The 54,187-nt window shown below is 59.4% G+C and carries 57 protein-coding genes, 1 tRNA gene and 2 pseudogenes (1 of these 60 only partly in view); 15 read left to right on the top strand and 45 right to left on the bottom strand.

Annotated elements, in window-relative coordinates; all coding sequences use genetic code 11:
- Positions 1 to 580: 580 nt before the first annotated feature.
- Positions 581 to 2,770, bottom strand: a complete 2,190-nt coding sequence (locus J3P95_RS08770; protein ID WP_434577804.1) for a response regulator — start codon at positions 2,768 to 2,770, stop codon at positions 581 to 583.
- 211 nt (positions 2,771 to 2,981) lie between these two features.
- Between J3P95_RS08770 and J3P95_RS08765 the strand changes: the two genes are divergently transcribed.
- The gene (locus tag J3P95_RS08765; protein ID WP_434577806.1) at positions 2,982 to 3,254 is read left to right on the top strand and encodes a short-chain dehydrogenase; all 273 of its coding nucleotides are present in this window, start codon (positions 2,982 to 2,984) and stop codon (positions 3,252 to 3,254) included.
- Positions 3,255 to 3,481: 227 nt separating this feature from the next.
- Here the strand turns inward: J3P95_RS08765 and dapF are convergent, their stop codons facing one another.
- Both dapF and J3P95_RS08755 read right to left on the bottom strand, forming a co-directional pair.
- Complete coding sequence (gene dapF, locus J3P95_RS08760; RefSeq protein ID WP_434577808.1) at positions 3,482 to 4,285, bottom strand: diaminopimelate epimerase; 804 nt, start codon at positions 4,283 to 4,285, stop codon at positions 3,482 to 3,484.
- 84 nt (positions 4,286 to 4,369) lie between these two features.
- Positions 4,370 to 5,182: a helix-turn-helix domain-containing protein gene (locus J3P95_RS08755; protein ID WP_434562175.1), complete on the bottom strand. Its 813-nt coding sequence runs from the start codon at positions 5,180 to 5,182 to the stop codon at positions 4,370 to 4,372.
- Between the two features lie 117 nt (positions 5,183 to 5,299).
- Here J3P95_RS08755 and J3P95_RS08750 point away from each other — a divergent pair, with 117 nt between their 5' ends.
- Complete coding sequence (locus J3P95_RS08750) at positions 5,300 to 5,689, top strand: DUF2834 domain-containing protein (protein ID WP_434562173.1); 390 nt, start codon at positions 5,300 to 5,302, stop codon at positions 5,687 to 5,689.
- Here the strand turns inward: J3P95_RS08750 and J3P95_RS08745 are convergent.
- Positions 5,619 to 5,933: pseudogene (locus tag J3P95_RS08745) on the bottom strand (GNAT family N-acetyltransferase); the annotation flags it as partial. The gene J3P95_RS08750 and the pseudogene J3P95_RS08745 sit on opposite strands and share 71 nt — an antisense overlap.
- Between J3P95_RS08745 and J3P95_RS08740 the strand changes: the two are divergent.
- On the top strand, positions 5,923 to 6,597 hold the full coding sequence (locus tag J3P95_RS08740; RefSeq protein WP_434577810.1) for a DUF3916 domain-containing protein: 675 nt from the start codon (positions 5,923 to 5,925) through the stop codon (positions 6,595 to 6,597). The pseudogene J3P95_RS08745 and the gene J3P95_RS08740 sit on opposite strands and share 11 nt — an antisense overlap.
- The gene (locus J3P95_RS08735; RefSeq protein ID WP_434581255.1) at positions 6,597 to 7,562 is read left to right on the top strand and encodes a DMT family transporter; all 966 of its coding nucleotides are present in this window, start codon (positions 6,597 to 6,599) and stop codon (positions 7,560 to 7,562) included. The genes J3P95_RS08740 and J3P95_RS08735 overlap by 1 nt, the downstream gene beginning before the upstream one ends.
- A gap of 16 nt (positions 7,563 to 7,578) precedes the next feature.
- On the opposite strand, the gene J3P95_RS08730 is transcribed toward J3P95_RS08735, so the two are convergent.
- The 4 genes from J3P95_RS08730 to J3P95_RS08715 all read right to left on the bottom strand — a co-directional run bounded on the left by J3P95_RS08730 (position 7,579) and on the right by J3P95_RS08715 (position 10,424).
- Positions 7,579 to 8,217, bottom strand: coding sequence for a helix-turn-helix domain-containing protein (locus J3P95_RS08730; protein WP_186640673.1), 639 nt, complete (start codon positions 8,215 to 8,217; stop codon positions 7,579 to 7,581).
- Positions 8,217 to 8,546 carry a type II toxin-antitoxin system HigB family toxin gene (locus tag J3P95_RS08725; protein WP_434577812.1) on the bottom strand — a complete coding sequence of 110 codons (330 nt, stop codon included), beginning with the start codon at positions 8,544 to 8,546 and terminating at the stop codon, positions 8,217 to 8,219. The genes J3P95_RS08730 and J3P95_RS08725 overlap by 1 nt, the downstream gene beginning before the upstream one ends.
- Positions 8,547 to 8,760: 214 nt before the next feature.
- A complete protein-coding gene (locus J3P95_RS08720) occupies positions 8,761 to 9,243 on the bottom strand; it encodes a nuclear transport factor 2 family protein (RefSeq protein ID WP_186640846.1) in 483 nt (160 codons plus the stop codon).
- A gap of 137 nt (positions 9,244 to 9,380) precedes the next feature.
- Positions 9,381 to 10,424: a UV damage endonuclease UvsE gene (locus J3P95_RS08715; RefSeq protein ID WP_434562167.1), complete on the bottom strand. Its 1,044-nt coding sequence runs from the start codon at positions 10,422 to 10,424 to the stop codon at positions 9,381 to 9,383.
- Between the two features lie 456 nt (positions 10,425 to 10,880).
- Here J3P95_RS08715 and J3P95_RS08710 point away from each other — a divergent pair, with 456 nt between their 5' ends.
- Both J3P95_RS08710 and J3P95_RS08705 read left to right on the top strand, forming a co-directional pair.
- The gene (locus J3P95_RS08710; RefSeq protein WP_434562165.1) at positions 10,881 to 11,174 is read left to right on the top strand and encodes a DUF1778 domain-containing protein; all 294 of its coding nucleotides are present in this window, start codon (positions 10,881 to 10,883) and stop codon (positions 11,172 to 11,174) included.
- Positions 11,132 to 11,653, top strand: a complete 522-nt coding sequence (locus J3P95_RS08705; protein WP_434562163.1) for a hypothetical protein — start codon at positions 11,132 to 11,134, stop codon at positions 11,651 to 11,653. Before J3P95_RS08710 ends, J3P95_RS08705 begins: the two co-directional genes overlap by 43 nt.
- A gap of 303 nt (positions 11,654 to 11,956) precedes the next feature.
- On the opposite strand, the gene J3P95_RS08700 is transcribed toward J3P95_RS08705, so the two are convergent.
- Positions 11,957 to 12,046, bottom strand: a tRNA-Ser gene (locus J3P95_RS08700).
- Between the two features lie 307 nt (positions 12,047 to 12,353).
- Between J3P95_RS08700 and J3P95_RS08695 the strand changes: the two genes are divergently transcribed.
- The 3 genes from J3P95_RS08695 (at position 12,354) to J3P95_RS08685 (ending at position 15,075) form a co-directional block, all read left to right on the top strand.
- Positions 12,354 to 13,043 (top strand): crotonase/enoyl-CoA hydratase family protein, encoded by a 690-nt coding sequence (locus J3P95_RS08695; RefSeq protein WP_434562161.1) that lies wholly within the window; start codon positions 12,354 to 12,356, stop codon positions 13,041 to 13,043.
- A gap of 202 nt (positions 13,044 to 13,245) precedes the next feature.
- A complete protein-coding gene (locus J3P95_RS08690) occupies positions 13,246 to 13,968 on the top strand; it encodes a lysophospholipid acyltransferase family protein (RefSeq protein WP_434577817.1) in 723 nt (240 codons plus the stop codon).
- A gap of 135 nt (positions 13,969 to 14,103) precedes the next feature.
- The gene (locus tag J3P95_RS08685; RefSeq protein ID WP_186640748.1) at positions 14,104 to 15,075 is read left to right on the top strand and encodes a magnesium and cobalt transport protein CorA; all 972 of its coding nucleotides are present in this window, start codon (positions 14,104 to 14,106) and stop codon (positions 15,073 to 15,075) included.
- 76 nt (positions 15,076 to 15,151) lie between these two features.
- Here J3P95_RS08685 and J3P95_RS08680 read toward each other — a convergent pair whose 3' ends face one another.
- From J3P95_RS08680 to J3P95_RS08670, 3 genes are all read right to left on the bottom strand, one after another.
- Positions 15,152 to 15,868: an amidotransferase gene (locus J3P95_RS08680; RefSeq protein ID WP_434577819.1), complete on the bottom strand. Its 717-nt coding sequence runs from the start codon at positions 15,866 to 15,868 to the stop codon at positions 15,152 to 15,154.
- A gap of 83 nt (positions 15,869 to 15,951) precedes the next feature.
- Positions 15,952 to 18,096 (bottom strand): 3-hydroxyacyl-CoA dehydrogenase NAD-binding domain-containing protein, encoded by a 2,145-nt coding sequence (locus tag J3P95_RS08675; RefSeq protein WP_434577821.1) that lies wholly within the window; start codon positions 18,094 to 18,096, stop codon positions 15,952 to 15,954.
- A 25-nt stretch (positions 18,097 to 18,121) separates the two neighbouring features.
- On the bottom strand, positions 18,122 to 19,327 hold the full coding sequence (locus J3P95_RS08670; RefSeq protein ID WP_434577823.1) for an acetyl-CoA C-acetyltransferase: 1,206 nt from the start codon (positions 19,325 to 19,327) through the stop codon (positions 18,122 to 18,124).
- Positions 19,328 to 19,935: 608 nt separating this feature from the next.
- On the opposite strand from J3P95_RS08670, the gene J3P95_RS08665 reads away from it, so the two are divergent.
- Positions 19,936 to 20,748: a c-type cytochrome gene (locus J3P95_RS08665; RefSeq protein ID WP_434577825.1), complete on the top strand. Its 813-nt coding sequence runs from the start codon at positions 19,936 to 19,938 to the stop codon at positions 20,746 to 20,748.
- Between the two features lie 128 nt (positions 20,749 to 20,876).
- Here J3P95_RS08665 and J3P95_RS08660 read toward each other — a convergent pair whose 3' ends face one another.
- The 11 genes from J3P95_RS08660 to J3P95_RS08610 all read right to left on the bottom strand — a co-directional run bounded on the left by J3P95_RS08660 (position 20,877) and on the right by J3P95_RS08610 (position 28,820).
- On the bottom strand, positions 20,877 to 21,218 hold the full coding sequence (locus J3P95_RS08660) for a ribonuclease E inhibitor RraB (RefSeq protein WP_186611482.1): 342 nt from the start codon (positions 21,216 to 21,218) through the stop codon (positions 20,877 to 20,879).
- A gap of 202 nt (positions 21,219 to 21,420) precedes the next feature.
- Positions 21,421 to 21,657, bottom strand: a complete 237-nt coding sequence (locus tag J3P95_RS08655) for a hypothetical protein (RefSeq protein WP_434562149.1) — start codon at positions 21,655 to 21,657, stop codon at positions 21,421 to 21,423.
- Between the two features lie 138 nt (positions 21,658 to 21,795).
- Complete coding sequence (locus tag J3P95_RS08650; protein ID WP_434577828.1) at positions 21,796 to 22,404, bottom strand: START domain-containing protein; 609 nt, start codon at positions 22,402 to 22,404, stop codon at positions 21,796 to 21,798.
- Positions 22,405 to 22,443: 39 nt separating this feature from the next.
- The gene (locus tag J3P95_RS08645) at positions 22,444 to 22,698 is read right to left on the bottom strand and encodes a YkgJ family cysteine cluster protein (protein WP_434562145.1); all 255 of its coding nucleotides are present in this window, start codon (positions 22,696 to 22,698) and stop codon (positions 22,444 to 22,446) included.
- A gap of 146 nt (positions 22,699 to 22,844) precedes the next feature.
- Positions 22,845 to 23,321, bottom strand: a complete 477-nt coding sequence (locus tag J3P95_RS08640; protein WP_434577830.1) for a translation initiation factor 2 — start codon at positions 23,319 to 23,321, stop codon at positions 22,845 to 22,847.
- Positions 23,322 to 23,405: 84 nt separating this feature from the next.
- Positions 23,406 to 24,848 carry a PLP-dependent aminotransferase family protein gene (locus tag J3P95_RS08635; protein ID WP_434562141.1) on the bottom strand — a complete coding sequence of 481 codons (1,443 nt, stop codon included), beginning with the start codon at positions 24,846 to 24,848 and terminating at the stop codon, positions 23,406 to 23,408.
- A 200-nt stretch (positions 24,849 to 25,048) separates the two neighbouring features.
- Positions 25,049 to 25,858, bottom strand: coding sequence for an OmpA family protein (locus J3P95_RS08630; RefSeq protein ID WP_186645051.1), 810 nt, complete (start codon positions 25,856 to 25,858; stop codon positions 25,049 to 25,051).
- Positions 25,855 to 26,214 carry a DUF4398 domain-containing protein gene (locus J3P95_RS08625; RefSeq protein WP_434562139.1) on the bottom strand — a complete coding sequence of 120 codons (360 nt, stop codon included), beginning with the start codon at positions 26,212 to 26,214 and terminating at the stop codon, positions 25,855 to 25,857. The genes J3P95_RS08630 and J3P95_RS08625 overlap by 4 nt, the downstream gene beginning before the upstream one ends.
- Before the next feature lie 9 nt (positions 26,215 to 26,223).
- A complete protein-coding gene (locus J3P95_RS08620; protein WP_434562137.1) occupies positions 26,224 to 27,048 on the bottom strand; it encodes a substrate-binding periplasmic protein in 825 nt (274 codons plus the stop codon).
- A 90-nt stretch (positions 27,049 to 27,138) separates the two neighbouring features.
- Positions 27,139 to 28,068 carry an electron transfer flavoprotein subunit alpha/FixB family protein gene (locus J3P95_RS08615; RefSeq protein ID WP_434562135.1) on the bottom strand — a complete coding sequence of 310 codons (930 nt, stop codon included), beginning with the start codon at positions 28,066 to 28,068 and terminating at the stop codon, positions 27,139 to 27,141.
- 2 nt (positions 28,069 to 28,070) lie between these two features.
- Positions 28,071 to 28,820: an electron transfer flavoprotein subunit beta/FixA family protein gene (locus J3P95_RS08610; RefSeq protein ID WP_007908338.1), complete on the bottom strand. Its 750-nt coding sequence runs from the start codon at positions 28,818 to 28,820 to the stop codon at positions 28,071 to 28,073.
- A 546-nt stretch (positions 28,821 to 29,366) separates the two neighbouring features.
- On the opposite strand from J3P95_RS08610, the gene J3P95_RS08605 reads away from it, so the two are divergent.
- Positions 29,367 to 31,031: an electron transfer flavoprotein-ubiquinone oxidoreductase gene (locus J3P95_RS08605; RefSeq protein ID WP_434562133.1), complete on the top strand. Its 1,665-nt coding sequence runs from the start codon at positions 29,367 to 29,369 to the stop codon at positions 31,029 to 31,031.
- A gap of 83 nt (positions 31,032 to 31,114) precedes the next feature.
- Here the strand turns inward: J3P95_RS08605 and J3P95_RS08600 are convergent, their stop codons facing one another.
- Positions 31,115 to 32,005: an AraC family transcriptional regulator N-terminal domain-containing protein gene (locus J3P95_RS08600; RefSeq protein WP_434562131.1), complete on the bottom strand. Its 891-nt coding sequence runs from the start codon at positions 32,003 to 32,005 to the stop codon at positions 31,115 to 31,117.
- Positions 32,006 to 32,185: 180 nt separating this feature from the next.
- On the opposite strand from J3P95_RS08600, the pseudogene J3P95_RS08595 reads away from it, so the two are divergent.
- Positions 32,186 to 33,238 (top strand): annotated as a pseudogene (locus J3P95_RS08595) (NAD(P)-dependent alcohol dehydrogenase).
- A 6-nt stretch (positions 33,239 to 33,244) separates the two neighbouring features.
- On the opposite strand, the gene J3P95_RS08590 reads toward J3P95_RS08595, so the two are convergent.
- From J3P95_RS08590 to J3P95_RS08570, 5 genes are all read right to left on the bottom strand, one after another.
- Positions 33,245 to 34,045 (bottom strand): IclR family transcriptional regulator, encoded by an 801-nt coding sequence (locus J3P95_RS08590; protein ID WP_434562127.1) that lies wholly within the window; start codon positions 34,043 to 34,045, stop codon positions 33,245 to 33,247.
- Between the two features lie 60 nt (positions 34,046 to 34,105).
- Positions 34,106 to 35,416, bottom strand: coding sequence for an MFS transporter (locus J3P95_RS08585; protein WP_434577837.1), 1,311 nt, complete (start codon positions 35,414 to 35,416; stop codon positions 34,106 to 34,108).
- Positions 35,417 to 35,623: 207 nt separating this feature from the next.
- The gene (gene dgoD / locus J3P95_RS08580; protein WP_003179439.1) at positions 35,624 to 36,772 is read right to left on the bottom strand and encodes a galactonate dehydratase; all 1,149 of its coding nucleotides are present in this window, start codon (positions 36,770 to 36,772) and stop codon (positions 35,624 to 35,626) included.
- A 49-nt stretch (positions 36,773 to 36,821) separates the two neighbouring features.
- Positions 36,822 to 37,442: a 2-dehydro-3-deoxy-6-phosphogalactonate aldolase gene (locus tag J3P95_RS08575; protein ID WP_434577839.1), complete on the bottom strand. Its 621-nt coding sequence runs from the start codon at positions 37,440 to 37,442 to the stop codon at positions 36,822 to 36,824.
- 19 nt (positions 37,443 to 37,461) lie between these two features.
- Positions 37,462 to 38,445 (bottom strand): 2-dehydro-3-deoxygalactonokinase, encoded by a 984-nt coding sequence (locus J3P95_RS08570; protein ID WP_434577841.1) that lies wholly within the window; start codon positions 38,443 to 38,445, stop codon positions 37,462 to 37,464.
- A gap of 175 nt (positions 38,446 to 38,620) precedes the next feature.
- Between J3P95_RS08570 and J3P95_RS08565 the strand changes: the two genes are divergently transcribed.
- A complete protein-coding gene (locus J3P95_RS08565) occupies positions 38,621 to 39,253 on the top strand; it encodes a glutathione S-transferase family protein (RefSeq protein ID WP_434577843.1) in 633 nt (210 codons plus the stop codon).
- Between the two features lies 1 nt (position 39,254).
- On the opposite strand, the gene J3P95_RS08560 is transcribed toward J3P95_RS08565, so the two are convergent.
- Positions 39,255 to 39,737: a GNAT family N-acetyltransferase gene (locus J3P95_RS08560; RefSeq protein WP_434577845.1), complete on the bottom strand. Its 483-nt coding sequence runs from the start codon at positions 39,735 to 39,737 to the stop codon at positions 39,255 to 39,257.
- Between the two features lie 166 nt (positions 39,738 to 39,903).
- Here J3P95_RS08560 and J3P95_RS08555 point away from each other — a divergent pair, with 166 nt between their 5' ends.
- Together J3P95_RS08555 and J3P95_RS08550 are read left to right on the top strand one after the other, a co-directional pair.
- Positions 39,904 to 40,242: a hypothetical protein gene (locus tag J3P95_RS08555; protein WP_186640778.1), complete on the top strand. Its 339-nt coding sequence runs from the start codon at positions 39,904 to 39,906 to the stop codon at positions 40,240 to 40,242.
- Between the two features lie 42 nt (positions 40,243 to 40,284).
- Positions 40,285 to 40,665, top strand: coding sequence for a Rho termination factor N-terminal domain-containing protein (locus J3P95_RS08550; protein ID WP_434577847.1), 381 nt, complete (start codon positions 40,285 to 40,287; stop codon positions 40,663 to 40,665).
- Positions 40,666 to 40,715: 50 nt separating this feature from the next.
- On the opposite strand, the gene araH is transcribed toward J3P95_RS08550, so the two are convergent.
- The 15 genes from araH to mltG form a co-directional block, all read right to left on the bottom strand.
- Positions 40,716 to 41,684, bottom strand: coding sequence for an L-arabinose ABC transporter permease AraH (araH, locus tag J3P95_RS08545; RefSeq protein WP_025214842.1), 969 nt, complete (start codon positions 41,682 to 41,684; stop codon positions 40,716 to 40,718).
- Positions 41,685 to 41,693: 9 nt separating this feature from the next.
- On the bottom strand, positions 41,694 to 43,238 hold the full coding sequence (araG, locus tag J3P95_RS08540; protein ID WP_434577849.1) for an L-arabinose ABC transporter ATP-binding protein AraG: 1,545 nt from the start codon (positions 43,236 to 43,238) through the stop codon (positions 41,694 to 41,696).
- A 75-nt stretch (positions 43,239 to 43,313) separates the two neighbouring features.
- Positions 43,314 to 44,318, bottom strand: coding sequence for a substrate-binding domain-containing protein (locus tag J3P95_RS08535; protein WP_434577851.1), 1,005 nt, complete (start codon positions 44,316 to 44,318; stop codon positions 43,314 to 43,316).
- A 175-nt stretch (positions 44,319 to 44,493) separates the two neighbouring features.
- Complete coding sequence (locus J3P95_RS08530; RefSeq protein ID WP_434577853.1) at positions 44,494 to 45,312, bottom strand: SDR family oxidoreductase; 819 nt, start codon at positions 45,310 to 45,312, stop codon at positions 44,494 to 44,496.
- A 235-nt stretch (positions 45,313 to 45,547) separates the two neighbouring features.
- Positions 45,548 to 46,423, bottom strand: coding sequence for an SMP-30/gluconolactonase/LRE family protein (locus J3P95_RS08525; RefSeq protein WP_434562107.1), 876 nt, complete (start codon positions 46,421 to 46,423; stop codon positions 45,548 to 45,550).
- The gene (locus J3P95_RS08520; protein WP_434562105.1) at positions 46,420 to 47,166 is read right to left on the bottom strand and encodes a FadR/GntR family transcriptional regulator; all 747 of its coding nucleotides are present in this window, start codon (positions 47,164 to 47,166) and stop codon (positions 46,420 to 46,422) included. Before J3P95_RS08520 ends, J3P95_RS08525 begins: the two co-directional genes overlap by 4 nt.
- 92 nt (positions 47,167 to 47,258) lie before the next feature.
- Positions 47,259 to 47,819 (bottom strand): DUF1285 domain-containing protein, encoded by a 561-nt coding sequence (locus J3P95_RS08515; RefSeq protein WP_434577855.1) that lies wholly within the window; start codon positions 47,817 to 47,819, stop codon positions 47,259 to 47,261.
- Between the two features lie 15 nt (positions 47,820 to 47,834).
- Entirely contained in the window at positions 47,835 to 48,440 is a 606-nt protein-coding gene (locus tag J3P95_RS08510) for a DUF4823 domain-containing protein (protein WP_434562101.1), read from the bottom strand.
- A 105-nt stretch (positions 48,441 to 48,545) separates the two neighbouring features.
- Positions 48,546 to 49,514, bottom strand: a complete 969-nt coding sequence (locus J3P95_RS08505) for a GTP 3',8-cyclase MoaA (RefSeq protein WP_434577857.1) — start codon at positions 49,512 to 49,514, stop codon at positions 48,546 to 48,548.
- A gap of 138 nt (positions 49,515 to 49,652) precedes the next feature.
- Positions 49,653 to 50,291 (bottom strand): TetR/AcrR family transcriptional regulator, encoded by a 639-nt coding sequence (locus tag J3P95_RS08500; protein WP_186611511.1) that lies wholly within the window; start codon positions 50,289 to 50,291, stop codon positions 49,653 to 49,655.
- A gap of 385 nt (positions 50,292 to 50,676) precedes the next feature.
- Entirely contained in the window at positions 50,677 to 51,471 is a 795-nt protein-coding gene (locus J3P95_RS08495) for a TatD family hydrolase (RefSeq protein ID WP_434577859.1), read from the bottom strand.
- A gap of 11 nt (positions 51,472 to 51,482) precedes the next feature.
- Positions 51,483 to 51,839: a PilZ domain-containing protein gene (locus tag J3P95_RS08490; RefSeq protein WP_186640799.1), complete on the bottom strand. Its 357-nt coding sequence runs from the start codon at positions 51,837 to 51,839 to the stop codon at positions 51,483 to 51,485.
- 42 nt (positions 51,840 to 51,881) lie between these two features.
- A complete protein-coding gene (locus J3P95_RS08485) occupies positions 51,882 to 52,868 on the bottom strand; it encodes a DNA polymerase III subunit delta' (protein ID WP_434577862.1) in 987 nt (328 codons plus the stop codon).
- Complete coding sequence (gene tmk, locus J3P95_RS08480; RefSeq protein ID WP_434562093.1) at positions 52,861 to 53,493, bottom strand: dTMP kinase; 633 nt, start codon at positions 53,491 to 53,493, stop codon at positions 52,861 to 52,863. Before tmk ends, J3P95_RS08485 begins: the two co-directional genes overlap by 8 nt.
- 20 nt (positions 53,494 to 53,513) lie before the next feature.
- Positions 53,514 to 54,187, bottom strand: partial view of an endolytic transglycosylase MltG gene (mltG, locus tag J3P95_RS08475; protein ID WP_434562091.1) — the 3' portion only. Its footprint extends 487 nt past the window's final position; 674 of the gene's 1,161 nt are visible here — the last part of the coding sequence; the start codon falls outside the window, past its right edge; the stop codon is at positions 53,514 to 53,516.

Raw genomic sequence — 54,187 nt, 5'->3', positions numbered from 1 at the left:
CAGCCATGACGGTTGGACCACAAATGCAGGGGTAGTTTTATGACAGGCAAAAAAAAGCCCGCTGGGGAAACGGGCAGGTACTGCTTTCTAACGGATGAGCTGAGACTACGCGCGGGAGTGTGAAAGAAACGTGAAAGCAATTGTCTGTAGGAAAAAGATTAAAAATATTTACGAAACGTCCAATTCTCTAAAATAACTGCAAAAAAAAGCCCCATTCGGTGACGGGGCTGTGCTTACGTTATTTCCTGATAGGAACCTTGGGCAAAAACTTGGCCCTTTCCCCTCGCTGCACTTTGGCAACCTTCGTCCTGATGGACCTGATTGGCTCATCGCCAAAGTCTGCCCGATACGCCGACTGGCCACACTGCAGTCCTTCGTTGACCGGATACGCGGCTCCGTTTTCCTCGCTGTACGGTGCTCCCATCGCATTTCCCCTTTCATCAAGGTCGATACCGGCAACAAACGATCGCCTGGAAATATCGATCCTCACGGCTAAGAGACTAGTCGGTCATCAACAGACTGGCTGTTCGTTGACACCCTTGACCGACGAATGGAACGCGCTGTTTCAAAAAGAAAACATTCATTCGGCGCCCAGCATCGTCCGGCTCAAGACACGTGAAACCTGATCGGCGGAATAGGGTTTGGACAAAAACTCGAAGCCCTCATGCCCGCTACGAGCCAACTCTTCGCTGTAGCCAGACGTCAACACCACGGGTAGGTCCGGGCGACACTGGCGCAGCTGCCTGGCCAGCGCAATGCCACTGATGCCAGGCATAAGGACGTCGGAAAATATCGCATCGAACGCCATCGCATCCTGGCCGACCATTTCCAGTGCCTGCTCAGCGTTGGTCGCCCAGGCCGTTTCGTACCCCAAGTCTTGCAGAATCTGACTGGCGAAACGCCCCACTTCCAGGTTGTCTTCCACGATCAATACCCGCCGTCGGCCTTTTTCCAACCTCAACTGCGGGGTTTCCTCCATGGGAGGTAAACGCACTTCTTCAACTTCCACTTCCGGCAGATACAAGGTGAACAGGGTCCCCTTTCCGACAACGGTGGAAACGTCGACGTTGCCACCCGACTGCTTGGCGAAACCAAACACCTGGGACAACCCCAGCCCCGTACCCTTGCCCACCTCCTTGGTGGTGAAAAACGGTTCGAAGATGTGTTCGAGTATCTGCGGAGCGATCCCGGTGCCTGTGTCCTCCAGGGCGATGGCAGCAAAAGCCTGCGCGGCCCCGGCATGGCCACGGATCGGCGGTATGCCGGCACCGCAATTGAGCCTGAGCCACAGCGTACCCTGGCCGTTCATGGCGTCCCGGGCGTTCAATGCCATGTTGATGATGGCCGTTTCGAACTGGCTTAAATCAGCGCGGATATAACAAGGCCGGTCACACAGCTCGACCTTGACGGGTATTCGGGCGCCCGTCACGGTTTCCAGCATGTCCCCCAGGCTCTGCACCTGCTTGCCCACCTCGAAGACTTCCGGTTTCAAAGGCTGGCGGCGGGCAAACGCGAGCAACTGGCTGGTCAGCTTCGACGCGCGCTCCACCGTCTCGGCAACAGCTGACATGTAGCGCTGTCGGCGCTCATCAGACAGATTGGGCATACGCAGGAAATCGACGGAGGAGCGGATGATTGTCAGCAGATTATTGAAATCGTGGGCTACACCGCCGGTGAGCTGGCCTATGGCTTCGAGCTTCTGCGACTGATGAAGCGCCGCTTCGGTCTGCTTCAGCCGCGTGGTGCGTTCCTCGACCCGTTGCTCCAGGGTAGCATTCAATTCAGCCAGCGCGGCCAAGCCTTCACGCACCGCGGCGTCCGCACGGGCACGCTCGATGTGGGCCCAGGATCGCTCCGTGACTTCCATCAGCAACGCCAGATCGTTGGAAGACCAGACCCTAGGCGTTCTATCGTGGATTGCCATCAGTGCGGTCAAACGCCCGTCCTTTATCAACGGAACGCAAATGGTGGCTGCGATACCAATCGACTGGAAGGTTGCCGCTTCCTCCGGCTCGAGTTCCGCCAGGTTATCGTTCACCACCAATGGTTTGCCGACCCGCAGGTTGCTGACGGCCAGTCGACCGAAATCCGCCAGTCGATAATGTCCGACGATGCTCGGCGACCCGGCTCTCGCCCAATCGCCGCGAATGGTGAAACCGTCCTCGTCTTCATCCATGTCCGCGTAGGCACAATTGGACAAGTTCAAGTGCGCCGCCAGAATGCGCGTAGTGATCGCCATGATGGTCTGCGGGTCGGTGGCATTCGCCACGGCGCTGCCAATGGCATCAAGCACGGCGAGCCGCTGAGTCATGAACACCGTGGAGGTGGTCTCGGTGACCGTATCCAACACACCCACGATCTTGCCGAACTGGTCACGAATGGGGCTGTAGCAGAAAGTGAAATAGGCCCGTTCAGGGCCACCACCGCGCTCAATCACCAGCGGGAAGTTTTCAATAAAGGTGGCTTGCCCCTCAAAGGCCGCCTGCATGATCGGAGCGATCTCGCTCCAGGCTTCCTGCCAGACCTCATCGAATCGCCGGCCCAGCGCGTCGGGTTTACTGCCGAGGATGGGCAGGAACGCATCGTTGTAAAGCGTGACAAGCTCGGGGCCCCAGATGATCGCCTGGGGAAAATGGGAAGCAAGACTCAGCGCCACCGTGGTCTTCAGCACATCGGGCCACTGCCCAGGCGCCCCGAGCGGCGTGCCTTCCCAAGGATGGCGGCGGACCCGCACAGCCATTTCTCCGTAGCTTTGGAGCCAATCTGTCATTGCGTTCGATCCTTTTGAGACGCCAATACCAACGAGGATAGCGCTTGTAACCCCAAGCTGGGCCGTATTATCCCCCGCTGTGTGGGAATGCGCGATTGGATTGTGGGATGCGCCGGAGGGGCAAATGGGGGGTGAGGGGCAGACACGGGCAATGAGGCTACAGAAATATTCTACATATCGTTGGGATTTGGCCCTGATGTAAATAGCGGGCTTGTTGAGTTGTAAGGCATACAGCTCAGATACTTACGGCCATGGCAATGATACCACCGCCCCACTACACATCCTGCTCGACTCAGCAGCCTACCGAATCCGTGCCGCCACACAATTCCTGGAGAATTTGGCGATGCGTGATGAACTGACCATCGATCCCGCGACCCTTCAAGACCTGGCACAGCTGTGCTGCATCCCGCTGCGTGATGGGTGTGATGTGATGGATGTGATTGCCCGTCGATTGGATGCGGCACCGGCAGGTTCCACTTTATAAGCCTGCCCGCCAAATAAGCCTGCAAACCGACAACCTGTGGCGAGGGAGCTTGCTCCCGCTGGGCTGCGCAGCAGCCCCTTTTGTGAGCGCTGCGCACTCAAGCGGGAGCAAGCTCCCTCGCCACGCAGTGTGTAAATATTAAGACCGTGTGTAACTCGCTGCCGCGTTGGCGAGCAAGCTGAACCTCCTGCGGATCCTTGCTATGTCGGGGTGGAAAGCCTACCGACTCAGCCTTGACTCATCGTTCCCGAAAAACTCGCCTCCACCGGCCCGATAAGAAAGGCCGAGCCAACACCATCCCATTGCACCGTCACGCTTCCGCCATCACATTCAACCTCGACGGAACCGTCCAACAAACCACGACGAATTCCATTAACAGCCGCGCCACAAGAGCAAGAACCTGAGCCCAGCGCAATACCCGCCCCGCGTTCCCAGATGCGCAACCGAATATGTGTGCGATCAATGATCTGGACGAAATGAACGTTGGTCTTGAGTGGAAATAGTGCGTTGATTTCGATGGCCGGTCCTATCGTCGCGATATCAACGCTGGCCAGATCATCGACAAAATAGGTGCAGTGGGGATTTCCCATGCTGCATGCGGCTGGACTGCCGGCCAGTGGCAAGACAGTGGAATCCAGCTCTTGCGCCAAGGGAATGTCCGACCAGCCGAAAAGCGGCACGCCCATATCGACCGAAATGTCGCCGGTTGGCGTACGTTTGCAGGTAAGCAAACCGCGATTGGTGCGCAGGGTTATCGACCTGACATTTGCTGCGCGCATGAGCAGGTCCGCCGCTCCTCGCGTCGCGCTGCCACAAACGTCCAGCGCGGAGCCATCTGCGCTCCAGAACATCACGCGCGCATCAGCATCGTCGCAATCGAGCAGCACTGCGAGTTGGTTGAAGCCCACGCCCCGGTTCCGATTACCCAGTCGCTTGACCATGGCACTGGTCACCTGGTTGATTGTGTTTCGGGAGTCGACGATAACGAAGTCGTCGCCATTGGCATGCATCTTTTGAAAGCTCAGTTGCATGTAAACGCTCTGCTGGAGATTGAATTATCGACTCGCCCTGTTTTAACGGCCGCTTCTACTAGATGAACCATTGTTCTTCCTTGATCATTGTTTCTGTTGCGTCTGCTCATACGCCTTGGCCATGACCTCCCAGGTCTTGGCATCGGCAGGAATCAAATGCTCGATACGCAATGAACTCATCGTGATGTCGAGCGGCATGCCAAACGTAGTGAACGTCGACATGAACCGCAGCTCCCCCTGGGAAGAATCAACTCGTGTCAGCAACAGCGGAGGCAGTTCGTCAGCCAGGGCCGCAGCGCTGTCTGGGGCCGGCAGGCTCTTCAGAATCTCAGCCAGCGCTGGATTACTCAAGGCTTCCCTGGATGCTCGTTGCCAAGCCACTAGTCTTATTTCCTCGGCGTTACTCAAATGATCGCCCAAGCCAGCGGGTTGCAGCAGTGTCACCAAGAGGTTGAGCCCCTCTTCTGCGTTTCTGGCAAGGCCAACCAGATCGAACAACACTCCCGCGCTGGCGTTGGCGCCAAGGATGTCCCATTGAGCCCCCAAGACAATCGCCGGCGCAGGGTTATTGGCGCGAAGGATGTGTTCAATGGCATCACGCACCACTTCCATCGTCGATGATGTGAGCGGTGTCGTTTCGTAGCGAGGGGCGTAGCCGCTGGCGAGGAAGATGTCGTTGCATCGTTCCAACGGTACATCCAGGGCGGTCAACAAGTTATGCAGAGTGCCGGGACTTGGCTTCGCGCGCCCCGTCTCGATGCAACTAAGGTGACGCTGGGATAGCCCTGTTATCAGTGCGCAGTCCAACTGACTCAGTCCGGCCTGTTGGCGCAAGTGACGTAGTTGCGCTCCGGCCGAGGTTGGCGGCGTTGTTCGAGAGAAAGGTCGACTGGTCATCCGTTGACTCTGGCATTGCAGGGTGAGCGGCGTCGATGACCTCAGAGGTCATTGAAACCATGACGGTCGAATCACTAGCCTACTTCCACTGATCATGAACGAGTCCAAGGAGGCAAAGTGAAAAGACCCTACGTTGCACTTATCGCGCTACTGCTTTTTTCAATGTACACGGCGAGTACTGTGTTGCTCGCCGAGCAATCGCTCCTGGCGTTCGGACTCGGGCTCATGTCTCGCCCGGACACCGCGCAGGTCGTCATCGATCTTTATCTACTCGCTTGCATGGCATGCATCTGGATGTACCGGGACACTCGCTTGAAAGGCAGGTCGCTCATATCATTGCTGCCCTACATCCTAATAACGGCCATCTTCGTATCAATCGGTCCGCTGTTGTACATCGTCGTTAACGGATTTGGACGCCAATCGCCGCTGAAGCCTACCGCCATTTTGGGGCCAGCCAGAAACCTCGATTGTTGCCAGGCTCGTCGTACAAATGGATGCTGCCGATGATCCGTGTCGGATCCCCTGAAATACGGATCATCCAGTGACACTCGCGCCCGGCGGCAGCAGCGGGGAGCGCATGGTCGCGCACGTACGTCAGCGCGCCATCATCCGGGTAAGGCCAGGGCACGCGGCAGTCGAGGTAGCGAACCACTTCCCAGTGTGGGAATAATTGTTGAATCGCTGGTGCGTCCGTCAGCTCAAGGGGGGTGAGGATGAGGCGGCGGGTTTGGAAGGCGGGGATGGGGTCCAAGGTGAATTCCTTTTTTAACGTTATGGCGTCCTGCGGAGCGGATGCTGCCAGCGTAGGTCGGAAAAACCAAGTTGCACATCCAACCACGGCGAAGGCGAATCACATCGTTTCGCGGCCTACACTGGAGGCGCTCAGTACCATTGAACCGTATAAGGACATCGCCTTGCGACAAATTGCCCTCAGCGATAGAAAACTCCGAGGTATTCCCCGCCGTCTCCGCGCGCTGGAGCGTTGGGCCGCGAAATTTGAAGGCCATTGCTACCCTAAGTGCCACGAAAGCGAACGCTACGCACATTGGAAAATTCCAGTCATCGATTCACTCATCCAAGGTCCACAAGCACACATTGAAGTGCAGGCTTTCTGTATTCAACAGTTGCTCGAAGCAGGCGCCCATCTCTCCCGTGCGGCGGATCGCAGCCAAGGCTACTATCGCGTCGCCTGCCTTCTGACTTGGCCCTGGGTGCACCAAAGTGAAGTCACGGTGTTCTACGACCGTGATTACTACTTGAGCTTCCAGGGACAGCACAACACCCTTGCACCGCTGCGCTTGAGCGACCGACTTGCCTTGGATGTGCCTGAATCCTTTATCGAGCATGGGCACGATGTAACCCAGAGCGATGATGAAGTCGACGTTCATTGGTGGTGTATCGGGGAACCAGCGTGATAGTGAAGCCCCACTCGAACCTCATCGTCGGATTGGCCCTCGCCGTGGTCGCGACGCTGAGCTGGGCGTTGAACTTCATTGCGCCTTACGTCACCGGTGCCTACACGATCTATGACTTGTTGATCGTAAGATTCTTGATCGCCGGTGCCCTGGGCCTGGCTGTCATGCTGATCTACCGAGCCCAGCTTCGACGCCTGCGCCCCAATCAAGTTTTTCTGGCCGCAGGCCTGGGCGTGATCGGCTACCTGGGCTATAGCGCCTGCATCGCCGCCGGCATCATCTTCGGCGGGCCAGTGCTGACCCCGGCTTTTATTGGCATGGTGCCGGTCCTGCTGGCGCTGCTGGGCAACGCCACGACCAAAACCCTGCCATGGCGCAAACTGGCGATCCCGCTGGTTTTTTTGTCCGTTGGACTTCTGCTATCGAATCTCGGCGCTCTTCATCAACCCGCTGCAAGCGAGGGTTCGTGGCTGCTGGGTTTGTTGTTTTCAATGGGTGCCGTGGTGTTGTGGCTCGTATTCAGCTGGTTGAATCAGCGGGCGCTGCTTGAGCTGCCAGCCGATGCATCAGGGACGTGGACCGGTCTCATGATGGCCGGCGCCGGAATCGGCACCTTGTGCTTGTTACCGGCGGTACAAGCGCTCGACCGGCTCAAACTGCCGAGCCTGGGTTTTGGTGTTTCCGTTGCAGGGGATTTATACCTCTGGGGTTTGGGGATTGCGCTGATGTCATCCGTTGTCGGGGCATGGGCCTGGAACGCCGCGTCCCGGCGCCTGCCCATGGTGCTTTCCGGGCAGTTGATCGCCCTGGAGTCATTGTTCGCGACGGTACTCGGCTTGGGGTTTCATGGCCGGCTGCCGACAGTGCTGGAGACGGCAGGTCTCGCGGCAGTGTTGGTTGGGGTGGTGATGGGGGTGCGTATCATCCTGGCTTCCCGTGGGTCGTCAATTGGCCCCGGCCCTTAATCAGCAGATGACTGCCCTACCCTTTGTCAGGCTCTTCGACTGTTTTTTTGCGGCCCTTCGAAGCCACCACTTTGTATTCACCGGCGCTGGGCTCTTTCACTGAATGGGCGGTCAACGGGTCGTTGCGAAAGCGGTGATACGCTGAAGTTTTACCGACGGGAAGACGAACAGTTTCGATATGAGCCGCCTCTATCGAGCCTGCGGTCAAGAAAGCACTCGGCTCCATCGCAAATCGTTCGGCCAGCGCATACGCCATCTTGTGACTGATAGGCCGATCGCCATTGAGCACTTTGGACACCGCCGTTTTATCGCCAATTTCAGGGAGGTCTGAACCGGTGAGCCCGACCGTCTCCATAAGGTCCTTGATCAGCTGTACAGGCGTGCAGGTCGCCTCAAAAGCGGCATTCGATTCGCGAAACTGGTCGGAGTCGCTCTGGTAGGCCAGGATCTCATCCTCAAGTTCAACGAGAATTCTCTCTTCGGTTCTGTTCAGCTCGTGCCCATCGGTGAGCGCATCGAGCAAGTCCGTCGCACGCTTATAGTCGGCAGGAGTTTTGATGCCGTGCACAAACTCACCGCGCAGGCGATCCAGTACCGCGTGTAGCTCGCCAAGCGTAGCGATCACGGTTTGAAAGTCGGTCCGGGCTGCGCTCATCATCTTACCCCTTTGTTTCTTGCATACCAGATGTTGGCAACGTCGTAATCAGCATGCGTGTAGATGTGTTTGACGTAGAACTTCTGTCGGGTGAAGTTGACTCCGCCTATCACCCTCAGATTATTGCCGCCCACGTCGATCACCACCCAATTCATCGCAGCTCTGGGCTTGAACAAGTCGACACCGTGCACACCGAAAAGCTTTTGCAGGTCCGAGAACCCTTTGGGGCGCGCCATCCTCAAAATGCGCAGGCAACGATCAAGCCCAGCCTTATCGTTTGGGTAGAGAATCGCAGCGTCGCCAAAACGTGATGGTGTGAGTATATCCATGGGCGTCCTTGTCTTCGGGCCGATGGTACTCTTGTTGTGTTTTTTCACAACTTCTGTTTGATGACTGCCGGGAGCATTCATATGTGGAAAGATTTCAAAGGCGCAAGCGGCGGGGGCTCAAACAGAAAGGGCGCGTTGCGCAAGGGAATTGGCAACGCGCCCATCAAACGGGCGCTCGAACAATATAGCCCAGCACGCGGTTTCCGACAGGCCATCACTGCGCGGGTTTCACCCGTCGCATGAGGTCGTCCAAGGCGTAGGTATCCAGAAAAGCCGTCACTTCAACGATCTGGCCATTCTTGAACGTCATGTGCCACAGATAGGTGTTGTCGTAGGGTTTGTGATCCAGCGCCGTGGCCGTTCCATTCCAAAGAACCGCCACGACATCGCCCTGGGCAACGATACTGCGCACCGTAGGGACAATTGGCGTTGCCAGCCTCGCAGTAATTGGCCGCACGGCTTGGGCCAACTCAGCCTTGCTGGCGTAGACAGCAGAAACGGGGCTCGTGCCGGCCACGGTCCATTTGGCATCGGGCGCCAGCAGATCGAACGCCGAGCCTTTGCCTTGCTGCCAGTTAGCGAATGCCTGGCGGACCAGATCCGTGTTGGTGTTTTGAGTGTTCTCCGAGGCCCTGGCGTGGGCCGTTGAAAATATTAAAGACAAAGCGAGAACCTGGACGCGCCAGGCCAAACTCATCCATTTCATCATGATGTACCTCACAGCAGTTCAGTGGGTAAGGGTCTTCAGGAAGAACCTTACCGGCATGCGCCGTTAAGCTTTTGCCCGATACTGCTGTGGGGTTGCATGATGCTGTTCAGTGGCCTGAAGTTCGCTTAAGTGGACAATGCATCAAGATATGGCCGCGCGACATTTTCATAGAACGCCTGCGCCGCCAGGTTCTTGTCTTTCGCCTCCAACATAATGTCGAAACGGTCCAGGAACCCAAGCGCGTAGGTGTTCGTCCAGCCATTCCACATCCGATCGCTGTGGCCGTACAAATCACGTTTGGAAACGGCCTTCAACAATACCTCCATCTCAAGCTTGCGGTCTGCATCGAAACCCAACTCTTGAAGGCGCTCCGGAGGCTGTGAGTAATGCATGGTGGGCCGAACCCCACGCCAACTTTCGATGATGCGATCGACTCGCGAGGAGTCCGGCGCGATGTAATCGTTCTCGTTGATCCAGCAGTGATGGATGTCCAGCACGACGGGGGCAAGGTCAGCGAGTTGCAGGCAATCATCCACGCCGTAAGTCTTCTCCTCGTTTTCAAACGTGATGCAATTGCGTGCCACTTCCGTCAGTTGCGGCCAGAGCCCACGAATCCCCTCGCCTCCCAGGCGCCCGGCGATGTGCACGTTGCATTTGAAATCCTGGAAGCGCCGTCCGTAGCCCATCATGCGAATCATGTCGGCGTGGTATTCAAACTCGGCGATGCTGTTTTCCACCACCGATGGTTTATCCGAACCCAACACGCAGTATTGGCCAGGGTGAAAAGACAATCGGACATCCGCCGAACGCGCCACCTCGCCAATCGCAGCGAAACGCTCTTCAAGTTGACGTTGAATAACCGGGTCCCGATAAAACCCGCGCACTTTCGGATGGCTGTAGAACGGCAGCAGGTCGCTGCTCAGGCGAAGCATGCGCAGAGTAGGCGGCAACTCGGCAACGTAGGCGATCAGGCGCAACTGCGCGTCGAGATTGTGGGCGACCACTTCCAGTAGCTTGTCGCGGGCGACCTGGGGAGCGACGCCGTCCATCCAGCGCAACGTCGTGGTGCGAGGATTTAATGGGCTTTCGATTGCTTTCAAGGCGCTGACTGAAAGGCCGCGATCTGGGTGCCGGTATTGGCAGGCGAAGCCGATTCGGGGGTGGGTCATGGAGTATCCTGGCCGTTGGGTCCGTATGGGCGGTAGACATTACGGTGGCCGAGTGGTGCTTTTTGATTGGCTATTCTGACAATGGACTGCTAGCAAATAGGGCGTTGGATATCGCTGAGCCGCGTTAAACATTCCAGTCCTGGATTTTCCCATATCGCCCTTTTTCGGACGCCGAAAACCACAAAACATGGGTTTTGCTTCAGGCTGGATGCGGCCAAGCTTGGGGAGGCTTTCAGTGCCGGAAACGCCGTCGTTACGCAGGTCGCGGAGTGGGTTGGGCGGCGGTTGTCAAGGAGGCAGACCGTATAGCCAATCGATACACACGTATAGACAATAGCTATACGTAGGTATAGCATTCATTTGGAGCCCCAACACGGCTTCAATTTGAACGTTAGATCTTTCGAACGAGAGATCATATTAAGCGCAGTACTGGAACGTATCCAAGGCGGAAATCACATGTCCGTAAATATTGAAAATGTTGAAAGATCAAAGCCCGTTCCCATCAACATGAGAGCGGACGAAAAAAAACGGAACCTGATCGATCTGGCTGCTGCCATGTCCGGTCGTGATCGAACCAGCTTTATCTTGGAGGCTGCTTGTCAGAAAGCAGAGGAAGTCATCTTGGATAAGCGCCTGTTCCTTCTCGACGACGTGGCATTTGACGCATTTGAACAGGCAATGGAAGCCAACCCGATTCGAGGTAACGAGTGTCTACATCAACTTCTCGAAAGGCCCAAACGGTGGAGCTGAGGGCTCCCGAAAAGCTGAACGACGAACACATCCTGGATGAATTCGATTCTGGCGTGGCGTCGATCAACGATTATCTTCAAAGGCATGCCCGCAAAGCTCAGGTCGCAAAACAGGCCGTGGTCTATGTGGTCTGCCGTAAGGATACGCCTGTCGTGGCGGGGTACTACACCCTATCCAGCGGATCGATAGCCCGGGAAAACGTTGTCCCAAAGAGCCATCAACGCAACTCGCCAAGCGTGCATCCGGTGACACTGTTGGGGCGGATGGGGATCACTTTGGCGGCTCAAGGCCAAGGCTTTGCGATTGACCTGCTGCAGGATGCGATCGAGAGGGCGATCACCGCGTCTGCCACCATTGGTTCTACCGCTATGATCGTGCATCCGCTTAATGAGCGGCTATCAGACTTCTATGCCAAATATGCTGGGTTTATACCGTGCCCTGGGCTTTCGCCTATCACGTTAATGCTGCCGCTCCGGTAATACGTCGGACCCGCACTGATGATTTCATGGATACCTAAGACTAGGATGTGGTCATTGCGACCACGGCCCCTTCGTACCAGGCTCTACGTGACATTTCTTAACCCTCTGCACAGCTTAAATGGACGCTTCCAACCGTCAAGAATCCAGAGCGAGGGAGCATAAACCCCCATTCCGTCTTGGGCTGATGGGCGAACGCCCTATCGCCGTTCCCACCATGGGTCCCACATCTCCTTTTTTCAGATACCAAAAACCACAAATCCCCGACTTTCTCTAGGAAAATCAGGGATTTGTGTTTGCAGAATGTGGCGGTGAAGGAGAGATTCGAACTCTCGATACAGTTTCCTGTATACACACTTTCCAGGCGTGCTCCTTAAGCCACTCGGACACTTCACCGTGTCTCGGCAAACTGTTCAGTCTGTCGAGGCGCGCTAATGTAGTCGAAAGCTTTTCCGATGGCAAAGGTTTTTTTCAGAATTTTCATGTGGTTAAGGCTGGCTGGCATTTCAAACGCGCCGAGGCATGGCAAACCGGCCAAACTCTGGCTTTGTCTGGTTGCTGCGCTATAGAAGCAGGCGCGGCCTGCCGGGCGGACCGGGCTGTTTGTCGGGAGCGCGGCTGACCGGCGAGTCAGTCACGGCGCTTTACCTGGCCTGCGGCGGTGGGTAACGTCTGCTCCACTTCTCTTACAAGGACTAGCGCCATGAGCGACCTGATTGCCTACCACCTCGACGACGGTATTGCGACCCTGACCTTGAACAACGGCAAGGTCAATGCTATCTCGCCTGACGTGATCATCGCGTTCAACACCGCGCTGGACCAGGCGGTGGCCGATCGCGCAGTGGTGATCATCACCGGGCAGCCGGGTATTCTGTCCGGCGGTTACGATTTGAAAGTGATGACCGCCGGACCCAAGGAGGCGGTGAGCCTGGTCGCGTCCGGCTCCACCCTGGCCCGTCGCCTGTTGTCGCACCCCTATCCCGTCATCGTCGCATGCTCGGGGCATGCAGTGGCCAAGGGCGCGTTCCTTTTGCTGTCGGTGGATTACCGCATCGGTGTAGACGGGCCGTTCACAATCGGCCTGAACGAGGTGCAAATCGGCATGACCATGCACCACGCCGGCATCGAGCTAGCCCGCGATCGCTTGCGCAAGTCTGCCTTTCACCGCTCGGTCATCAATGGAGAGATGTTCAATCCGCAGAGTGCCGTGGACGCCGGTTTCCTTGATAAGGTGGTCTCGGCCGACGAGTTGCAAGCCGCGGCATTGGAGGCGGCGCGCCAGCTGAAGAAGATCAACATGACGGCGCACAAGAACACCAAGCTCAAGGTCCGCAAGGCGCTGCTGGACACTTTGGACAGCGCGATTCTGTTGGATCAGGAATATATGGGCTGACCCCCAAATTATTCAGGGAGCGGCCAGCGCTTTGTCCTACACATGTCGAGTAAAAATCCGGCAACCGCTCTAGCCCGCTTCTTTCAAGTTGCGGCGAAACAAATACTTAAACATCGGCCATCTCCTACCTCTTTAGGGACAATTGCTGAAAACAGTGCACATCCGTACACTGCGCCACCTTTTGTCCCAATGGGGCCTGTAGATGTTGTTTGCACTGCGTATGTCGTTGATGGCCCTGCATTTTGTCGTGGCGGGTGTGCTTGGCGTGATGCTGGGGCTGTGCCGGCCGTTCAACCCCGACAACAGCCGTTTATGCGCCAGGCTGTATGCACTGCCTGCGATGTGGATCCTGCGCTTGCGGGTGAAGGCCGAGGTGGACACGCTGGTGAATAAATCCCAGGGTTGCGTGATCATCGCCAATCATCAGTCCAACTATGATCTGTTCGTGTTCGGCAACGTGGTGCCGCGTCGTACCGTGTGCATTGGCAAGAAGAGCCTGAAGTGGGTGCCGCTGTTTGGGCAATTGTTCTGGCTGGCCGGTAACGTGTTGATTGACCGCGGCAATGCGCTCAAGGCGCGCAAGTCGATGCTGACCACCACGCATACGCTCCAGCACGAGAACACGTCTATCTGGGTGTTCCCGGAAGGTACGCGCAACCTCGGCGCAGAGCTGCTGCCGTTCAAGAAAGGCGCCTTTCAAATGGCGATCGCCGCCGGGGTGCCGATTGTCCCGGTGTGTGTCAGCAGCTACATCAAGCACATGCGCCTCAATCGCTGGCGCAGTGGCGACATTCTCATACGCTCGCTACCGGCGATTCCTACGGCAGGCCTGAGCATGGATGACATGCCCCGCCTCGTCGCCCAATGCCGGGAACAGATGCGCGAGTGCATCGAGACGATGGATCGGCAGCTGCAAGCCGCCTGAGCCAAAAACCCGCCTCCATGGCGGGTTTTCCTTTACCAGCGAACTCAGCGGATTTTGCTGACTCTCAAGCACCATGGCGCGCTAAGCTGCACGTGCCTGTCACTGCCAATTTCCAAGAAGAAGTGAACCATCATCATGGGTAGAGTCGTTGCTGCTGCGGTTTACAGCGCCGGTAAGAAAGTCACCAACATCACCCTCGACGAAGGCAGCGCCTGGGCTGCAAAACCAGGACATTTCGTGTGGATCGGACTCGAAGAGCCGAGCACGCTGGAGCTGACCAACCTGCAACGCCAGTTCAACCTGCATGAGCTGGCGATTGAAGATGCCATGGAGAAACACAGCCGTCCGAAGCTGGAGACGTTTGGCGATGCGCTGTTTATCGTCACGTATTCGCCGGTACGCCAGGACGGCAAGCTGCAGTTCATCGAAACCCATATCTTCGCCGGCAAGGGTTACATCATCACCGCCCGCAACGGTCACTCCGCGTCCTACGCCCACGTCCGGCAACGCTGTGAGGCACGTCCTATTCTGCTGGAGCACGGGGAAGATTTTGTCCTCTACGCCATCCTCGATTTCGTCATTGAAAACTACCAGCCAGTGGGCGAAGCCATTCACGCCGAGATCGATGAGCTGGAGCGCAACGTGCTGTGCAGCGCTCTCAACGAGCGAGACATCCAAAATCTGCACAGTTTGCGCCGCGACGTGCTGCGCCTGCGTCGCTACGCGGCGCCGATGGTGGAAATCAGCGAAGAACTACAGCGGCTGGACTTTCCGTTCATCGACAAGAATATGAGCCCCTATTTCCGTGATGTGCAGATTCACGTCACCCGGCAGATGGAAGACTTGGCGACCCTGGCGGACATTGCCAGCCAGACCATCGAGATTGGTGTGCTGCTCGAAGCGTCACGCCAGAGCGTGGTGCAACGCAAGTTCGCTGCATGGGCAGCGATCCTGGCGTTCCCGACGGCTGTCGCCGGGATCTATGGGATGAACTTCGAGAATATGCCGGAGTTGACCTGGCACTACGGCTACTTCCTGGTGCTGGGGTTTATCGGGGTGGGGTGTACCGCGTTGTGGGTGAGTTTCAAGCGGTCGGGATGGTTGTAGGAGAGGAGCAGCTGCAAGCTTTGAGCTTCAAGGTGCAAGTTCGGGCTTGCAGTGCTTGGAGCTTGAAGCTTAAAGCTTAAAGCTGCTTCTGAGCCACAAAACGCATCATCCACTCCGCCACGGTCGTGCCGTGATGTTCATGTTCAAGGCTCGCCACGCCCTGGCTATAGATCTGTTCGCCGAGGTGCTGTTGGCGGATCTCCAGCAAGGCCCGGGAATAATCGTGGATGAATTCCGGATGGCCTTGGAAGCACAGGACTTGATCGTTGATGTGATAGGCCGCGAAGGGGCAGAAATCGCTTGAAGCGATGACCGTGGCATTTGCTGGCAGCTCGGTGACTTGATCCTGATGGCTGATCAGCAAGGTCAATTCTTCCATTACCGGGCTCATCCACGGCGCCTTGGCCGCGAGCTTATAACGATGGGTGCCCACGCCCCAGCCTTGGCTCGCCCGCTCGGTCTTGCCACCCAGCAGCAGCGCCAGCAACTGATGGCCAAAGCAGACGCCCAACAACTTGTCGCCACGCTGGTAACGGTCCAGCAAGTAGGTCTTGAGGGTCTGGATCCAGGGATCGGTGCCGAAGGAGTCGGCCTTGCTGCCTGTGACCAGATAGGCGTCGAATTGCTCATCGTCACTGGGGTATTGCCCTTCCACCACGTTGTACACGGTGAAATCAGCCGCAATGGGCTGCTGCGAAAACAGGCGCTGAAACATCTGCCCGTAACCCTGATATTGGTCGACCAGTTCCGGACGCAGGATATCGGTTTCCAAAATGCAGATGCGTAGCGACATAAAAAATACCTGACACGATGATGGGAATATTGCACACCCAGAGCCTGCCTTGAAACACCGCCCCAAGGCAAGCCCCCTCCCCGTCAGAACAGCGCCTGGCTCGCAGCTTTTTCCAGCAACAGGGCGGGCGGTGAGAAACGTTCACCGTATTGATCGGCCAGGGATTGGGCACGGTCCACGAACGCCTGCACACCGTATTGGTTGATGAACTGCAACGCACCGCCCGTCCAGGCCGCAAAGCCGATGCCGAAGACCGAGCCGAGGTTAGCGTCCGCCGTCGAAGTGACGACGCCCTCCTCGACGCAGCGCACGGTCTCCAAGGCCTGGATGAACAGCAGGCGATCACGGATGTCCTGAGGCGGGATTTGCCGATCGGGCTTCTCGAAGCGGTGCTTGAGCTTCGGCCAGAGGTATTTCTGTCCCTGGGCCGGGTATTCGTAAAAACCGGCGCCGGCGGCTTTGCCCGGTCGCTTGTCTTTCTCGAGCAGCCAGTCAATCACGGCGAACGCTGGGTGCTCAATCGGCGTCTTCCCTTCTGCTTGCAGGTCCTTGGCCGTTTGCGTGCGGACATGGCTCATCAGACTGAGGGAAACTTCATCTGAAACAGCCAGGGGCCCGACCGGCATCCCGGCCTTGCGCGCCTCGGTTTCGATCATCGGCGCACTCACACCTTCGCCAAGCATCGCGATGCCTTCATTGATGAAGGTGCCAAAAACCCGCGACGTGAAGAAGCCGCGGCTGTCGTTGACCACGATCGGGGTCTTGTCGATTTGCAGGACGAAATCGAAGCCCCGGGCAAGGGTTTCCTCGCTGGTCCGCGCCCCCTTGATGATTTCAACCAAAGGCATTTTTTCCACTGGGCTGAAGAAGTGCAATCCGATGAACTTGCCCGGGTCCGGCACCGCCATCGCCAAGCCGCTGATGGGCAACGTCGAAGTGTTGGAAGCGATCACCGCGTCAGGCCCTGCCATCGCCTGGGCTGCCGCCGACACGGTGGATTTCAAAGCCCGGTATTCAAATACGGCTTCGATGATCAGGTCGCAACCGATCAGATCGGCATCGCTGTCGGTGGGATGGATGCGCGCCAGCGTGGCATTACGCTGTCCATCGGCAAGCTGGCCACGGGCGACTTTTTTGTCCAGCAACGCCGCCGAGCGGGCCTTGCCCTTTTGCGCTGCGACCAGGTCGATGTCCTTGAGCACCACGTCGATGCCAGCCATTGCGCTGACATGGGCGATGCCGGCCCCCATCATCCCGGCACCGAGCACGCCGATTTTGTTTGTCCGATAAGGCGTGAAACCCTCTGGGCGGGAACCGCCGGCCTTGATCTCGTTGAGTTGAAACCAGAAGGTGCCGATCAGGTTCTTGGCCACTTGGCCGGTGACCAACTCGGTGAAATAACGGGTCTCGATCAGATGCGCCGCGTCAAACCCCACCTGTGCACCTTCGACGGCGGCGCAGAGGATTTTCTCCGGAGCCGGCAAGCAGCCCTGGGTCTTGCTGCGCAGGATCGAAGGCGCGATCGCCAACATTTGAGCGACTGCCGGGTCGGACGGGGTCCCGCCTGGCATACGATAGTCTTTGCTGTCCCATGGTTGAGCCGCGCTCGGGTTGGTGAGAATCCAGGCCCGGGATTTCGCCAGCAGTTCGTCGCGGTCCGCCGCCAGCTCATCGATCAAGCCGACCTGCAGCGCCTGTTGCGGACCCACACGCTTGCCTTCAAGCAAATACGGCAGGGCCTTTTCCAGGCCCAGCAGGCGCACCATTCGCACCACACCGCCACCGCCTGGCAGCAGGCCGAGGGTGACTTCCGGCAAACCCATCTGCACCGACGGATGATCCAACGCGACGCGATGATGGCAAGCCAGGCAGATTTCCCAACCGCCGCCCAGGGCCGCGCCATTGATGGCCGCGACCACGGGCTTGCCTAAGGTTTCCAAGGCCCGCAGTTGCGCCTTGAGTCCCAAGACCGTTTGGTAGAAGGCCTGGGCCTCGTGCTTGCCGACCCTGATCAGCTCGTTCAGGTCGCCGCCAGCAAAAAAGGTTTTTTTGGCGGAGGTGACGATCACGCCGGCAATCGAATCTTTTTCACCGATCAAGCGAGCTACGCAAACGGCCATCGCCTCGCGGTAGATCGCGTTCATGGTATTGGCACTCTGGCCTGGCATGTCCAGGGTGAGGACGACGATCCGGTCCTCGCCGGTTTCGTAACGAATGGCGTCGATCATGAAAAGTGTTCCTTGAAGTCGGGACTCAGAGGCGTTCGATGATGGTGGCGATGCCCATGCCACCGCCGACACACAAAGTCGCCAGGCCATAGCGCTGGCGACGCACCTCCAGTTCATCGAGCAGCGTGCCGAGGATTGCGCAGCCCGTGGCACCCAAAGGGTGACCCATGGCGATGGAGCCGCCGTTGACGTTGACCTTGGCCGGGTCGATGGCCATGTCCTTGATGAATTTGAGCACCACCGAGGCGAAGGCTTCGTTGACTTCGAACAGGTCGATGTCTTCCACCCGCAGCCCAGCTTTCGCCAAGGCCTTGCGGGTGGCTGGGGCCGGACCGGTGAGCATGATGGTCGGCTCGGAGCTGGTGACGGCAGTGGCGACGATTCGCGCCCGAGGCTCCAGGCCCAGCTCCCGTCCCTTCGCCTGGGAACCGATCAGCATCAGCGCCGCGCCATCGACGATGCCCGAACTGTTGCCCGGTGTGTGCACATGATTGATCCGCTCGACATGACTGTAAACCCGCAACGCCGTGGCATCGAAGCCCGCCTGCCCCATCGCTTCGAAACTCGGCCTGAGCTTGCCCAGGCCTTCAAGCGTTGAGTCGGCGCGGATGAATTCGTCGTGGTCCAGCAACACGATGCCGTTCTGGTCCCGCACCGCCACCAACGATTTGTGAAACGAACCGTCGTCACGGGCCCGCGCGGCTTTTTGCTGGGACTGCATGGCGAACGCGTCGACGTCCTCGCGATTGAAACCCTCCAGAGTGGCGATCAGGTCGGCACCAATGCCTTGGGGCACGAAATGCCCGTGCAGGTTGGATTGCGGGTCCAGCGCCCACGCGCCACCGTCACTGCCCATCGGCACACGCGACATCGACTCGACGCCGCCAGCCACTACCAGATCTTCGAAACCGGAGCGCACTTTCATCGCGGCCAGGTTCACGGCCTCCAGTCCCGAGGCGCAAAAGCGGTTGAGTTGCACGCCGGGCACGCTCACGTCCCAGTCGGCCACGAGAATAGCGGTCTTGGCAATGTCGGCGCCTTGGTCGCCCACTGGCGTCACGCAACCGAGCACAACGTCATCCACATGACGGGTGTCCAGGCTCATGCGCTGCCGTAACGCAGCAAGCAGGCCAGTGACCAGGTTTACCGGCTTGACGGTGTACAGCGCGCCGTCGGGTTTACCCTTGCCGCGAGGCGTGCGTAATGCATCGAAAATATAAGCTTGGGTCATGACATCCTCGAACCGCCATCGGCATGGAACAAACCCCTCCAACCTTAAGCCCAGCGGCGCTGGATGCAATGACCACAGTGCTCAACGGCATTGACAGTCACGCCCAGACGAACGGTAGCGAGCTATCGGGTTAACCGTTTCAGGTAAGCAAGCTGTCTAGCAAAAGGCCCGGCAAGAAGCTGGCAATAGGCCTCATGCCTTTTTAATAGCGACACAGCTCAAGTTGATATGAATTGGATCTAAGCCATAGCAGCCGTGGACCCTAAGGTAAACGTATACAAGTAAGTCGTCGGGTTTTGCCGAGGCGCTTGTGCAACAGGAAGTGCAACGCCAGCCGAGATGGAGTTATGCAGGCTGGCCTCAGGAAATAACAAAAAGGCGGGCCAGCCATGTTCAAACATTCGAAAGTTCGTCAAGCCGGACTCATTCTCTTTGCCACGACGCTGCTGTTGATTCTGCCGAATATCACCAAGGTGATCGGCTGATCCAGGCACGTGGTGTCCGCACTCAGTAAGTCGCATCACCGATAAATACGAGACGGATCGTTGTTCCGACAACGGTGGTTGTGCCAACCTTTGCACTCCCCCTCGACATGGACGGCGACTTATTTGAAAGCTTTCACATTGATCGGGGCGCTGCTGCTCAGCACGCCTTCATACGCCGCGCAGTTGGTGTTGGAACTGGGTACGAATGCGCACACCTGGCAAACCGAAGAGCTGCTCAAGCATCCGGAAGTTCAAACCGTCCAAATCATTGAAGATGTTTCCTACAAGAAACCCATGAGTTATCAGGCCGTGCCGTTGACCGCACTGTTGACCGGAGTCCGATCGGACGACCATCTTCAGGCCGTGGCGCTGGACGGCTTTGCAGCCGAAATGCCTGCGGCGCCGCTGCTCAACACGAACGGCGCCCGAGCGTGGCTGGCGATTGAAGACCCGGCCAAACCTTGGCCGCCGCTGGGGCAAGGCAAGCACGGCGCCGGCCCTTTCTACCTGGTCTGGACCGATCCCCAAGCGGGCCATATCAGCCCCGAGCAATGGCCCTACGCAGTGGCGACCATCAAGCGCCTGTCGGCGGTGGCCGAGCGTTTCCCGGCGCTACTGCCGTCGCCCACCCTGGCCAAGGATGATCCAGTCAATAAAGGTTTCGAGTTGTTCCAGAAAAACTGCCTGGCTTGCCATCGCCTCAACGGCGCGGGTGACGCGCAGTTCGGTCCGGACCTGAACATCCCCTTCAATCCCACAGAATATTCCTCGGGAGACTTCCTCAAGCGCTACATACGGGATCCGCAAAGCCTGCGTCGTTGGCCCCAGGGGAAAATGCCCGGGTTCGCGGCGGCGGTGCTGCCGGACGCGGAGTTGGATTTGCTGGTGGGGTATTTGAAGCACATGGCGGGGCGCAAGCAGCCATTGGAGCAGTAAGTTGGCCATTGGGGTGAGCTGCTCCTCCCCCACAAAGGCGCGCTCGCCAGGAGTTCGCCAGGCGTTACTAGACACATGAAAACGGCCGACACGATGGCCAGCCGTTGCTGTGGATCTGTTGGAAAGTATCAGGCTTGCAGGCGCCGAATCTCCTGCTTGACGCCCCACCCTTCGATGATGCCACCCAAAGGTTCGACCACGGCTTCGAAGTTCATCTCGAAGTCGCCAATGTCGTCATAAGTGGCGTACATCACCCGGCTCAGCTCCAATGACCAGGCGCCATCATCCCGAGCGCTGATCTGCGCATTTAACGACTCTCCCCGAAAATGACCTGCCGCGCGCCGTGCCCGTTCCTCGTCGGGAAAAATGGCGTAGAACTCGATGGGATGAAACTGGGAAAAATCGAAACCGCCTTCTTTCATGCGGCGCAACACGCTGGTGCTGATATCTTCTTGATAGGCTGTGCTCATGAAACGTCCTCCTCAGAACCGATGGATAGACTTTCCGTCTTCCCGTGCGTGCAACCTGCGTTACAAGCGATACGGCATCAAATGACCGTCGGGACACAAGCATGTAGCTGACAAGACCGGACCTTGGCGATCCTTTCGCTGATCTCGATTGCAGAGTAGCTTCAAGTCAGTGCGGCTGCCAAGCGGGACCAGACAATGAATTTCATGAAGCCGATTTAATGCTGATGATTTCAATACTGTTTTGGGTCTTCAGGCTCTTGACTGTGGGGTCGTCGGTGCGACCTTCCAAATCGTTGAGGTCAAGCTCTTTCGAGAGAGGCACCAGCTTCTCCCGAATCAGTTGTGCCGCTTGTTCCATCGTGGGCTCCTGGGCGTAATCAAACTGCTCGGCGATCGTTTCGCCGTGATCGTCAACGAAGGTGATTTCCCACTTTTGCATCAGTGTCTCCTTGATCGATGGAATGGCCGGGCTTACCTCTATCTCGACATTGGCGGCGAAACAATCGTTCCGCTGAGTTCGTAGGCGGCACCTACGAAAAAACCGCCTCAAGGGCGGTTTTTCTTAGAGTGATCAGGATTATTTTTCGGCGCGTTCTTTCAACGCTTTCAGGGTATTGAACGGCGCATCCACGACGAACTTGTTAGCCAGCCAGGACGGAACGTCGCCACCCGGCTCGGTATGGACCTGGTACATCACCTCGACCTGATCCGCCCCCTTGGGAGTGAATTTCCAGAAACCGTCGACTTGTGCCACTCGCACGCAGCCTTTTTCTTCAGGCGCGTAAGTGGGTACGCCCTTGAGGTTGCGGGTCAGGCTACCATCCGCGCCTTCGACGGTAGTGACTTGCAGCACGGAATCACGGGGCGTAACCGGCCATGGTGTGTTGAATTGAGTGTAGGTCCAGCTCTTGCCGCCTTCGTGCTTGAGCAGTTTCTGGCTCTTGCATTCATGAATCCAGGCACAGGCGCCCGCTACGTCTTCCTGCAAGGCTCGCAACTTCGCCATGGTGGTCTTCATGACGGTCACGCCCTGGTAGGCCTTGTACTTGGAACCGCTGACTTCACTGAGTGAAACCTTGATACCTTCCTTTTCCTTGGCAACCTGCCAATCCTCAGCCTGGGCTGTAGCCGTCGCCAAGAACACAGTCAAACCACACAACACAGCCATACGATGCAGCGAACCCATAGTTGTTTTCCTTGTTTTCGAAGTTCCGATCTTGACGCATTACGCTGCCGTGACTTGCTCCCACCAACCGATCAGCCGAATGGCTTCGTCACTGCTGTAACCACAGACCTCGATATCGGCCTCGAATGCCGAGCACACCGCCGGACGCTCCGGTTGGCCAAAGATCTGGCACAGATTAGCGGACGACAGTTGCACGCAACGTTCGCCCGCAGGTTTGCCCTGGGGCATGCCCGGAATGGGCGAACTGATGGACGGGGCGACGCAACAGGCGCCACAGCCTTCACGGCATTCCATGAGGACGATCCTTACGACAGGTAATGATTGGTAACAGAAGACAGAGTAACGACTAAAACAGTTGTTTCAAATTGCCAGCCGCGTGTTTTTTCGTACATCGCCCGGTGACCGGACGGTCAGCGACGAACAGCAGTGTTTTGCAGCGCTTATTGCTTGAATTCGAACTCCAGCGCGGCGCCTTCCACTTCGTTGCGCTCCTGGTTGCGCAGCGGCAGCTGCATCTCGTTGCTCAACAGGCGACCGTTGAGTTGGAACGGACCGGGCTTCTCGCTGAACATCGACGGCAATAACGGCTCACGCTTGGGTAACGGTACTTTGCCCGGGGGTTGCAGCTCATCGACCATATCGTGCGGCAGGCTCAGGTCAAGCTTGGCCGGCGGCAAAGGCGTCTTGGCAACCTCACGGGCCGATTTGCTCTTGGAGGCGATGGGCGCGCGTTTTTTCTTCGTCGTGGCGGTTTTTTTAGCAGGGGACTTTTTGACCACCGCGGCTTTCTTCGGCGTGTCCTTCTTGGCGCTAGCGGTGGTTTTTTCCTGCGCTGGAGCCGCCACGGCAACGCCTGCGACATGGAAGGCGCTCAACAGGCCAATCAAAACCCAGGCAGCAGGACCTATAGCTTTCATAGACACAACGACATTTGCGGCAGAGTCTCCATGCTCGCCCGATTATGAGGCGCTGACAAGCGCATCAAACCAAGCCACTGATTCCTATAGAAACCCGTTGGCTGTCTCTTGGCACAATTGAGTGGCCAGCAGCCCCAGCGTCATCAACGCTCGCTCTGCCTCGCGGTTCCACGGTGTGCCGCAATTGAGCCGGATGCAATGGTTGAACTGCTCGGTGTTGCTGAAAATCAGCCCTGGCGCGATGCTGATGCCTTGTTGCAACGCCCGCACATGCAATTCCTGAGTGTTGACCCGCCCCGGCAGGCTGACCCACAGGATGAAACCTCCGGTGGGACGGCTCATTTGCGTGCCTTCCGGGAAGTATTGCTGCACCGCCAGTTGGAAGGCGCTGAGGTTTTTGCGGTACTCCTGGCGGATATAGCGCAGGTGTCGGTCGTAGCCGCCGTTTTCCAGATAGGCCGCGATTCCCATCTGGGTGACGCTGCACGCCGAGTGGGTACTGAAGGTCTGGAGCCGCTGGATTTCGTGCTGGAACTTGCCGGCGATCATCCAACCAATGCGCACGCCTGGTGACAGCGTCTTGGAAAAACTCGAACAATAGATCACCCGGTCCAATCGATCGTAGGCCTTGAGCGCCTTGGTACGGCCCTGCTCGAACATCAGCTCGCCATAGATATCGTCTTCGACGATCTGAATGTCGAAGTCCGACGCCAGGCGCAGCAGCTGCTTCTGCCGCTCCTCAGGCATGGTGCCGCCGAGGGGATTGCTCAGGCGCGTAGTCAGGACCAGCGCCTTGATTGACCATTGGTTGGCCGCCAGTTGCAAGGCTTCAAGGCTCATGCCAGTGACAGGATCACTCGGGATCTCGATCACCTTGAGCCCCAGCAGATCCGCCAGTTGCAGCAAACCGTAATAGGTTGGCGATTCGGCGGCGATCAGGTCGCCAGGTCGAGTCAGCACGCGCAACGACATCTGCAGCGCATCGACACAGCCATGGGTGATCACGACTTCGGAAGGATCCACCACGACACCGGCATCGCGCATGCGAATCGCCACCTGGCGGCGCAACGGTTCGAAGCCGGGGCTGAACATGTAGCTGAACGCGCGTGGACTGTGGAAACGCGTGACCTTGGCCAACTGCTGATGCAATGCCCGGACAGGCAGGTAATCGACGCTCGGCACCGCTGCGCCCAACGGAAAGACGCCTTCGCGGCGCGACTCGACCAGTACCTGCTGGATGATGCTGCTGCGCGTCACCAGCCCCGGACGCTCCACTCGGGCAATGTCCGGCGTCGGCGCGGTCAGGGCCGGCGTCTGGTGCACGTAATAGCCCGATTGCGGCCGCGCGCGAATCAAGCCCTGGTCTTCAAGGTTGGCGTAGGCCTGCAGCACGGTGGCATGGCTGACGTTGAGCTGCGAACTCATCTTGCGCACCGAAGGCACGCGTTCACCGGGCTGATACACACCGCGCCGGATGTCTTCAGCCAGCTGTTGAGCAATACGTTGGTAGAGCAAGAGGTTGGTCATGACGCAGCACTCGATTTCACGGGCATTTTATTCTTGTCGGAAACGATACCGTAACAGTTTAGAAGTGTACTGGGACAGTTGCCAGATTACTCGACAGTACAGTGGAGTGACAGCTCTAACTGTACCGCTTGCCGGACAATCGCCGAGCCCAAAAAAACCCGGCGCCTGTATAGGGGCCGGGTTTTCCAGAGCCGCAGCCCTTAGCGGGCGGCGCCGAGCTGGCCTTTCTCGTCGGAGAACACAATTTCAACCCGACGGTTCTGTGCCCGGCCACGTTCGGAGGCGTTGACGTCCACCGGGTATTGATCGCCGTAGCCTTCGACCTGAATACGCTTCTCGTCGATTCCCAGGTCCACCAGCACGTCCGCCACCGCTTGCGCGCGGTCACGGGACAGCTTGAGGTTCTCCTGTTTGCCACCGGTGCTGTCGGTGTAGCCCTCGATACGCACTACGCGCTTGGGGTTGAGCTGAAGGAATTGCACGATCTTGAGCACCACGCGATTGGCCGAGTTTTTCAGCTCAGCTTCGCCGGTGTCGAACAACACGTCGCCGAGCGTCATCACCAGGCCGCGATCAGTCTGGGTTGTCGCCATCGCCATGATCTGCTCTTCCAGCCATTTGCCCTGCTGCTGGACACTTAGCAACTTGGACTCGCGCAAGGCCAATTGCAGACGCTGGCGCTCAAGCTCGAGCTTCGTCGCGCGCTCTTCGTTGAGCACTTGATTGCTGTGCTCCCGGGCAATCGCACTGTAGCGTTGGCTCAGATAGGCGTAATGCTGCACATCCTCACCGCTGCCCCAGTAGCTGGACAAGCGATCGGCACGGGCCAGGGATTCGCCGGCGCGGATCACGTCCCGGGGCGCGGCACGCAGCACGTTGGCGTCTTCCTTGACCTTCTGGAAATCGCCGCTGGCCTGTTCCAGCACTGCCTCGCTGCGCTGGCCGGCGCAGCCATACAAACTCGCGAGACCTGCAATCAGCAGGCCGCCGAAAACATGGGAGTGATTCATTGGGCATCCTCCCTCAACTGTTTGCGCAAGCGCTTGATGCGCGTATCGAGCACGTTCAGTTGCTCCTGGCTCTTGAGCCTCAGCACCTTCGCTTCGGCCAGGCGCGCGTCCAGCTCGGCCTGCTCGGCCCGCATGCGCGCCTTCTTGTAGGATTCGTCGGCCATGTTCGATTTGGCACGAGCGAACTTTTCTTCGGCCAGTTTCAACTCGGGCACTTCTTCGGTGGTGGCACCCACCGCACGGGCTTGCTCGATGGCCTGTTCAGTCAGGCGGATCTGTTCATTCGGCGCCGGATCGGCTGCACAACCCGCCAGAGCCAGAACGGCCAGGGCAGCGAAAAGAGGTCGAATAGTCACTAATATTCCCTACTGTTTTGGGGCACTGACAGGAGGCTTCAACTGTGTCTTCCAACGCTCCAGATTGCGTTGCAATACAGCCTCCGTCAGGCCGGACGCGGCCAATTCTGTCATCTTTTGCGCCAGCTGTCCGCGCAACCATGGGTCATTGCAGGCGGAGTTATGGGAAACCGCCAGGAACAATCCCGGTTTATCCACCGGTTGCGGTGCGGCCTGTAGATCGTTGGCCAAGCCTAATGTCTGCGCCGTCGCCAAGCCCGAATAGCGCCCCGCCAGGACATATTCCACCTCGCCCAAGAGCAATTTCTGAAAGGCCTGGGTCAGGTTCGGCGTACGGATCAGGGACAATTGCTGCTCGGCGAAAATGCCAAATCCCTGGGTCATTCGAGCCTTTTCCGACAGCGCGCCGGGATGCCCATGAAGGTCTCCGGGCTGGTTGATGACCAGCGTCGAGTCGTTGCGAGTCCAGACCAGGTAATCATTTTCCAACAGCGGCGGATGGACGTAATCCAACGCTTCAAGCCCAGCGGCTGTCAGTGGAGCGTCGGTGAGCAGGTCCATGCGCCCGCTGCGCACTTCGTCCAGCGCCTGGGCGCGCTTGCCGGCATACAGCAGCTCGATCTTGATCCCCAGCTCCGTCGCGACGTGCGCCAGCAGGTCGGCACCGGCGCCAATCAGGTGCTTGGGGTCCTGAGGGTCTTGCCAGAGATAAGGCGGTGCGTCCGGACTGCCGGTGGCGATCAGTCGTTCACATTTGCCGGCGGCGACAGACAGGCCCGGCATGACCGCCAATGTCCACAGCAACGACCAGCGGGTCCAACGACGCAGATCCATGGCGACTTGCTCCCCTTGCATCAAATAAACAGTGCAGAAAATAAAAAGCCCGGCCAAAGGGCCGGGCTCTTTATAAGTGAAGACGCTGGATTAGACCAGCTTCTCCAGCTCAGGGATGGCTTCGAACAAGTCCGCCACCAGGCCGTAGTCGGCCACCTGGAAGATCGGTGCTTCTTCGTCCTTGTTGATCGCAACGATCACCTTGGAGTCCTTCATGCCGGCCAGGTGCTGGATCGCGCCGGAGATACCGACGGCGATGTACAGCTGTGGCGCAACGATCTTGCCGGTCTGGCCGACCTGCATGTCGTTGGGCACGAAACCTGCGTCGACCGCCGCGCGGGAAGCGCCGACGGCAGCGCCCAGCTTGTCGGCCAGGGCGTACAGGTGCTTGAAGTTGTCACCGTTCTGCATGCCACGGCCGCCGGAAACGACGATCTTAGCAGCGGTCAGCTCAGGACGATCGGACTTGGCCAGTTCTTCGTTGACGAAGCTGGAGATGCCGGCGTCATGGGCAGCGCCCACTGCCTCAACGGCAGCCGAGCCACCTTCGGCGGCAACCGGGTCGAAACCGGTGGCGCGCACGGTGATGACCTTGACCGCAGCGTTAGACTGCACGGTGGCAATGGCGTTACCGGCGTAGATCGGGCGTTTGAACGTGTCGGCGCTTTCTACCGAGATGATCTCGGAGATCTGGTCGACGTCCAGCGCAGCGGCAACGCGCGGCAGGATGTTCTTGCCGTTGGAGGTAGCGGCAGCCAGGATGTGGCTGTAGCCCTTGCCCAGCTCAGCAACCAGCGGCGCAACGTTTTCCGGCAGTTGGTGCGCGTAGGCGGCGTTGTCGGCCGACAGCACTTTAGCCACGCCAGCGATTTTCGCGGCGGCTTCGGCAACGGCGCTCGCGCCCTGCCCGGCCACAAGAACGTGCACGTCACCACCGATTTTGGCAGCGGCAGCAACGGTGTTCAGCGTGGCCGGAGCCAGCGCCTTGTTATCGTGTTCGGCGATTACCAAGATAGTCATAGTCAGATTACCTTCGCTTCGTTTTTCAGTTTCTCGACCAGTTCAGCCACCGACTTGACCTTGATGCCCGCGCTGCGTGCAGCCGGCGCTTCGACTTTCAGGGTCTTGTTGGTGGAGGCGGTGGAAACGCCCAAAGCATCCGGAGTCAGCACTTCAAGCGGCTTCTTCTTGGCTTTCATGATGTTTGGCAGGGACGCATAGCGCGGCTCGTTCAAACGCAGGTCGGTGGTAACGATGGCCGGCAGCTTCAGCGAAACGGTCTGCGCGCCGCCGTCGATTTCGCGAGTCACGGCAACGCTGTCGCCAGACACTTCGACTTTCGAAGCGAAGGTGCCCTGACCATAGCCGCTCAATGCCGCGAGCATCTGACCGGTCTGGTTGTTGTCGCTGTCGATGGCCTGCTTGCCGAGGATCACCAGCTGTGGCTGCTCCTTATCGACAACGGCCTTGAGCAGCTTGGCCACGGCCAGGGAAGTCAGGTCTTCGGCGGATTCGACGAGGATGGCGCGATCGGCACCCAGCGCCAGCGCGGTGCGCAGTTGCTCCTGGGCGGTGGTCGGGCCGATGGAAACGACGACGATCTCAGTCGCCACGCCTTTCTCTTTCAGGCGTACGGCTTCTTCTACGGCGATTTCGCAGAATGGATTCATCGACATCTTGACGTTGGCGAGGTCGACGCCGGAGTTGTCCGCCTTGACGCGAACCTTGACGTTATAGTCGACCACTCGTTTGACAGCTACAAGAACCTTCATGGATTCCTCGTTACTCTCCGGTGAAAAGAAAGCCGCCCGGGCGAACCTGGCGGTTGATGATCATGGGCGCAAGGGCACCTCTAAAAACGCCGGCATGAACCACACATGACCTTTGCTCACGGGAGTGAAGACCATTCGTCAGTGATGACCGATGAGTCATTCATTATCGCGGCGTGTAAACTGCGCGTCCGAACCACGCAACTCGTCACTTTGTGCTGCCTTCGCCCTGTCTTTAGAGGTGCTCTTGAAACCAACAGTCAGCCTACGGCGAGCGCAAAACCGCCCGTATCTTGACCGGAACGCCTATTCCGGTCAATACGGCAAAATGGTCAGTCATAAGCCGTACGTCAGTGATTTATCTGGGCTGCGGCAATTTCAAACAAACGTTTGTATTGGACCCTGAGAGTGGTGTAGATATAATGCGCCGCTTAAGAGAGAAGCGCGGGTCATTCATTGTCGCTTTCGTCGCCTGGCCAAAGAAACGACGGATGCATCGCCAAACCTCCAATTAGAAAAAACTGTAGAGCCTTGAGTAGGAGATAGCCTGTGGAACGCGAATACATGGAATTCGACGTGGTCATCGTCGGTGCCGGCCCCGCTGGCCTGTCTGCCGCTTGCCGACTGAAACAGAAGGCCGCCGAAGCCGGTAAGGAAATCAGCGTCTGCGTGGTCGAAAAAGGCTCCGAAGTCGGTGCGCACATTCTCTCCGGCGCGGTGTTTGAACCGCGCGCCCTGAACGAACTGTTCCCGGACTGGAAAGAACTCGGCGCCCCGTTGAATACGCCCGTCAAGCGCGATGACATTTATGTCCTGAAGAACGCCGAGACCGCGAGCAAAATCCCTGACTTCTTTGTGCCCAAGACCATGCACAACGAAGGCAACTATATTATTTCCCTGGGCAACCTGTGCCGCTGGCTGGCCCAGCAGGCCGAGAACCTGGGTGTGGAAATCTACCCAGGCTTCGCCGCCCAGGAAGCGCTGTTCGACGAGAACGGCGTGGTGCGCGGGATCATCACCGGCGACCTGGGTGTCGACCGCGAAGGCAATCCGAAGGAAGGCCTCTACACCCCCGGCATGGAACTGCGCGGCAAGTACACACTGTTCGCCGAAGGCTGCCGTGGCCATATCGGCAAGCAGTTGATCAAGCGTTTCAACCTGGACAGCGAGGCCGACGCCCAGCACTACGGCATCGGCCTGAAGGAAATCTGGGAAATCGACCCGGCCAAGCATCAGCCAGGCCTGGTGGTGCACACCGCCGGTTGGCCGCTGGACATCATGGGCACCGAAAACACCGGTGGCTCTTTCCTTTACCACCTGGAAAACAACCAAGTGGTGGTCGGCCTGATCGTCGACCTGTCCTACAGCAATACGTTCCTGTCGCCGTTCGACGAATTCCAGCGCCTCAAGCATCACCCGGTGCTAAAGCAATACCTGGAAGGCGGCAAGCGCGTCAGCTACGGCGCACGCGCCATCGCCAAGGGTGGCCTGAATTCGCTGCCGAAAATGGTCTTCAAGGGCGGCGCGCTGATCGGTTGCGACCTCGGCACCCTGAACTTCGCCAAGATCAAGGGCAGCCACACGGCGATGAAATCCGGCATGCTCGCCGCCGAGGCCGTGGCCGATGCGCTGTTCGCCGGCTCCGAAGGTGCCGACGAACTGAACAGCTATGTCGACGCGTTCAAGGCCAGCTGGCTGTACGAAGAACTGTTCGCCAGCCGCAATTTCGGCGCAGCGATCCACAAATACGGCGCGATTATCGGCGGGGGTTTCAACTGGCTCGACCAGAACATCTTCGGCGGCAAGCTACCAATCACCCTGCGCGATACCAAGCCGGACTACGCGTGCCTGAAACTGGCGGCCGATTGCAAGAAAATCGACTACCCGAAACCGGACGGCAAGATCAGCTTCGACAAACTCAGCTCGGTGTTCATCTCCGGTACCAACCATGAAGAAGAACAGCCTTGCCACCTGAAGCTGACCGACCCAAGCATCCCGATCAGCAAGAACCTGCCGCTGTACGACGAGCCGGCCCAGCGCTACTGCCCGGCTGGAGTGTACGAAGTCATCACCAAGGAAGACGGCGAAAAACGCTTCCAGATCAACGCCCAGAACTGCGTGCACTGCAAGACCTGCGACATCAAGGACCCAGCACAGAACATCACCTGGGTATCGCCGGAAGGCGCCGGCGGTCCGACTTACCCGAACATGTAAGCCGACACGCTGAACATCGAGGCTCCCGCAATGGGGGCCTTTTTGTTGTGCACAATTAAAGCAGCGCCGCTTCCGTCAAAGGATCAGGCTGCCCGCTCTTCCCCAGGATTACGCTCGAAGTAGCGCTTGTACTCCCGACTGAACTGCGACGGACTCTGGTATCCCACCTGATGAGCGACCTCGGCCACGCCCATGCCCTCGGTGAGCAATAGTCGCTGGGCCTTGAGCAGGCGCAGCCGCTTGAGGTACTGCACGGGCGTCTGCAACGTGCTGCGCTTGAAATGCTCATGAAAGGTCGAGGCGCTCATGTGCGCGCAACTGGCCAGGGTCTCGACGTTCAGCGGCTCGGTAAAATGCGCGTGCAAATGGCTCAGGGCAGCGGCAATCCGGGCGAATTGCCCTTGTTGTTCCACCAGTGCGCGTAACACATCGGCCTGGGGGCCACGCAGTGCGACGAACAACAGTTCCCGCAGCCGTGCCTGGCCCATGACCTGGCATTCCAGCGGATCGTGCAAGCAGCGCAGCAAGCGCTCGACGCATCCACGCATGGCGTCATCGAGCACTGCGCACGTCATCGATTCCGGCGTCTGCGGCGCCAGGTTCCGCCCCGGTACCAGCCCCATCGCCAACACCAGCTCCCCCAACATCGCTCGATCGATCGCAACGGAAACCCCAAGCAGCGGAGCATTGGGCAAGGCGTAGGTTTCGCATTCGAACGGCACCGGCAGGGCCTGGATCAGATAATTCCCGGCACCATATTCCAGCGTGCGAGGCCCCAGGTACGCTAGTTTGCTGCCTTGGGCGATGATCACCAGGCTCGGCTCGTACAGCTGCGGGCCACGAGCGACGTCCTGGCTGGCTCGAAGCGCATGCACGCCGGGCAGTTGCGTCGGGACAAAACCGTCACGGGTCGCCAAGGGTTCGATCAGGGAAACCAGGGTGGCGTTGGCATCGAGATGGCGGGTCAACAACATGGGCAGAAACTTTCCGGAAGAGGGGATGAACCCATGATCGCAGGTCTGGCGACACATAGGATCAGATCCTGGCCAAGACCGGAGGATTAGGCATGACAGACGTAGGAATCGCCATCGCCGCCTGCCGCGAGCACCCCCAGAATGGACCACCTCACCGTTCACTGCTTAGCGAGGTCCATCATGTACACAGCAATCGGATACGCCGCTCAATCGCCCACCACGCCCCTCGCCCCCATGAAGTTCGAGCGCCGCAGCCCGCGCGCCGACGACGTGGCGATCGAGATCCTGTATTGCGGCGTCTGTCATTCCGACATCCACCAGGCCCGCAATGAGTGGGGCATCGCCGTTTATCCGCTGATGCCTGGCCATGAAATCATCGGAAAAGTCACCGCTGTCGGTGCGAATGTCACTCGCCATAAAGTAGGCGATTTGGTGGGGGTGGGCTGCATGGTCGACTCCTGCCGCGAGTGCGAGGCTTGCCGCGCCGACTTGGAGCAATACTGTTTCGAAGGCATGACCCAGACCTACGCCAGCCCGGACCGCATCAGCGGCGGCCACACCATGGGCGGCTAATCCGAGAGCATCGTGGTCAGCGAGCACTTTGTGCTGCGCATCCCGCAGACACTCGATCCAGCCAGTGCCGCACCGCTGCTCTGCGCCGGCATTACCACCTATTCGCCGCTCAAGCACTATGGCGTAAAAGCCGGTGACAAGGTCGGTGTGCTGGGCATGGGCGGACTGGGGCATATGGGCATCAAGTTTGCCAAGGCGATGGGCGCCGAGGTGACCCTGTTTACCCGCTCGGCCAGCAAGGCCGAAGAAGCCCGTCGCCAAGGCGCGGACCATGTGATCGTGTCCACCGACGCCGAACAAATGGCCGCGGCGGCCGGACGATTCCACTTCCTGCTGGACACCATTCCGGTGCAGCACGACCTCAACCCCTACCTCGACACGCTGCGTTTCGACGGCGTGCACATCATCGTGGGCCTGGTCGAACCGGTCGAACCGCCAGTGCATGCGGCAAAACTGATCATGGGTCGCCGTGTCCTGGCCGGCTCGCTGATCGGTGGTGTCGCAGAAACCCAGGAGGTGCTGGACTTCTGCGCCGAGCACAACATCAGTTGCGACATTGAAATGCTCGACATCCGCCAGATCAACGAGGCCTACAGCCGCATGATCGCCGGGGACGTGAAGTATCGCTTCGTCATCGACATGGCGACGCTCAAGGCCTGACGTTCGTCAAACCTTGGCGCCCAACTCCGCCGATAGCCGGGCTGTGACCCCTTTGACCAGGGGAATCAGCTCGGCCATTTTTTCCAGCGGCATGTACGGCACGGTGCTGGCGATGCTGATACCGGCGACGATGCGCTTGCCCGCGTCTCGGATCGGCGCCGCTACACAGCGAATCGACGGTTCGTTGTCCTCCAGGTCGTAGGCATAGCCCCCCGCGACGTATTCCACCATTCGCTGCTGGAACTGCTCCCAAGACTGCTCCTGGTGCAGCGGCCAGAACTGATTCTTCCCACCTGCCGGCAGGCTGATTTCATACAGCCTCTTCCATTGGTCCTGCGGGTCATCGAGCATCAGCGCCTTGCCGATGCCGGTGCGCGCCAACGGCATGCGATGGCCGACGCGCGAGCGCATTTCCGGGCCATTACGTCCGGGATTCTTCAGCAGGTACAAGACCTCGTCGCCCTCGCGAATCGCCAGGTGGACGGTGTCACCGGTGAGCGCCGACAGTTCATCCAGGTAGGGCCCCGCCAGGCTCACCAGCGGCAGCTCTTCCCGCGCCTGAAAACCCAATTCAATCAACTTCGGCCCAAGCAGGTAGCCCACTTGCGGCACCACGCGCAGGTAACGTTCATCCACCAGGCAACTGGCCAGGCGATGAGTGGTGCTGCGCGTGGTCCCGATCAGCCGGGCGATTTCCTTCAAGTCGCGGGCTCCGCTGGCGACCGCCTGGACCACGCCCAGGCCGCGCAGCAATGTCTGCGTGCCCGTGGGCGCTGCGTCCTTGGTATTTTTTGGGGCGTCTTGCATATCCGGCCTTTCACAGTGAGCGAGGGAACGGGCGGCATTATGGTCGCCCGCCCCACGGGACTACAACTCGATGCGCTCGACTTTCCCGACCAGCAGGATGTAGGAAAGCGCGCCAGCCAATGCCAGGACAGCGATATAGGTAATGGCCGGGGCAAACGAATCGCCGCTGGCGAGGAAGCCAATGACAATCGGCGTGGCGATGGCCGCCAGGTTGCCGATGAAGTTGAACACCCCGCCGGTCAAGCCGAGCAACCGCGCCGGTGCCAAGGTGGAAACCAGCGACCAAGTGATCGACGCCAGGCCATTGCCGAAGAACGCCAGGGCCAGGAACGCGATCACCAGCGGCGTCGACTCGACGAAGTTGGCACCGATGATTGAGGTGGAAATCAGCAGCCCGCCAATGATCGGTAGCTTGCGCGCAAACCCCACGCTGGTGCCGCGGCGGATCAGCCAGTCGGAGAAGAACCCGGAGCACAGCACGCCGACAAACGCCGCGAGGAACGGCAACGACGCCAGCAGGCCAGACTTGATGAAGTCCATGCCGCGATATTTCACCAGGTAGGTCGGGAACCACGTCAGGAAAAACCACAGCGTGGAGTTGAGGCAGAACTGTCCCAGGTAAATGCCCCAAAGCTTGCGCTGGGTCAGGACGATGCCCAAGTCAGTCCAGCTGAATTTCGCCTTGACCTTCGCCGTCTCGGCCTGGATATCCACCAGCCCGCCGCCTTCGCGGATCAGCTCGATTTCGGCGGCATTGGCGCCTTTGAAATCCCGCGGCTCGCGATACACCGCGTACCAGATCAACGCCCAGAGAATACCGACGGCACCGGTCGCGACGAACACCATGTGCCAGCCGAAGGCATGCTGCAGCCACGCCAGGACCGGTGTCAGGAATGCCAGCCCGACGAACTGTCCAGACGTGTAGAAACCAATCGCCGTGGCCCGCTCACGCTCTGGAAACCACGTGGTAACGACGCGGCTGTTGATCGGATAAGCCGGTGCTTCCAACGCACCGACCGCCATGCGCAGGACGAATAACGCAATAAAACTGGAAACGAAACCGAGCATCACCGTGGCCACCGACCACAACAGCAGCGCCACGCTGTACAGAATGCGCGGCGGCACCCGGTCCACCAGCCAGCCACCGGGGATTTGCATGGCGGCGTAGGTCCAGCCGAACGCCGAGAAAATCAGCCCGACATGAATCGGATCAATGCCCAGCTCACTGGTCATTGCAGGAGCGGCAATCGAGAGGTTGCTGCGGTCCAGGTAATTGATCACCACGGTGATGAACAGCAGGACCATGATGAAAAAACGCTTGCGGCTGGGCGTCACCAACGACGCCTGCGCGTTCAGGGTGTGCGCTTGCATGTGAGGTGCCTCTTTTTATGTTTATTGAGGGCGAAACTTATGAGCGGCTACGTCGACCGCCGTGGCGATGGAGCTTGCTCCCGCTGGGCCGGCCCGACGCCTCGGGCGCAGCAGCCCCTGGGTTCGTTGGTCAAAATTCTTGCGACCGCTGCGCAGTCGAGCGGGAGCAAGCTCCCTCGCCACATGGAATGTGGGGCGTCTAGGCACTCACCACTCGGCAAAACTGCCATCGGCATGGCGCCAGATCGGGTTGCGCCAGCGGTGGCCGATGGCCGCGCGCTCAATCACATATTCCTCGTTGATCTCGATGCCCAGGCCCGGACCGTTGGGGATTTTCACGAAGCCCTTGTCGTAGTCGAACACCTGCGGATCCTTGATGTAATCCAGCAGGTCGTTGCTTTCGTTGTAGTGAATGCCCAGGCTCTGCTCCTGGATAAACGCGTTGTAGCAAACCGCGTCCAGTTGCAGGCATGCCGCCAGGGCGATTGGGCCCAACGGGCAATGCAGCGCCAGCGCCACGTCGTAGGCCTCGGCCATGTTGGCGATCTTGCGGGTTTCGGTGATGCCGCCGGCGTGGGAGGCATCCGGTTGGATGATGTCCACGTAGCCCTCGCTGAGTACACGCTTGAAATCCCAACGCGAGAACAGCCGCTCGCCCAAGGCAATCGGTGTGCTGGTCAGCGGCGCCAGTTCCTTGAGCGCTTCGTAGTTTTCGCTGAGCACCGGTTCTTCGATGAACATCAGCTTGTAGGGGTCGAGTTCCTTCATCAACACCTTGGCCATTGGCTTATGCACGCGGCCATGAAAGTCCACGCCAATGCCGACGTTCGGCCCGACGGCGTCGCGCACCGCGGCTACGTTGGCGAGGGCCAGGTCGACTTTTTCAAAGGTGTCGAGAAACTGCAGCTCTTCGGTGCCGTTCATCTTCACCGCGGTAAACCCCCGCGCCACGGCTTCTTTCGCCGCCCGGGCGGTGTCGGCCGGACGATCGCCGCCGATCCACGAGTACACACGAATCTTGTCACGCACCTGACCGCCCAGCAGATCACTGACCGACACACCCAGGGCCTTGCCCTTGATGTCCCATAACGCCTGATCGATACCGGCCAGGGCGCTCATGTGGATGGCACCGCCGCGGTAGAAGCCGCCACGATAGAGCACGGTCCAGATGTCTTCGATATTGCGTGGGTCCTTGCCGATCAGGTAGTCGGACAATTCCTCGACGGCAGCCGCCACCGTGTGGGCACGGCCTTCGACCACGGGTTCGCCCCAGCCGGTCACGCCTTCATCGGTCTCGACCTTGAGGAAGCACCAGCGCGGCGGAACAATAAACGTGGTCAGCTTGGTGATTTTCATCTTCTTGTCTCTCTTATCGGATGCAGCGCGCGTGGCGCCGGAAAAGTCTTCAGTTCAAGGCATTCCACGCGGCGACGTAGGCCTTGGCGCGCACCGCCACTTCGTCCGCTGTCAGGCCCGGCTTGAACAGCCCGGAACCGAGGCCGAACCCCTTGACGCCGGCTTCGACGAACACCGCCATGTTGTCAGGGGTGATCCCGCCCACCGGCACCAATACGGTCCCGGCCGGCAGCACCGCGAGCCAGGCCTTGACCACCGCCGGGCCCATCTGCTCGGCCGGGAACATCTTCAGCACGTGAGCGCCTTCGGCCAGCGCGGCGAAGGCTTCGGTGGGCGTGGCGACGCCGGGCGCCAGGTACAGACCCGCCGCTTTCGCCGCTCGCAGCACCTTCGGATCGCTGTGGGGCATGACGATGACTTGGCCGCCAGCGGCTTTTACCTGCTCGACCTGTTCCGCCCTGAGCACGGTCCCTGCACCGATCAAGCAATCGGCCGGCAAGGTGCCGCGCAGGATGCGGATACTTTCGTACGGTTCAGGGGAATTGAGCGGTACCTCGATGACGCGAAATCCAGCGCTATAAAGGACTTCGCCGACAGCGGCTGCCTCTTCGGGACGCAGGCCGCGCAGAATCGCGATCAGCCCGTTTTGCGCCAGTGCTTGTGTGAGCATGTCAGACCTCCAGTCAGGTTTAACGCAATGCGGCGGCGTCGAGCAGCCCGGCCGCCACGGCCAGTTGCCACAACCCACGTTCGGTGGCCTGTTCGGCCAAGGTCACCCGGGCGAAACCGCAGGCGTCGAGGGCCCGTTGATAACGGGCGCAGAGTTGAGAGTTGCCGATCAGCACCACCGTCGGCAGGTGCACGCTGTTGCGTCGATGGCGTTGCGCCGCGGCAAGGGCCGTCAGCTCATGACCGATCAACAGGCCGGAGAGATAATCGGCCTGGGCGCTGGCGCCAAGTTCGCCGGTCAGCCCCAGGCTGCGGGCACTGAATACGGTGGACAACGGGCCGATCTGGCCATCCGTAGACAACGCCACCTGCACGCCGCGATCGAAGGCCAGGCCATCGAACGCCGCGCCGCGCTGTTGGGTACGACCGAGGATGCTGTGGTCGCTGAGCACGGCGAAGATCTCGCCGGTCATGAAGGTGTCGAAATGCACAATGCAGCCATCGGTGACTTCCACCCACTTCGAGTGGCTGCCCGGCAGGCCGATCAGCACCGCTTCGTTCGGCAGGCTGTGCAAGGCGCCAAGCACTTGGGTTTCTTCGCCACGCATGACATTGGGCAAGCGTGAACGCTGGATCACGCCGGGCACGATGTGCACATCGACACCGCGAAGGCTGCGAATGACTTGTAGGGAATGTCCGAGGTTGGCGACGTTTGCAGGCGTGTCGCAGTAAGGCGCTTCGCGCCAGCCTTGGGCGCTGCCGACCATGCCGCAAGCAATGACGGGCAGGCTCGGCTGCGCATCGAGCCAGTCGCCGCAGGCTTCATCGAAGGCCAGCTCGAACCCATCGACGCACTCCCGCCCGGCCACGGTTCGCGGCCCGGACGGTAACTGCATGATCCCCGACGACAGCGAACGCTGTTCGAGCACCTCGCCTCCAGCGGCGAGTTTGTAAGCCCGTAATGAGGTAGTTCCCCAATCGAGCGCGATCAATTGCGCCTGCATCCGCTTCACCTGTTCTGTTTATTTGGCAGTGAGTGAGACGGACTATAAACCCGGGCACGGGAAAATCTCAATATATAAATATCACTCCCATATATTGGGATATATCATTGATAGTCGCCATCCGTCCCAGACCCTGCTACGTTTTTGATCGGACGCCAAAAACTCAGGAAAGAACATGGAACATCGACTGAAGATCCTCGGCCGCACCTCCTCGATCAACGTCAGAAAAGTACTGTGGACCTGTCAGGAACTGGACCTTTCCTACGAACGCGAAGATTGGGGCATCGGCTTTGCCTCGACCCATGACCCGGCGTTCCTGGCGCTCAACCCCAACGCCCAGGTGCCAGTGATCATTGACGAGAACGGCGTGCTCTGGGAGTCGAATACCATTTGCCGCTACCTGGTCGGCAAACATGGGCGCAGCGATCTGCTTCCCATCGAGCCTGCCGCACGGGCGCGTATAGAACAGTGGATGGACTGGCAAGCCACGGAGCTCAACCCGTCATGGGGCGATGCGTTTTACGGACTGGTGCGCAAACACCCGGACTTCCAGGACCCACAGCTCATCGCCGCCGGGGTTAAACGCTGGAACAAGACGATGGGGTTGCTGGAGGATCAGCTGAGTCGCACCGAAGCCTATGTGGCCGGCGCGGATTTCTGCCTCGCCGACGTGCTTATCGGCCTGTCCGCGCATCGCTGGCGCCAGACGCCCATGGAGCGTCCGGACTATCCGGCGGTGGCCGCCTACTGCAAGCGGCTCGAACAACGCCGCGGATTTGCCGAGTACGCGTCCAGCGCATACGCATGAATCAGTTGCCGTTGGCAAAATCCCGGAGCACTTTGCCGTCCATCCGATAGCGCACCCACTCCTCCTGCGGTTGCGCGCCGAGGGACTTGTAGAACTCGATGGCCGGCGTGTTCCAGTCCAGCACGCTCCATTCGAAGCGACCGCAATCGTTGTCACAGGCGATCCTCGCCAAGTGCCGCAGCAGCGTCTTGCCCGCCCCGCCACCGCGCTGTTCGGGAGTGATGTACAAGTCTTCGAGGTACAGGCAGTTGCTGCCCAGCCAAGTGGAGTAACTGAAGAAGAACACCGCAAAACCGATGGGCACGCCATCACGCAGGCAGATCAAGCCGTGGGCGGTTGCGCCTTCACTGAACAGGCTGCGCTCGATATCGGTCACACTGGCGATGACTTCGTGGCGGGCTTTCTCGTAATCGGCAAGCTCAGTGATGAAGGCAAGGATTTGAGGCGCATCGCTAGGTTGCGCGGGACGGATCTCGATCGACATGAACGGGCCTTGTAGCCAATTGAAAGCGCCATACTAAGCCGCTACGCGGTGCTCGTCACATCTTCTGGACAAGGCTTCCAGTGTGCCATTCGTCGCCGCCCAGGCACCAACCCCGCTCCAGCGCGGCCAAAAATCAGGCAAGCATTCCAAAAATGGAGGCGACACCATGATTTATTCAAGGCTGACTGCGTTCACATTCGCTGCACTGCTGTCTTCGGCGGCATTAGCAGCGTCGACCTCTGGCACAGGGCCGACCGACCCCGTCCAGGCTCCGAATTCCCCCGCCACGCAAGGCTTGCCCAAGCTGAACACCGACGGTACCGGTGGCTTGAACAATGGCCAGCCGCCCGCCACTGGAACGGACCCACGCGTCCAAGGGAACGACACCGGTCGCCAGGGCGGCATGAACACCCCGGACTCCACCGCCCCTGACAATGCCGATACCGGCGTGGGTTCGAAAACCACCACCGGCGGTTCCGGCTCGGAAGGTGGCGCGAGCCAGTAGTGCGGGCCGCCGCTCTGCTCACACATTGAGGAGGAACACTTCATGCCTCGTGGAAGCAAAGAGAAGTACACCGACGAGCAAAAGCGCAAGGCCGAGCACATCGAAAAAAGCTACGAGCAAAAAGGTGTGTCTGAGAATGAGGCCGAGGCTCGGGCCTGGGCTACGGTCAACAAGCAATCGGGCGGCGGCGAGCGCTCCGGTGGGTCCGGGAAGAAAAAGTCCGTCGGGGAAAAGCAATCCGATCGCAAGGAATCGGCCCGTCGTGCCGCCAAGACCCGCGAAGGGCATCCGCGTACCAGCAAAGCCTCCCATGAGGCCCAGACCGTGGACAGCCTGATGAAAGAAGCCCGGGCGAAGAACATTCCCGGGCGTTCGAAGATGCGCAAGCAAGAGTTGGTCGAAGCGTTGCGCAAGGCGGGATGAACGATGGCGTCAAGGACGACGCCATCGAGCAGGCCTGCCGCAGAGGGTTATCAGCGCTGTTTCAACCGGTCGATCACCACCGCCAGCAGCAAGATCGACCCGCGGATGACGTATTGGTAGAAGGTATCGATGTTCTTCAGGTTCATCGCGTTTTCGATGATCGCCAGGATCAGCACACCCGCGATGACGTGGCGAATCATGCCAATGCCACCACTTAATGAAACCCCACCCAGCACGCAAGCCGAGATGACGGTCAGCTCGAAGCCCTGGCCGATCATCGGTTGGCCCGAGGTCATGCGCGACGCCAGGATTACCCCGGCCAGCGCGCCGATCAAGCCATGCACGGCGAAGATGATGATCTTGGTGCGATCAACGTTCACCCCCGCCAACAACGCCGCTTCCTGGTTACCACCGATGGCCATGGTGTTGCGCCCGTAGGTGGTGTAGTTCAGCAGCCAGCCGAAAAACAGGAAGCAGACGATGGTGATCAGGATCGGCACCGGCACGCCGAACAACTGGCCGTTGCCGAAGACGAAGAACGATTCCTGCGACACACCCACCGCCTTGCCATTGGCGAAGATGTAGGCCAGCCCGCGAACGATCTGCATGGTCGCCAGCGTCGTGATCAACGCGTTGACCCGCAGCTTGGCAATCACGATGCCGTTGATCAGGCCGACGATCAGCCCCATCGCCAGCGCTGCGCTCACGCCCAGGAACACGCTGTTGGTATCGCGCATCACCACCGCCGCGACCACACCGGCACAGGCAATCACCGAACCGACCGACAAGTCGAAGTGCCCGGACGCCAAGCAATACAGCATGGTGCAGGCGGCGATGCCGGTGGTGGAAATCGCCAGGCCCAGGCCGCGCATGTTCAGCGGAGACAGGAAGTTGTCGATCATCAAGGTGCAGAGCACGAAGATGCCGATGGCCGCCAGCAGCATGACCCAGTCGTCGAGGAAGCGGCGCAGGTCCAGGGGTTTGCGTGCCGTTGGCAGTGCATTGTTTTGAATGGTCATGATTACCTCTCAGTTCGCCGCGTCGGCAACGCGTTGGCGCGGCAGCGCCAGTTGCAGCAGGTTGGATTCGTTGGCCTGGTCACGTGGCAACTCGCCGCGCATGGCCCCTTCGCACAACACCAGGATCCGGTCGGAAATGCCCATCACTTCCATCAGGTCGCTGGACACCACAATCACCGCGATGCCATCGGCCGCCAGGTTGTGGATGATCTGGTAGATCTCGGCCTTGGCGCCGATGTCGATGCCGCGTGTCGGCTCGTCCAGCAGCAAGACTTTCATCGGCATGGACAGCCAGCGTCCGAGGATCGCCTTCTGCTGGTTGCCGCCGGACAGGTACATGATTTTCTGGCTCGCCGACGGGGTCTTCACCTTTAGCGCCTTGATCTGCTTGTCGGCGTTGCCCCGCTCCCAATCGCCACGCAACAGGCAACCGAGCGTCGAGTGGGACGGACGCGCGCTGATGTTGATGTTCTCGCCCACGCTGCCCAACGGAATGATGCCTTCCTTCTTGCGGTCCTCCGGGCAGAGCAGCACGCCAGCGGCGATGGCATCCCGTGGCGAACGCAGCTTCAGTTCCTTGTCGTGCAGGACGAGGCTTCCCTCGCTCTGGCGCTCCAGGCCACTGAGCAAGCGAAACAGCTCGGTACGCCCGGCACCGACCAGCCCGAACAAGCCGAGGATTTCGCCCTTGTGCACCTCGAAACTCACCGGTTCGCGCAAGCCCGGCCCCAACAGGCCCTTCACTTGCAGCGCCACAGCGCCGCGCTCCCGCGGGCGGTAGTCATAGATGTCCTGGATATCGCGACCGACCATGCAGGTGACGAGTTGATCGTGGGTCAATTCGCTCATGTCTTCAAAAGTCCGGACGTAACGACCGTCCTTGAAGACCGTCACCGCGTTACAGATGCGGAACACTTCTTCCATGCGGTGGCTGACGTACAGCACCACTTTGCCCTCGTCCCGCAGGCGGGCGATGATCGCCATCAAACGGTCGATTTCCCGGGCCGAGAGGCTGCTGGTCGGTTCGTCGAAAGCAATGACATGGGCGCCACGGGACAAGGCCTTGGCGATTTCTACCAATTGGCGCTGGCCGAGGGACAGGCGCCCGACTTTTTCCTGGGGGTCGATTTCGTCGGCCAGGCCTTTGAGCAGCGTCAACGCCTGCTGGCGCAGCACACCGCGATTGACCAGGCCGAAACGCGCCGGCAGGTGACCAAGGAACAGGTTTTCGGCGACGGTCATTTCCGGCACCAGGTGCAGTTCCTGGTGAATCACCGCCACACCGCTGGCGATGCTGTCGGCGGTGCCTTTGAAGGCCATCGTCTGTTCGCCGATCTGCAAGTCGCCGCTGCTCGGAATGTAGGCGCCACCGAGGATCTTGAGCAGCGTGGATTTGCCCGCGCCATTTTCGCCCATCAAGGCATGAACCTGCCCCGGATGGGCGACGAAACTGATATTGGCCAGCGCCTGCACGCCAGGGAAGGACTTGCCGATCCCGTTGAACCGCAAGCTGCCGCCGATGTTGTGTTGCCGTGTCGCTGTTTGCGCTTGCATAACCACCTCGAACTTACAGAGATCAAGCGGCCTGGTCACGCCTGTGACCAGAGCCGCTTTTGAATCAACCAGCCATCAGTTCCACAGGCCGATTTTTTCCAGCTCCTGCTTGAAGTTCTCCCGGGTGATCAGCGTCACCTCGTCCATGGCGGTGTACTTCGGCGGCTCCTTGCCGGTGGTGATCCACTCGTACATCATTTCGGCGGTCTTGTAGCCTTCGATGTGCGGGCTTGGCAGCATCGAACCGAAGAAGCCGCTGTCAGGCTTTTTCAATTCGCCGATGGCGTCGGTGCCGTTGATGCCGATACCGATCACGTTGGCTGCCTTGAACCCAGCCGCTTCGGTGGCGCGCACGCCGCCCAGCACGGTGTTGTCGTTCATGCCGCCGATGATCAGGTTTTTCGCAGCGCTTGGCAGCTTCACCAGTGCCGAGTTGGTGGAGTCCATGCTGCCGGGAACGTCGAGGGTCTTCAGCGCGGAATAAAGGATATGGTCTTCCGGCATCCCGGCTTTCTTCAGGGCATCGACCGAACCGTCGGTGCGCTTCTTGCCGGTGTCCAGCTCGTTGAAGGTGTTGATCACCGCGTAGGTGTCCTTCCAATCCCAGTTGCGTTTTTTCGCTTCGGCGGCCATCGCGGCGCCTTGCTTCTGGCCCACCTCGAACGCAGCCATGCCCAGGTACGGCACGTCTTCCATGAATTTGCCGTTGGCGTCGACGAAACGGTCATCGACGGCAATCACCTTCAGATCGTTGAGCTTGGCCTTGGCCATGATGGCCGGGCCGAGGGACACGTCTGGCGGGCAGATGACGAAGCCCTTGGCGCCGTTGGCGGCGAGGCTGTCGATGGCTGAAAGGGTTTTCTCGCCGTCAGGCACGGCGATCTTGATCAACTGGAAGCCTTTGTCCTTGGCCGCCTTCTCGGCGAACGCCCATTCGGTCTGGAACCAGGGCTCCTCGGCCTGCTTGACCAGGAAACCAATTTTTACCGCATCGGCCGCCAGCAGATGGCTGCTGAGACTGAACGCGGTAACCGCCAGGGCGGCACGACACAGGGAACGGATCCCACGACGATGTTTCATAGCTGACTCCTTGTTTTTTTTATTGAAAGCCAAAACGTCCAGGGATCTGCTCCACGTTGGTGGAAATGCGCAGGCTGGCCGGTCAAATCGTGTTACTGCACAGCATAGGTCTAAATAGTCATATCGTATGATGATTGGATTACAGGCGAAGTTTCCCACCGCAACCCAAGAATATTCAGTCGTGGTACATGACCGAACGTCCACCATCGATGGTGATGCATGAAGCATTGATAAAAGGGGCTTCGTCACTGGCCAGGAACACCGCCGTCATTGCCACTTCGAGTGGCTGGCCGATGCGCCGAGGCGGGTGCAGATCCAGTGCACGCTGGCGTTCGGCATGGGGATCGGCGAAACCGTTCCAGTAATCGACATTCAATTGAGTCTCGATGTAGCCCGGCGCAATGGCATTCACACGGACACCCTTGGGCGCGTACTCGATGCCCAGGGCGCGGGTAAGACCGAGCAGGCCGTGCTTGGCCACCGGGTATGGAAAGCAACCGGGAATGATGTGGGACGAATGGGTCGACGCGATGTTGATAATGCTGCCCACGGCTTGCTCGATCATTTGTGGCAGCACCGCCTTGCAACCGTACCAAGCGCCATCCAAATCTATGGCAAAGCAGCGGCGCCAGTCTTCCTCGGTCATTTCCAAGGGGTCGCGAAACACATTGACCCCGGCGCAATTCACCAGCACGTCGATGCGACCGTGCAGTTCAACGGCGCGACGGGCCAAGGCGTGCAGATCCTGCTGGTTCGAAACGTCGACTCTGAGCGCCTGCACGTCCGCGCCCTGGCCACGCCAATGGGCGGCGACGGCCTCGACTTTTTCCGCCTGGATGTCGCTGATCACCAGCCGCGCCTGTTGTGAAGCAAACGCAGCAACGATCGCCTCGCCAATGCCTTGGGCAGCGCCGGTCAGCAGCACGACCTTGCCTTTCAACCGTTCGCCCTGCGGCGGCTTCGGCACCGGTGGCAAGCAAAGCGCTTCAGCCATGGACGTGGGCTCCCGTGGTAAGGCACGAGAAAAACCGGGCAACCACGGGTGACCGGTCAGGAAACTGCAGGGCGATGAGTAGCTGGCGAACGCCGCTGGGGCGTCCGGGGGGAACTCGATGCATCGCTTCACCTTTTGTTTTTTTAAGTGTGAGTGCGTATTGCTGATGGAGCCGACTATAAACCCGACCGCCAAATAATCTCAATATATATATTTACATCCCATATTTTGGGATCTATCCGGCAAACCTTGTGCAAGCCACTCCCGGCACGTCCACTCGCATCGACAGCACCGCACCGTCAAGCGGATGGCCTACAGGGCTTTGCGCGCTGGTGATGTACAACGTCTTGAGGTCTTTACCACCAAATACGCAGCTGGTGGGGCGACTGACGGGCAACTCGATCACCCGATCGACGTAGCCGTCCGGGTGCAACCGCAGCAGGCAACTGCCATCCCAGCGGGCGTTCCAGACGTACCCTTGCGCATCCATCGCCGAACCGTCCGGCCCGCCACGGGAATGGGGCCCGAACCAGACTTCAGCGGGCGCCAGCTTGCCATCGGGGTAGATGAAGTGCCGGTACAGCGTCCCGTCCATGCTTTCGCCGAAATAAACCGTCGTGCCGTCAGGACTCCACAGCAATGTGTTGGGGATGCCCAGCCCGCGCAGCAGCGGCATTACCCGACCATCGACTCCGACACGGAACAAGCCGCCGGAACGCCGCTCAATGGGCAGGTCTTCGCCATTTTCACCAATGTTGTTCTGCATGGTGCCCAGCCAGAGCTGGCCCAGCGAATCACAACGGGCTTCATTGGCGCGGTTGCCTGGCTGGGGATCGGCCATGCACAACAGCTTCAGGCGTGGTTCCAGCCCAGGCGAATCCAGGTCCAGCCGATAGACACCACTGCTCAACGTCACCAACGCATCGCCGCTCTGGGTCGGGATGAAGGCGGAAACGTGCTCGGGCATCTGCCAGATCTGTACGTTCGCGCCGATCAGGCGCAGCGCTTGCTTGCCGGCGATATCAACCCAATAAAGCGCCTGGGTCGGCTCATCCCAGAATGGCCCTTCGCCCAATTTTGCCCGATGCTCCGTGAGCGCCGTCCACCTCATTGAAACCTCCCGTTCCCGGCTTTCCCGGCGTTGTCAGTTCGACCGGCCATGACATCAGGGTAAAAACGCTTGATGGCCAAGTCTGCATTATCGATCAAGGTCATGCAGGCCCAGACGCCTCGCGCCGCGTCACGGGCGGCGATGGCGTCGGCGATCTCCTTGTGGATCGGCAAGGTGCGGCGCAGTTCGTCCGGATCGGCAGCCGATACCTCGAACGAGACCGCCAGCAGCGCGCCCAATGCAGGGACCATCTGTTCGATGAATTGATTGTGGCTGGCGGCCAGAATGCACTCATGAAAGAACTGATCGGCGCGGTTGTAATCAGCGCCACTGTCCACCGCCCGTTCCAGCGCATGATAGGCCAAGCGGATCGCCTGCACCTGATCGGCCGTCGCCCGTTCGCAGGCCCAGCGCACCGCCATGGGTTCGATGGTGCGGCGCAGGTCCAACAGATCGTCGACGAAATTTTCCGGCAGGCCACTGCGTGACAGCCAGCCTACTACTTGGGGATCGAACAGATTCCAACGGCGCACCGGCAATACCCGCGTGCCGACTTTCGGCCCCACTTCCAGCATGCCCTTGGCGACCAAGGTCTTGATGGCCTCACGAATGACCGTGCGACTGACGCCCAACTGCTCGCCCAAGTCGGCCTCGACCTTGATGGTTTGCCCAGGCTTGACCTGGCCAGCGGCAATCCAGCCACCCAGCCAATCGACGGTCGACGCATGAAAACTGCTGGACATGAACACCCCGTGGGCTTTTCTTATCAGGCGCCCACGCTAATCATCATATGATTGAGTGTCAATTTGAATTTTTGCCCTCCCAAGGTTGAGGATCAGGGTTCGAGGCCTATGGGAAAGAACACGCCGCCGCTCCAGACGCCCAACCACCGCTGGCCGTCGATCTCGCGGCTGACCGCCAGCTCGACCAACTGATAGAAGACGTTGCGGTGAATCAGCGCTTCCAGGTTGCTGCGCACATGGATGTACGGAGCGGGCTCCTGGGTCTGGGGATCGATCACCACTCGCATCGGATGTTCGGATCCAGCTTCGATGGCTTCATCGACATTAGTAGTAAAGCGCAACAACTGCCCTTCTCCCCGCCCCTCGACCTCCAGGGTCACAGCCACGAATGGGGCGTCGTCCACCTTGATGCCGACTTTTTCCACGGGAGTGATCAGGAAGTAATCATCGCCGTCGCGGCGAATGATGGTGGAGAACAGCTTGACCATCGGCTTGCGTCCAATGGGCGTCCCCAGGTAGTACCAAGTGCCGTCACGGGCGATGCGCATGTCGATGTCGCCGCAGAAGTCGGGGTTCCACAAGTGGACCGGCGGCAAGCCTTTGGTCTTGGGAATCTGTCCCAACAGGTCATTGGCTTTTTGCGGTCCGCTCATGGTGACTCCTTCTGTTTATTCGTCGCTCATCCCCAGCAGGCTGCGGGCATACTCACGCAAGGGCGCGGCGATGAGGTCTTGTGGCTGCTTGTCGTGCAACGTCAGCAAACCGCCACGGCTCTTGATACGTGCAGTATCAATCAAATACTGGGTACTGGTCTCGATCAACATGATCTGAATCACGCTGGTATCGACGCCGAGGCGATCCACAGCCTCTTCATCCAGCCATTCGTCGGTAGTGCCGATGCGGTTGTCCGCCTTGGCGAATCGGGTATACAGCAAATAATGGGCGCCGGCGGCACGCGCTTCGCCCATAGCCTGGTCAAGCCCTTCGGGGACCCGGGCGCGACGAACCATGGGGAAATATTCAACGAAACCGTTGAAGGCTTCTTCAGCCACGACGTTGGGACGTGGATAGGCGCTGCCTGGCGGAGCGAAGGCCCCCTGGGCGATATAGATAAAGGAATCCGGCTGGATGCGCAGGTTGTTCACACGACGACTGTCGCTATGGTCTAACAGGCCGGCATCGCTCATGTGATAACGAACACCCTCCCCCATGTCGCTGACATTCATGCAGCCACCCAGCGCCAAAACGGCCAGCAGCAAAAACAGGCTACGCATCCTACCCTCCAAAGACCGGTGACGGAAAACCGGCGAATGGCCACGGGATGCAGATTTTGCGCCAGCTCGCAGGATGGTTGGATTTATTGCCTCGGAAATCCCCGATCAGCCGCCGATGATTTTCATGATGGTTGCACCGCCGGAGAATGCCACTTCCTGCTTGTCTCCCAGCGCCTTGACCAGCAAGCGCTGCAGCGCCGGCAGCGCCTGATGGCGGGGTTTGTCCAGCAGATCGCCGACAAAATGACGATTGCTCGACGACAGGCAGCCGTGCAACCAACCCGTCGAAGACAGCCGCAGCCGCGAACAGGTACGGCAGAACGGCACGCTTTCGTTGGCGATCACGCCGAAGTGCCCCAGCCCCGGAATCTCATAACGCACTGCGGTGGCATCCACCGGCGCATCGGCCTGCAGGTATTCGTATTGGTCGCCAATCAGGCTCAGCAGTTGCTGGAGGCTGACGAACTGCTGGAGGAATGCATTCGAGTCCTTGGCCAAGTGGCCCATGCGCATCAGCTCGATGAAACGCAACTCATAGCCGCGCTCAAGGCAGTACTCCAGCAACGGCATCACCTGATCGAGGTTCTGCCCGCGCAACGGCACCATGTTGACCTTGATTTTCATTCCCGCCGCCCGGGCTTGCTCCATGCCGTCCAGCACGGTCGCCAGGTCGCCACCCCGGGCGATGCTGCGAAACGCGCCAGCATCCAGGGTGTCGAGGGAAACGTTGATACGGCGGATGCCGGCACCCACCAGCAAAGGCAGTTTTTTTGCCAGCAGTTGGCCGTTGGTGGTCAGGCTGATGTCGTCCAGCCCCATCTGCCCGACCGCCGTCATGAAGCGCTCAAGCTTGGGACTGACCAGCGGCTCGCCCCCGGTGATGCGCAACCGCTCGATACCGGCAGCTTCGATCAGGTAAGCCACGCCCCGCGCCATCGCCTCGGCCGACAGCTCATCCTGCGCAGCCACCAGCCGCTTGCCATCAGGCACGCAGTAGGTACAGGCGTAATTGCAGGCTGAAGTCAGGCTGATCCGCAAATTGCGAAAACGCCTGCCTTGACGGTCAACGATCATGGATCACTCCGGCGAAAGAAAAATCGGGCCCGCAAAACTTGACTTACAAATCAAATTTCCGCAAGACCCCAGCCCGAGTATATTCCTGGGGCGCCGCGCCATGTAAGCGGACATGGCGCAATTAAGCAGCTGGATGCCTCAACTGCTCGGTGTATCCGTATCGCGCTTGCGCTTGTTGCCCATGCGCACGCCGATATCCATCAGAAACTGGAAGAAGCCTTCCTGATCTTCCAACACATTGCTCCAGAACGGCGAGTGATACAGCGCCACCGCGCCGTGCACCAATGCCCAGGCAGCGCAATAGTGGAAATAAGGCGGCACGTCTTCGAGCTTGCCTTCGCTGATTCGGCCCTTGATCAGCAAGGTCAGGCGTTCGAAGTTCGAGGCACGGATCTTGTGCAGCTCCTCAACCATCTCTGGCACCTGGTTACCCTTGACCACTTTCTCTTCGAGGCGGTCGAACAAGCGGTAACGCTGCGGGTCGCGCATGCGGAACTCGAAGTAGGCCCGGGACAGGGCTTCCTTGTCTTTGTCCACATCGGCTGAATGCAGCAGCTCGTTCAAATCGCGCTCGTAATCGAGCATCAAGCGCAGGTAAATCTCTGCCTTGGATTTGAAGTGTTTGTAGATCGTGCCTTTGCCGATACCCACGGCATCCGCAATCATCTCGACGGTGACGCTGTCTTCGCCTTGGTCGAGGAACAACTTGAGCGCGGTGTCGAGAATTTCCTGCTCGCGGCGACGAAACTCACGGACCTTACGGGGTTCTTTATGCATAAGAAAAAGGTCTGAAGGGTCAAAATTCGAAGCCGGGTATTATGCCTAACTTACGCAAAAATGCACGGATCATCCGCTCTCGGCGGCAGTTCTTCTAAAAACCGTGCGGACCCGACTCCCCCTGTACGCCACCACCCGCACCGTAACGGCACGCTTGGATGGCAGTGAGAACTTATCCGAAGCGAACGTATTCCAAATTTGTTTAAAAACCACCGCGGCTAAACTGGACGCGTCGCCATAGTGATCAATACTTGAACTGTCGGCGCGACATCTCCCCCAAGTGACGCGCCGATAAAGGTACCAACGGACCGCGTGCCTTTGTTTTACTCCTAATGGTCTTAACCCGGATTCACCCCCCAGAACCCGGGTTTTTTTTGCCTGCGATTCAAGCCCGTATCGAACGGACATGGGCCAATGGAAACAGGCGCTTGAAATTCTCCGTGGTCTGCTGGGCGAAACGCTCGTAGGATTCGCCGCGCAACATCGCCAGGAACTCCGCCACCTCCCGCACGTATTGCGGAAGGTTCGGCTTGCCGCGATACGGTATCGGCGCCAGGTAAGGCGAGTCCGTTTCCACCAGCAAGCGATCGGCCGGCACCTTGCTTGCAACATCGCGCAGGGCATCGGCATTGCGGAACGTGACAATCCCGGACAGGGAAATGTAATAACCCATGTCCAGCGCGGCCTTGGCCATGTCCCAATCCTCTGTGAAACAATGCAGCACACCGGCCTGGGGCAAAGCCGCCTCTTGCAGCAGGGCCAGGGTATCGGCCCTGGCACCGCGGGTATGAATGATCACTGGCTTGCCCGTCTGTTGCGCAGCCTCCAGGTGTAGACGGAACGAAGCCTGCTGAACGTCGGCGGCCTCCGGTTCGTAGTGATAGTCGAGGCCGGTCTCGCCAATGGCGACCACCCGGGGGTGGTCCAGCTCACGCAGCAGCCAGTCCAGGGCCGGCGCAGCACCGGGCTGGACATCCAGCGGGTGGATACCGACTGAGCAATCGACGTCTTCGTAACGTTCAGCCAGGACTTTGACGTCGGCCGCATTGTCGGCGCTGACGCCAATGCACAGGAAATGGCCGACGCCCCGTTGGCGTGCGGCATCCAGCGCAGCGTCCAGGGAGCCGCCATGGGCGGCAAGGTCGAGGCGATCGAGGTGGCAATGAGAGTCTACAAGCATAAGGGGCCAGGCTACATCGTATGGGTAGGACGGTCGGATTTGAGGGTTCCGGCCAGGTGGGTTTCGATCTGACTGCGGGCGGAGTTGTCGCCTTCATTGAATTGCACGCCGACGCCAGCGGCCCGATTGCCCTGGGCGCCTTTGGGAGTCATCCAGATCACCTTGCCGGCCACCGGGATTTTCTCCGGTTCGTCCATCAGGCTCAACAGCATGAACACCTCATCGCCCAAGCGATAGTTCTTGTTGGTGGGAATGAACAGGCCGCCGTTCTTGATGAAGGGCATGTAGGCGGCGTAAAGCACTGACTTGTCCTTGATGGTCAGGGACAAGATCCCATTGCGTGGCCCGGGACTGACAGGTTCGTTCATGCTGATCTCCGCTGCAATTGAGCTGAGTCTAGGCGCTCTCTGTCAGTTACGACCAGGCAAACTCGCCCATTGCACCAACAGTGCCTCCAGCAGCAACACGCGGTTGAGGTTGGCCTTGCTCAGCACCTTCTGACGTTGGGCAAGGATCCAGTCCTGAATGTTCAAGATTTTATCCTGGCTGCTTTTTTGCGCCAGGTAGTGGATCACCTTGCGCATGTCTGCCAGCCCCAGGCCTGCCTCGTCATCGGTGAGCTGATAACGCAGGACCAGGCTCGACCAGTCGCAGAACCAATCAAACAACAGCAGCAAGGGAATGGCGTTCCACCCCTCGGCCAGTTGCGTCGGAGATTGTTGCTGCTTGAGCAGTTTCTTCACGCCGTCCACCACCAGCGCCCGCTGCTCCCGCACACCCTGGGCCTGGAGGCTGACGGCGGCAAGCGGTGAACCGGCGGCCAGGGTCAGCAGTTCGACACGTTCTTCATCGGTGCTCCCGGGCAATGCCTGGCCCAGCCACTGCAGGCTGATCGCCTCGCTGGGCAACGGACAGGCCTGCTGCACGCAACGGCTCTTGATGGTCGGCAGCAAACGGCTGGGCTGGTGGCTGACCAGCAAAAGCACCGTATCGCCGGAAGGCTCTTCGAGGCTCTTGAGCAGTGCGTTCGCGGCGTTGATGTTCATCGACTCGACCGGCTCGATCAACACCACTTTGCGCCCGCCCATCTGCGCGGTCTGGACCACGAAACTGACCAGGTCACGGACCTGGTCGACCTTGATCGCCTTGTCCGCCTCTTCCGGCTCCAACACATAGTTGTCAGGATGACTGCCGGCCCTGAGCAGCATGCACGACTTGCATTCACCGCAGGCGTTCAAGGCCGTCGGAGCCTGGCACAACAAGCTTGCCATCAAGCGCTCGGCAAGGGCTCGCTTGCCGATACCGGCTGGGCCGTGCAACAGATAGGCATGGGCATGTTGCGAACGACCGGCCAGCTGTTGCCAGAGGCCGTCCTGCCAGGGATAGGCTTCAGCCACGGGTACGCTCCAGCAAACGCGGCAGCAAGCTGTCCAATGACTGCTGGACTTGCGTCAACGGCTGAGCGGCGTCAATCAACAGGTAATGCGCAGGATCGGCCTTGGCGCGCCCCAGGAAAGCATTGCGCACGGCATTGAAGAACGCCTGTCCTTCAAGCTCGAAGCGATCCAGGCGACCGCGAGCACTTGCGCGTGCGAGGCCGATTTCCACCGGCAGGTCGAAAACGAGGGTCAGGTCGGGCCGCAGGTCGCCTTGGACGAAAGACTCCAGCGCAGCGATACGTTCAAGTGACAAGCCTCGGCCTCCGCCCTGGTAGGCGTAGGTCGAATCGGTAAACCGATCACACAGCACCACGGCACCACGGGCCAGCGCCGGGCGAATCACTTCCGCCAGGTGCTGCGCCCGGGCTGCGAACACCAACAGCAGTTCCGTATCGGCGTTCATGACTTCGTCGGCAGGTGCCAGCAGCACCTCGCGAATCCGCTCGGCCAACGGCGTACCGCCCGGCTCACGAGTCAACACGACCTCGACGCCCGATGCCCGCAGGCGTTCGGCCAGGTATTCGCGGTTGGTGCTCTTGCCGGCGCCTTCGGGGCCTTCCAGCGTTATAAACAAGCCAGTCACGGGCGATCCTTAATTCAGTGTCATTGCGGGCTCGGCGGCTCGCTGGCGTTCGGTTCAGGGGCAGGTTCCTGCGGCGACACCTGAGGCACGGCTTCGGGCGCGGTATCAGGCGATGCGGCGGGAATCGGCGCTGAATCTTCCGGCGCAGCTGGAGCCGGGCTGGAGCGGTAGTCGGCACGGCGCTTGAGCTGATATTCGCGCACCGCGTTATTGTGCGTTTCCAGGTCATCGGAAAAGACATGGCTGCCATCGCCGCGCGCGACAAAGTAAAGGCTGTTGCCGTCGGCCGGGTTCAATGCCGCATGAATCGCCTCACGCCCGACCATCGCAATGGGCGTTGGCGGCAAGCCTGGAACGAGGTAGGTGTTGTAGGGATTCGGTTCTTTCAAATGGGCCCGGGTGAGCTTACCGGTGTAGCGCTCCCCCAAGCCGTAGATCACGGTGGGATCGGTTTGCAACAGCATGCCCAGGCGCAGGCGGCGCACGAATACCCCGGCAATCTGGTCGCGTTCCTGGGGCACGCCGGTTTCCTTTTCAATCAGGGACGCCATGATCAATGCATGGTAGGGCTGGGTGTACGGCACATCGGCAGCGCGTTGCGCCCACTCTTTGGCAAGCACATCTTCCAGCCGATCGTAGGCTTTTCTCAGCAGGTCGACGTCCGACGTACCGCGCACGAATCGATAGGTATCCG

Origin of the sequence: Pseudomonas sp. Z5-35 (genome assembly GCF_051131945.1) — a bacterium.
GTDB classification, from domain to species: domain Bacteria; phylum Pseudomonadota; class Gammaproteobacteria; order Pseudomonadales; family Pseudomonadaceae; genus Aquipseudomonas; species Aquipseudomonas marvdashtae.
Note: the sequence above shows the minus strand (reverse complement) of the source record. Positions and strands in the feature narration are given on the sequence as shown.

What these genes read in the sequence shown, in the direction of transcription:
- J3P95_RS08770 (WP_434577804.1), bottom strand. Translation starts at nt 2,770, where the DNA reads ATGACAGATTGGCTCCAAAGCTACGGAGAAATGGCTGTGCGGGTCCGC.
- dapF (WP_434577808.1), bottom strand. Translation starts at nt 4,285, where the DNA reads ATGCAACTGAGCTTTCAAAAGATGCATGCCAATGGCGACGACTTCGTT.
- J3P95_RS08755 (WP_434562175.1), bottom strand. Translation starts at nt 5,182, where the DNA reads ATGACCAGTCGACCTTTCTCTCGAACAACGCCGCCAACCTCGGCCGGA.
- J3P95_RS08740 (WP_434577810.1), top strand. Translation starts at nt 5,923, where the DNA reads ATGGGGTCCAAGGTGAATTCCTTTTTTAACGTTATGGCGTCCTGCGGA.
- J3P95_RS08730 (WP_186640673.1), bottom strand. Translation starts at nt 8,217, where the DNA reads ATGAGCGCAGCCCGGACCGACTTTCAAACCGTGATCGCTACGCTTGGC.
- J3P95_RS08725 (WP_434577812.1), bottom strand. Translation starts at nt 8,546, where the DNA reads ATGGATATACTCACACCATCACGTTTTGGCGACGCTGCGATTCTCTAC.
- J3P95_RS08720 (WP_186640846.1), bottom strand. Translation starts at nt 9,243, where the DNA reads ATGAGTTTGGCCTGGCGCGTCCAGGTTCTCGCTTTGTCTTTAATATTT.
- J3P95_RS08715 (WP_434562167.1), bottom strand. Translation starts at nt 10,424, where the DNA reads ATGACCCACCCCCGAATCGGCTTCGCCTGCCAATACCGGCACCCAGAT.
- J3P95_RS08710 (WP_434562165.1), top strand. Translation starts at nt 10,881, where the DNA reads ATGTCCGTAAATATTGAAAATGTTGAAAGATCAAAGCCCGTTCCCATC.
- J3P95_RS08695 (WP_434562161.1), top strand. Translation starts at nt 12,354, where the DNA reads ATGAGCGACCTGATTGCCTACCACCTCGACGACGGTATTGCGACCCTG.
- J3P95_RS08690 (WP_434577817.1), top strand. Translation starts at nt 13,246, where the DNA reads ATGTTGTTTGCACTGCGTATGTCGTTGATGGCCCTGCATTTTGTCGTG.
- J3P95_RS08685 (WP_186640748.1), top strand. Translation starts at nt 14,104, where the DNA reads ATGGGTAGAGTCGTTGCTGCTGCGGTTTACAGCGCCGGTAAGAAAGTC.
- J3P95_RS08680 (WP_434577819.1), bottom strand. Translation starts at nt 15,868, where the DNA reads ATGTCGCTACGCATCTGCATTTTGGAAACCGATATCCTGCGTCCGGAA.
- J3P95_RS08675 (WP_434577821.1), bottom strand. Translation starts at nt 18,096, where the DNA reads ATGATCGACGCCATTCGTTACGAAACCGGCGAGGACCGGATCGTCGTC.
- J3P95_RS08670 (WP_434577823.1), bottom strand. Translation starts at nt 19,327, where the DNA reads ATGACCCAAGCTTATATTTTCGATGCATTACGCACGCCTCGCGGCAAG.
- J3P95_RS08660 (WP_186611482.1), bottom strand. Translation starts at nt 21,218, where the DNA reads ATGAGCACAGCCTATCAAGAAGATATCAGCACCAGCGTGTTGCGCCGC.
- J3P95_RS08655 (WP_434562149.1), bottom strand. Translation starts at nt 21,657, where the DNA reads ATGCAAAAGTGGGAAATCACCTTCGTTGACGATCACGGCGAAACGATC.
- J3P95_RS08650 (WP_434577828.1), bottom strand. Translation starts at nt 22,404, where the DNA reads ATGGGTTCGCTGCATCGTATGGCTGTGTTGTGTGGTTTGACTGTGTTC.
- J3P95_RS08645 (WP_434562145.1), bottom strand. Translation starts at nt 22,698, where the DNA reads ATGGAATGCCGTGAAGGCTGTGGCGCCTGTTGCGTCGCCCCGTCCATC.
- J3P95_RS08640 (WP_434577830.1), bottom strand. Translation starts at nt 23,321, where the DNA reads ATGAAAGCTATAGGTCCTGCTGCCTGGGTTTTGATTGGCCTGTTGAGC.
- J3P95_RS08635 (WP_434562141.1), bottom strand. Translation starts at nt 24,848, where the DNA reads ATGACCAACCTCTTGCTCTACCAACGTATTGCTCAACAGCTGGCTGAA.
- J3P95_RS08630 (WP_186645051.1), bottom strand. Translation starts at nt 25,858, where the DNA reads ATGAATCACTCCCATGTTTTCGGCGGCCTGCTGATTGCAGGTCTCGCG.
- J3P95_RS08620 (WP_434562137.1), bottom strand. Translation starts at nt 27,048, where the DNA reads ATGGATCTGCGTCGTTGGACCCGCTGGTCGTTGCTGTGGACATTGGCG.
- J3P95_RS08615 (WP_434562135.1), bottom strand. Translation starts at nt 28,068, where the DNA reads ATGACTATCTTGGTAATCGCCGAACACGATAACAAGGCGCTGGCTCCG.
- J3P95_RS08610 (WP_007908338.1), bottom strand. Translation starts at nt 28,820, where the DNA reads ATGAAGGTTCTTGTAGCTGTCAAACGAGTGGTCGACTATAACGTCAAG.
- J3P95_RS08600 (WP_434562131.1), bottom strand. Translation starts at nt 32,005, where the DNA reads ATGTTGTTGACCCGCCATCTCGATGCCAACGCCACCCTGGTTTCCCTG.
- J3P95_RS08590 (WP_434562127.1), bottom strand. Translation starts at nt 34,045, where the DNA reads ATGCAAGACGCCCCAAAAAATACCAAGGACGCAGCGCCCACGGGCACG.
- J3P95_RS08585 (WP_434577837.1), bottom strand. Translation starts at nt 35,416, where the DNA reads ATGCAAGCGCACACCCTGAACGCGCAGGCGTCGTTGGTGACGCCCAGC.
- dgoD (WP_003179439.1), bottom strand. Translation starts at nt 36,772, where the DNA reads ATGAAAATCACCAAGCTGACCACGTTTATTGTTCCGCCGCGCTGGTGC.
- J3P95_RS08575 (WP_434577839.1), bottom strand. Translation starts at nt 37,442, where the DNA reads ATGCTCACACAAGCACTGGCGCAAAACGGGCTGATCGCGATTCTGCGC.
- J3P95_RS08570 (WP_434577841.1), bottom strand. Translation starts at nt 38,445, where the DNA reads ATGCAGGCGCAATTGATCGCGCTCGATTGGGGAACTACCTCATTACGG.
- J3P95_RS08565 (WP_434577843.1), top strand. Translation starts at nt 38,621, where the DNA reads ATGGAACATCGACTGAAGATCCTCGGCCGCACCTCCTCGATCAACGTC.
- J3P95_RS08560 (WP_434577845.1), bottom strand. Translation starts at nt 39,737, where the DNA reads ATGTCGATCGAGATCCGTCCCGCGCAACCTAGCGATGCGCCTCAAATC.
- J3P95_RS08555 (WP_186640778.1), top strand. Translation starts at nt 39,904, where the DNA reads ATGATTTATTCAAGGCTGACTGCGTTCACATTCGCTGCACTGCTGTCT.
- J3P95_RS08550 (WP_434577847.1), top strand. Translation starts at nt 40,285, where the DNA reads ATGCCTCGTGGAAGCAAAGAGAAGTACACCGACGAGCAAAAGCGCAAG.
- araH (WP_025214842.1), bottom strand. Translation starts at nt 41,684, where the DNA reads ATGACCATTCAAAACAATGCACTGCCAACGGCACGCAAACCCCTGGAC.
- araG (WP_434577849.1), bottom strand. Translation starts at nt 43,238, where the DNA reads ATGCAAGCGCAAACAGCGACACGGCAACACAACATCGGCGGCAGCTTG.
- J3P95_RS08535 (WP_434577851.1), bottom strand. Translation starts at nt 44,318, where the DNA reads ATGAAACATCGTCGTGGGATCCGTTCCCTGTGTCGTGCCGCCCTGGCG.
- J3P95_RS08530 (WP_434577853.1), bottom strand. Translation starts at nt 45,312, where the DNA reads ATGGCTGAAGCGCTTTGCTTGCCACCGGTGCCGAAGCCGCCGCAGGGC.
- J3P95_RS08525 (WP_434562107.1), bottom strand. Translation starts at nt 46,423, where the DNA reads ATGAGGTGGACGGCGCTCACGGAGCATCGGGCAAAATTGGGCGAAGGG.
- J3P95_RS08520 (WP_434562105.1), bottom strand. Translation starts at nt 47,166, where the DNA reads ATGTCCAGCAGTTTTCATGCGTCGACCGTCGATTGGCTGGGTGGCTGG.
- J3P95_RS08515 (WP_434577855.1), bottom strand. Translation starts at nt 47,819, where the DNA reads ATGAGCGGACCGCAAAAAGCCAATGACCTGTTGGGACAGATTCCCAAG.
- J3P95_RS08510 (WP_434562101.1), bottom strand. Translation starts at nt 48,440, where the DNA reads ATGCGTAGCCTGTTTTTGCTGCTGGCCGTTTTGGCGCTGGGTGGCTGC.
- J3P95_RS08505 (WP_434577857.1), bottom strand. Translation starts at nt 49,514, where the DNA reads ATGATCGTTGACCGTCAAGGCAGGCGTTTTCGCAATTTGCGGATCAGC.
- J3P95_RS08500 (WP_186611511.1), bottom strand. Translation starts at nt 50,291, where the DNA reads ATGCATAAAGAACCCCGTAAGGTCCGTGAGTTTCGTCGCCGCGAGCAG.
- J3P95_RS08495 (WP_434577859.1), bottom strand. Translation starts at nt 51,471, where the DNA reads ATGCTTGTAGACTCTCATTGCCACCTCGATCGCCTCGACCTTGCCGCC.
- J3P95_RS08490 (WP_186640799.1), bottom strand. Translation starts at nt 51,839, where the DNA reads ATGAACGAACCTGTCAGTCCCGGGCCACGCAATGGGATCTTGTCCCTG.